Source organism: Candidatus Amarolinea aalborgensis, assembly GCF_900491745.1.
GTDB classification, from domain to species: Bacteria; Chloroflexota; Anaerolineae; order SSC4; family Amarolineaceae; genus Amarolinea; species Amarolinea aalborgensis.
In genome coordinates this window covers 1-57671 of record NZ_UETR01000008.1, presented here as the reverse complement: position 1 = coordinate 57671, position 57671 = coordinate 1, and the positions used below count along the sequence as shown (strand labels likewise).

General features: G+C 61.7%; 48 protein-coding genes and 1 pseudogene (1 of these 49 running past the window's edge). 17 read left to right on the top strand and 32 right to left on the bottom strand.

The genetic code is table 11. From position 1 onward, the window contains the following. Positions 1-243: the 5' portion of a DinB family protein gene (locus tag ACPQ6D_RS12345; protein WP_423224635.1), read on the bottom strand. 195 nt of this gene lie to the left of the window's left edge; the window shows 243 of its 438 coding nt (coding positions 1-243); its start codon is at positions 241-243; its stop codon lies beyond the left edge, outside the window. 54 nt (positions 244-297) lie between these two features. Here ACPQ6D_RS12345 and ACPQ6D_RS12340 point away from each other — a divergent pair, with 54 nt between their 5' ends. Beyond that, positions 298-597, top strand: a complete 300-nt coding sequence (locus ACPQ6D_RS12340; RefSeq protein WP_423224634.1) for a type II toxin-antitoxin system Phd/YefM family antitoxin — start codon at positions 298-300, stop codon at positions 595-597. A 181-nt stretch (positions 598-778) separates the two neighbouring features. On the opposite strand, the gene ACPQ6D_RS12335 is transcribed toward ACPQ6D_RS12340, so the two are convergent. Continuing rightward, positions 779-1765: an NAD-dependent epimerase/dehydratase family protein gene (locus tag ACPQ6D_RS12335; protein WP_423224633.1), complete on the bottom strand. Its 987-nt coding sequence runs from the start codon at positions 1763-1765 to the stop codon at positions 779-781. 155 nt (positions 1766-1920) lie between these two features. Between ACPQ6D_RS12335 and ACPQ6D_RS12330 the strand changes: the two genes are divergently transcribed. From ACPQ6D_RS12330 to ACPQ6D_RS12315, 4 genes are all read left to right on the top strand, one after another. Beyond that, on the top strand, positions 1921-2490 hold the full coding sequence (locus tag ACPQ6D_RS12330) for a TetR/AcrR family transcriptional regulator (protein ID WP_423224632.1): 570 nt from the start codon (positions 1921-1923) through the stop codon (positions 2488-2490). Positions 2491-2551: 61 nt separating this feature from the next. Next, positions 2552-3415, top strand: a complete 864-nt coding sequence (locus tag ACPQ6D_RS12325; protein WP_423224631.1) for an SDR family NAD(P)-dependent oxidoreductase — start codon at positions 2552-2554, stop codon at positions 3413-3415. Further along, entirely contained in the window at positions 3412-3828 is a 417-nt protein-coding gene (locus ACPQ6D_RS12320; protein ID WP_423224630.1) for a VOC family protein, read from the top strand. The genes ACPQ6D_RS12325 and ACPQ6D_RS12320 overlap by 4 nt, the downstream gene beginning before the upstream one ends. Before the next feature lie 25 nt (positions 3829-3853). After that, on the top strand, positions 3854-4738 hold the full coding sequence (locus ACPQ6D_RS12315) for an LLM class F420-dependent oxidoreductase (protein ID WP_423224629.1): 885 nt from the start codon (positions 3854-3856) through the stop codon (positions 4736-4738). A 203-nt stretch (positions 4739-4941) separates the two neighbouring features. Here the strand turns inward: ACPQ6D_RS12315 and ACPQ6D_RS12310 are convergent, their stop codons facing one another. From ACPQ6D_RS12310 to ACPQ6D_RS12280, 7 genes are all read right to left on the bottom strand, one after another. Then, complete coding sequence (locus tag ACPQ6D_RS12310; protein WP_423224628.1) at positions 4942-6576, bottom strand: S8 family serine peptidase; 1635 nt, start codon at positions 6574-6576, stop codon at positions 4942-4944. A 200-nt stretch (positions 6577-6776) separates the two neighbouring features. Beyond that, positions 6777-7466, bottom strand: coding sequence for a hypothetical protein (locus tag ACPQ6D_RS12305; protein ID WP_423224627.1), 690 nt, complete (start codon positions 7464-7466; stop codon positions 6777-6779). 35 nt (positions 7467-7501) lie between these two features. Beyond that, a complete protein-coding gene (locus tag ACPQ6D_RS12300) occupies positions 7502-8152 on the bottom strand; it encodes a hypothetical protein (RefSeq protein ID WP_423224626.1) in 651 nt (216 codons plus the stop codon). A 216-nt stretch (positions 8153-8368) separates the two neighbouring features. Then, the gene (locus ACPQ6D_RS12295) at positions 8369-9835 is read right to left on the bottom strand and encodes a hypothetical protein (RefSeq protein ID WP_423224625.1); all 1467 of its coding nucleotides are present in this window, start codon (positions 9833-9835) and stop codon (positions 8369-8371) included. Between the two features lie 22 nt (positions 9836-9857). Next, the gene (locus ACPQ6D_RS12290; protein ID WP_423224624.1) at positions 9858-10985 is read right to left on the bottom strand and encodes a sensor histidine kinase; all 1128 of its coding nucleotides are present in this window, start codon (positions 10983-10985) and stop codon (positions 9858-9860) included. Next, the gene (locus ACPQ6D_RS12285; RefSeq protein ID WP_423224623.1) at positions 10969-11721 is read right to left on the bottom strand and encodes a response regulator; all 753 of its coding nucleotides are present in this window, start codon (positions 11719-11721) and stop codon (positions 10969-10971) included. Before ACPQ6D_RS12285 ends, ACPQ6D_RS12290 begins: the two co-directional genes overlap by 17 nt. Before the next feature lie 306 nt (positions 11722-12027). Then, on the bottom strand, positions 12028-14337 hold the full coding sequence (locus ACPQ6D_RS12280) for a sodium-translocating pyrophosphatase (protein WP_423224622.1): 2310 nt from the start codon (positions 14335-14337) through the stop codon (positions 12028-12030). Positions 14338-14546: 209 nt separating this feature from the next. Here ACPQ6D_RS12280 and ACPQ6D_RS12275 point away from each other — a divergent pair, with 209 nt between their 5' ends. After that, complete coding sequence (locus ACPQ6D_RS12275; RefSeq protein WP_423224621.1) at positions 14547-15440, top strand: pseudouridine-5'-phosphate glycosidase; 894 nt, start codon at positions 14547-14549, stop codon at positions 15438-15440. Positions 15441-15577: 137 nt separating this feature from the next. Here the strand turns inward: ACPQ6D_RS12275 and ACPQ6D_RS12270 are convergent, their stop codons facing one another. The 5 genes from ACPQ6D_RS12270 to tdh all read right to left on the bottom strand — a co-directional run bounded on the left by ACPQ6D_RS12270 (position 15578) and on the right by tdh (position 23051). Then, entirely contained in the window at positions 15578-18076 is a 2499-nt protein-coding gene (locus ACPQ6D_RS12270) for an ATP-dependent Clp protease ATP-binding subunit (protein ID WP_423224794.1), read from the bottom strand. A 413-nt stretch (positions 18077-18489) separates the two neighbouring features. Continuing rightward, a complete protein-coding gene (locus ACPQ6D_RS12265) occupies positions 18490-19581 on the bottom strand; it encodes a baeRF10 domain-containing protein (RefSeq protein WP_423224620.1) in 1092 nt (363 codons plus the stop codon). Positions 19582-19806: 225 nt separating this feature from the next. Next, positions 19807-20616: a LysM peptidoglycan-binding domain-containing protein gene (locus ACPQ6D_RS12260; RefSeq protein ID WP_423224619.1), complete on the bottom strand. Its 810-nt coding sequence runs from the start codon at positions 20614-20616 to the stop codon at positions 19807-19809. 178 nt (positions 20617-20794) lie between these two features. After that, the gene (locus tag ACPQ6D_RS12255) at positions 20795-21976 is read right to left on the bottom strand and encodes a glycine C-acetyltransferase (RefSeq protein ID WP_423224618.1); all 1182 of its coding nucleotides are present in this window, start codon (positions 21974-21976) and stop codon (positions 20795-20797) included. Positions 21977-21980: 4 nt separating this feature from the next. Further along, positions 21981-23051, bottom strand: a complete 1071-nt coding sequence (gene tdh / locus ACPQ6D_RS12250; RefSeq protein WP_423224617.1) for an L-threonine 3-dehydrogenase — start codon at positions 23049-23051, stop codon at positions 21981-21983. 249 nt (positions 23052-23300) lie between these two features. Here tdh and ACPQ6D_RS12245 point away from each other — a divergent pair, with 249 nt between their 5' ends. The 4 genes and pseudogenes from ACPQ6D_RS12245 to ACPQ6D_RS12230 all read left to right on the top strand — a co-directional run. Continuing rightward, positions 23301-24005, top strand: a complete 705-nt coding sequence (locus ACPQ6D_RS12245) for a response regulator transcription factor (protein WP_423224616.1) — start codon at positions 23301-23303, stop codon at positions 24003-24005. After that, positions 23995-25188 (top strand): sensor histidine kinase, encoded by a 1194-nt coding sequence (locus tag ACPQ6D_RS12240; protein ID WP_423224615.1) that lies wholly within the window; start codon positions 23995-23997, stop codon positions 25186-25188. The genes ACPQ6D_RS12245 and ACPQ6D_RS12240 overlap by 11 nt, the downstream gene beginning before the upstream one ends. A gap of 90 nt (positions 25189-25278) precedes the next feature. Further along, the gene (locus ACPQ6D_RS12235; protein WP_423224614.1) at positions 25279-26574 is read left to right on the top strand and encodes an HlyD family secretion protein; all 1296 of its coding nucleotides are present in this window, start codon (positions 25279-25281) and stop codon (positions 26572-26574) included. A 54-nt stretch (positions 26575-26628) separates the two neighbouring features. Beyond that, positions 26629-26844 (top strand): annotated as a pseudogene (locus tag ACPQ6D_RS12230) (Rdx family protein); the annotation flags it as partial. 96 nt (positions 26845-26940) lie between these two features. Here ACPQ6D_RS12230 and ACPQ6D_RS12225 read toward each other — a convergent pair. After that, entirely contained in the window at positions 26941-28323 is a 1383-nt protein-coding gene (locus tag ACPQ6D_RS12225; RefSeq protein WP_423224613.1) for a hemolysin family protein, read from the bottom strand. Between the two features lie 80 nt (positions 28324-28403). Between ACPQ6D_RS12225 and ACPQ6D_RS12220 the strand changes: the two genes are divergently transcribed. Beyond that, positions 28404-28922, top strand: a complete 519-nt coding sequence (locus tag ACPQ6D_RS12220; RefSeq protein WP_423224612.1) for a DinB family protein — start codon at positions 28404-28406, stop codon at positions 28920-28922. A 32-nt stretch (positions 28923-28954) separates the two neighbouring features. Here ACPQ6D_RS12220 and ACPQ6D_RS12215 read toward each other — a convergent pair whose 3' ends face one another. After that, positions 28955-29197 (bottom strand): phage tail protein, encoded by a 243-nt coding sequence (locus ACPQ6D_RS12215; RefSeq protein ID WP_423224611.1) that lies wholly within the window; start codon positions 29195-29197, stop codon positions 28955-28957. A 117-nt stretch (positions 29198-29314) separates the two neighbouring features. Beyond that, on the bottom strand, positions 29315-30655 hold the full coding sequence (locus ACPQ6D_RS12210; RefSeq protein ID WP_423224610.1) for a hypothetical protein: 1341 nt from the start codon (positions 30653-30655) through the stop codon (positions 29315-29317). A 234-nt stretch (positions 30656-30889) separates the two neighbouring features. On the opposite strand from ACPQ6D_RS12210, the gene ACPQ6D_RS12205 reads away from it, so the two are divergent. Continuing rightward, positions 30890-31147, top strand: coding sequence for a hypothetical protein (locus tag ACPQ6D_RS12205; protein ID WP_423224609.1), 258 nt, complete (start codon positions 30890-30892; stop codon positions 31145-31147). Next, the gene (locus tag ACPQ6D_RS12200) at positions 31141-31497 is read left to right on the top strand and encodes a type II toxin-antitoxin system PemK/MazF family toxin (RefSeq protein WP_423224608.1); all 357 of its coding nucleotides are present in this window, start codon (positions 31141-31143) and stop codon (positions 31495-31497) included. Before ACPQ6D_RS12205 ends, ACPQ6D_RS12200 begins: the two co-directional genes overlap by 7 nt. Before the next feature lie 257 nt (positions 31498-31754). On the opposite strand, the gene ACPQ6D_RS12195 is transcribed toward ACPQ6D_RS12200, so the two are convergent. The 12 genes from ACPQ6D_RS12195 to ACPQ6D_RS12140 all read right to left on the bottom strand — a co-directional run bounded on the left by ACPQ6D_RS12195 (position 31755) and on the right by ACPQ6D_RS12140 (position 48262). Then, the gene (locus ACPQ6D_RS12195; RefSeq protein WP_423224607.1) at positions 31755-32417 is read right to left on the bottom strand and encodes a response regulator; all 663 of its coding nucleotides are present in this window, start codon (positions 32415-32417) and stop codon (positions 31755-31757) included. A 13-nt stretch (positions 32418-32430) separates the two neighbouring features. Beyond that, the gene (locus tag ACPQ6D_RS12190; protein ID WP_423224606.1) at positions 32431-34719 is read right to left on the bottom strand and encodes a histidine kinase; all 2289 of its coding nucleotides are present in this window, start codon (positions 34717-34719) and stop codon (positions 32431-32433) included. A 90-nt stretch (positions 34720-34809) separates the two neighbouring features. Continuing rightward, complete coding sequence (locus tag ACPQ6D_RS12185; protein WP_423224605.1) at positions 34810-36063, bottom strand: hypothetical protein; 1254 nt, start codon at positions 36061-36063, stop codon at positions 34810-34812. A gap of 42 nt (positions 36064-36105) precedes the next feature. After that, positions 36106-37638: a hypothetical protein gene (locus ACPQ6D_RS12180; protein ID WP_423224604.1), complete on the bottom strand. Its 1533-nt coding sequence runs from the start codon at positions 37636-37638 to the stop codon at positions 36106-36108. Positions 37639-37692: 54 nt separating this feature from the next. Beyond that, a complete protein-coding gene (locus tag ACPQ6D_RS12175) occupies positions 37693-38097 on the bottom strand; it encodes a hypothetical protein (protein WP_423224603.1) in 405 nt (134 codons plus the stop codon). 27 nt (positions 38098-38124) lie between these two features. Continuing rightward, positions 38125-39378 carry a hypothetical protein gene (locus ACPQ6D_RS12170; protein WP_423224602.1) on the bottom strand — a complete coding sequence of 418 codons (1254 nt, stop codon included), beginning with the start codon at positions 39376-39378 and terminating at the stop codon, positions 38125-38127. 488 nt (positions 39379-39866) lie between these two features. Further along, positions 39867-41918: a TIGR03960 family B12-binding radical SAM protein gene (locus ACPQ6D_RS12165; protein ID WP_423224601.1), complete on the bottom strand. Its 2052-nt coding sequence runs from the start codon at positions 41916-41918 to the stop codon at positions 39867-39869. Positions 41919-42719: 801 nt separating this feature from the next. Then, positions 42720-43859, bottom strand: a complete 1140-nt coding sequence (locus ACPQ6D_RS12160; protein ID WP_423224600.1) for an SH3 domain-containing protein — start codon at positions 43857-43859, stop codon at positions 42720-42722. A 149-nt stretch (positions 43860-44008) separates the two neighbouring features. Next, complete coding sequence (locus tag ACPQ6D_RS12155; protein ID WP_423224599.1) at positions 44009-44467, bottom strand: DUF5678 domain-containing protein; 459 nt, start codon at positions 44465-44467, stop codon at positions 44009-44011. 355 nt (positions 44468-44822) lie between these two features. After that, positions 44823-47540, bottom strand: a complete 2718-nt coding sequence (gene acnA, locus ACPQ6D_RS12150) for an aconitate hydratase AcnA (protein WP_423224598.1) — start codon at positions 47538-47540, stop codon at positions 44823-44825. A 45-nt stretch (positions 47541-47585) separates the two neighbouring features. After that, positions 47586-47933 carry a DUF5615 family PIN-like protein gene (locus ACPQ6D_RS12145; RefSeq protein ID WP_423224597.1) on the bottom strand — a complete coding sequence of 116 codons (348 nt, stop codon included), beginning with the start codon at positions 47931-47933 and terminating at the stop codon, positions 47586-47588. Then, complete coding sequence (locus ACPQ6D_RS12140; RefSeq protein ID WP_423224596.1) at positions 47930-48262, bottom strand: DUF433 domain-containing protein; 333 nt, start codon at positions 48260-48262, stop codon at positions 47930-47932. Before ACPQ6D_RS12140 ends, ACPQ6D_RS12145 begins: the two co-directional genes overlap by 4 nt. A 175-nt stretch (positions 48263-48437) precedes the next feature. On the opposite strand from ACPQ6D_RS12140, the gene ACPQ6D_RS12135 reads away from it, so the two are divergent. Then, on the top strand, positions 48438-51422 hold the full coding sequence (locus tag ACPQ6D_RS12135; protein ID WP_423224595.1) for an nSTAND1 domain-containing NTPase: 2985 nt from the start codon (positions 48438-48440) through the stop codon (positions 51420-51422). Between the two features lie 14 nt (positions 51423-51436). Continuing rightward, positions 51437-52648, top strand: a complete 1212-nt coding sequence (locus ACPQ6D_RS12130) for a FecR family protein (protein WP_423224594.1) — start codon at positions 51437-51439, stop codon at positions 52646-52648. 142 nt (positions 52649-52790) lie between these two features. Here ACPQ6D_RS12130 and ACPQ6D_RS12125 read toward each other — a convergent pair whose 3' ends face one another. The 3 genes from ACPQ6D_RS12125 to add are packed head-to-tail and all read right to left on the bottom strand — an operon-like array spanning position 52791 to position 54975. Next, the gene (locus ACPQ6D_RS12125) at positions 52791-53030 is read right to left on the bottom strand and encodes a hypothetical protein (RefSeq protein ID WP_423224593.1); all 240 of its coding nucleotides are present in this window, start codon (positions 53028-53030) and stop codon (positions 52791-52793) included. A gap of 27 nt (positions 53031-53057) precedes the next feature. After that, positions 53058-53912 carry a GNAT family N-acetyltransferase gene (locus tag ACPQ6D_RS12120; protein ID WP_423224592.1) on the bottom strand — a complete coding sequence of 285 codons (855 nt, stop codon included), beginning with the start codon at positions 53910-53912 and terminating at the stop codon, positions 53058-53060. After that, positions 53905-54975: an adenosine deaminase gene (gene add / locus ACPQ6D_RS12115; protein ID WP_423224591.1), complete on the bottom strand. Its 1071-nt coding sequence runs from the start codon at positions 54973-54975 to the stop codon at positions 53905-53907. The genes ACPQ6D_RS12120 and add overlap by 8 nt, the downstream gene beginning before the upstream one ends. A gap of 439 nt (positions 54976-55414) precedes the next feature. On the opposite strand from add, the gene ACPQ6D_RS12110 reads away from it, so the two are divergent. After that, entirely contained in the window at positions 55415-55843 is a 429-nt protein-coding gene (locus ACPQ6D_RS12110) for a CBS domain-containing protein (protein ID WP_423224590.1), read from the top strand. Positions 55844-55915: 72 nt separating this feature from the next. Next, on the top strand, positions 55916-57319 hold the full coding sequence (locus ACPQ6D_RS12105) for an FAD-dependent oxidoreductase (protein ID WP_423224589.1): 1404 nt from the start codon (positions 55916-55918) through the stop codon (positions 57317-57319). Positions 57320-57671: the final 352 nt, after the last annotated feature.

Here is a 57671-nt window from a genome sequence, read left to right as displayed (position 1 = left end):
CAGCGATAGATCGTTCACGAAGATATCAATCTGCGGGATGAACAGCGCGCCGTCGCGTTCGGTCATGTCCAGGACGTACAGCACGCGACGATCCCAAAAAGCCAGGTGCGCCAGCGCGATCGCCACGGTCCAGTGTTCGCCCACCGGGTGCTGCATTTCCACATCGCTCAGGCGCGCGGCCAGCGCGCGGATGCGGTCGGTTGACGCGCGGTTGCGCTCGACAAAAGAACGGTCCAGTGTCATAGAAAAATCTCCCTTCACGATTGGTATTTTGATACTAAGTGAGGTCTGCGAATTATGCAAAAAATCATTGGCGTCACCGACCTGCAAAGAAACTTCCGATCTGTGTTCGAGGAGGTGACCAAGGACCGCATGCCCTACGTGCTGACGCGAGGCAGCCGGCCAGAAGCCGCCATCGTCCCCTACGAGGAGTTTACCCGCTTTATGGCCTGGAAAGAGCAGGAGATCGTGGCTGAATTCGACCGCGCGATGATGCGGCTGGCGGAGCAAAACGCCGTCTACAGCGACGACGAAATCGCGGCGGATGTGGACGCGGCTATTGCCGAGGTGCGCGCAGCGCCAGATCAACAACCATGAGGGCTGTCGTTGACACGAACATTGATCCCAATCGTGTCGCCCGCTCGATTCCTTGCCTTGTTGGATCGCGCAGAATGAGCCTTCAATCGTTTTCCTTCTTGACGAGCTGTCGGGGGAATAATACGAATCGCGATTATTATAATCGTGATTCGTATTATACTCCCGCCTGCCCCTGCGCTGCCTACCGCGGCGCTTGGGCGCGTTCGTAGTCCAGCACCTCTTTGAACGCCGCTTCAACGGGCCGCTCGGCCCAACCCAATTCGCGCCTGGCCCTCTCCGCGCTGGCCCAGAAGGTGTAATCAGCCAGCGTGGCCAGCGCCTCGGCCGAGAAAGGCATCTTCAGGCCCAACGGCTCCACGGCGCTCATCAGCCGGGCGCTGGCGCTCGCCATCCAGGCCGGCACCCACAGCCGCGTGGCCGGAATGCCGGCGATGGTCTGGCACTGCTCAAAGACCTGGCGGTAGGTCATGCTGGGACCAGCCAGAATATAGCTCTGGCCGGGCCGGCCATGTTCCAGGGCTAACGCATGGCCTTCAGCCATGTCAGCGACGTGAGCGAAGGTGGCGCCCGACCTGGCGCCGAACATGACCGGCATGCGTCGCAGATAGTAGCGGAAGATGTCGCTGAGCGGGCTGACGTCCCCAGGGCCGATCACGCCGCCGGGCTGCACGATGATGAGCGGCGCGCCCCTTTGCTGCAAAGGCACGGCCACCTCGTAGTGCGCGGCCCATTTGGTGCGCTCATACTCCGAGGCCATGTCGTCCTTGCCCACCTGGTAGGTTTCGTCAACGATCTTGCCGTGCGTATTGCCGAACACGCCGACCGTGCTCGTGTGAACGATCTTCGGCACCCCCAGCTCGGCCGCCGCTTCCAACGCGTGACGCGCACCGTCCACGTTGATGGCCCGCATCTTGGCTTTGTCCAGGTTGCCCAGCGCATACCAGCCCGCCAAATGGAACAAGGCCGCCGCGCCGCGCAGCGGCTCCACGAGCGAACGGCGCTCCGTCACGTCCCCGGAGACCAACGTCGCGCCTTGCCTGGCCAGGTCGGCGGCTTTGGCCGGGTTGCGCACCAGGCAAGTCACTGCATAGCCGCGGCGGAGCAGAACCGGCACCAGACGGCTGCCGATGAAACCGGTCGCGCCCGTCACTACGATTCTTTCTGTCATATCGCCTCCAAATCGCACCACTGCGCTGTGATTGTACTCCAAAACGCCGGGCTGGCAATCCGCGCAAACTGGCTGTCTGTTGGCCCCCCAAAAGTCTTGACAACGCGCCTGGCGTGTGATACTATCGAGCAATCATTCCATAATTGCAGCGATTCATGCCAGAACAGACCGACAAACGCGACAACATTCTGCAAGCCACGCTCCGCCTGATCGTCGCACGCGGGTTGGAGTCAACGCCCATGTCGCTGATCGCCAGCGAGGCCGCAGTCGGCATGGGTACGATCTACCACTACTTCACGAGCAAGGAAGAACTGGTCAACGCGCTCTACCGCAAGCTCAAGCTGCGTGTGCACGAGGCGATGTTGGACGGATACGCCGCGGACGCGCCGCTGCGCCAGCGGTTCTTCTGTATCTGGCGCAACCTTTTTCGCTTCTACCTGGCCAATCCGGCGCTGTTTCAGTTTCTCGACCAGTATTCGCTGTCGCCAGTCATCACGCCCGAGTCCAAGGAGGCGGGGATGCAGCTCTGGCAGGAGCCGATCCGGCTGTTCCAGGAAGGCCATGCGCAGCAGATCTTCAAGGACATGCCGATCCATCTGCTGATGCTGATCGCCAACGCTCCCCTGGTGAACCTGGCGCGCGGCCATATCGAAGGCCAGGTGCAGCTCGACGAGCCAGCCATCGAGGCGGCAATCACCGCGTGTTGGGACGCCGTCAAGCTGTAGCCGATTTGTCCCTCTCGACTGGAATGAACATTCGCTCTAGAAAGGAGCAGCACAAGCCAACATGGGTGAGGCATTGAGTCTGCAGAACCAGGTTTGCCTGGTCACCGGCGCTACGGCTGGGCTGGGCAAGGCGGTCGCCGTGCAGTTGGCGCAGCGCGGCGCGACCGTCGTCATTGTGGCGCGCACCCAGGCCGCGGGCGACGCCGCCGTGGCTGAGATCAAGACGCAAACCAGCCGCGCCACGGTCAGCGCGCTGAGCGGGGACCTGTCGTCGCTGGCCGCGGTGCGTCGCCTGGCCGCACAGTTCCGTGAGGGGCACGATCGGCTGCACGTCCTGATCAACAACGCGGCCGTCTTCAAACAGCAGCGAACCGTGACCGGCGAAGGGCTGGAGTTGATGTTTGCCACCAACCACCTGGCGCCCTTCTTGCTCACCAACCTGCTGCTTGACCGGCTGCAGGCCAGCGCGCCGTCTACCGTCATCACGGTCAGCGCGCCGTCCACAAGCAAACTGAACTTCGATGACCTGCAAGGCGCGCGCCGCTTCTCCGCCCTCAACGCGTTCGGCGCGTCGAAGGCCGCCAACCTGCTGTTCACCTTCGCCCTGGCGCGGCGGCTGGGCGGCGTGGGCGTCACGGCCAACGCCTACCATCCTGGCATCGTGCGCACCAGGTTGATGCGCGAGGCCCCCGCGCCGATGCGCCTGCTGCTCAGTCTCTTCAGCTTCATGGCGCAGCCGCCCGAGAAGGCCGCCGCCGGTCTCGCCTGGCTGGCGGAGACGCGGGGCGCCGGCGTCAGCGGGCAGCTCTTCCACGGGCAGAAGCCGATCACGACCAGCGCTTACACGCACGACGAGACCGTCCAGGAGCGCCTGTGGGCCGAAAGCGTACGCCTGACAGGGGCGAGCGGGGAGAGCTTCGGATGACGCCGCCTTTCGGCGCGCTGCGCTTCTTCTACGTTGGCGCCGCCCACTTCGAGCAGGACCTGGCCTTCTATCGGAAGCAGCTGGGCGCGTCGCTGATTTGGCAGTTCGCGTCCTTTGGCGCCAGGGTGGCGGCGCTGCGCCTGGGGGACGGCCCCTTGCTGCTGCTGGCGGATCACCGCCCCGCGCCGAGCTGTATGCCCATCTACGAGGTCGCCGACCTGGAGGCGACGATCCAGGCGCTGGTCGCGCGCGGCTGGCAGCGGCAGGGCGCCGCCTTGGAGATTCCCAACGGCCCCTGCCAGACGCTGGCCGATCCCAGCGGCAATCAGTTCGCCATCTTCCAGGACAGCCGGCCGGGCGCCATGGAAGGCGCCTATGCCGATCCCACCAATCGTCACGCGGTTCGAGAATGAAATCACAACAGTACGGAGGTCTCTCATGAAACTTGGATTACAGGTCGTTGCGTTCAACTGGCCCGGCAGCCCGGCCAACACGGGCCGCACGCTGGCCAACATCGCACACACGGCCGACGCGGCCGGCTTTGCCAGTCTGTGGGTAATGGACCACTATTTCCAGATTGACCCAGGCATCGGTCCAGCCAGCGACCCAATGCTGGAGGCGTACACCGCGCTCAGCTTCATGGCCGGCGCCACCGAGCGCATTCGCCTGGGCGCCATGGTCACCGGCGTGGTCTACCGCCAGCCGGCCTTCCTGGTCAAGCAGGTCAGCACGCTGGATGTGCTCTCCGGCGGCCGCGCCAACCTGGGCATCGGCGCATCCTGGTATGAGCGCGAGGCCGTGGGGTTAGGCTTTCCCTTTCCGCCCATCGCTGAGCGCTTCGAGCGCCTGGAAGAAACCTTGCAGATTGCCAGGCAGCTCTGGTCGGGCGATGCGACGCCGTTCACCGGCAAGCACTACCAATTGGCGGAGCCGATCAACAGCCCGCAGCCGCTCTCGCAGCCCCATCCGCCGATCTTGATCGGCGGCGGCGGGGAGAAAAAGACGCTGCGCCTGGTGGCACAGTATGGGAATGCCTGCAATCTCTTCGCCTTCGCCGGCCTCGACCAGGTCAAACACAAGCTGGATGTACTCAAGGGTCACTGCGACGACGTGGGCCGCGACTATGCTGAGATCGAGCGCACGGCGCTGGGCGTGGTGATGCTTGGGCCTGGCGGCATGACCCCGGCTGACCTGATCGGCTTCTGCCACGGCCTGGCGAGCATCGGCATCCAGCAGTTCATCTTCAGCATCCCCAACGTGTATGAGATCACGCCGTTGGAAATCATCGGCCGCGAGGTGATCGAAGCGGTGGCGGCGTTGTAGCGGTTATGCGCACTGCCGCTCAGCTGTCATAGACTCCTGGGCGGGCAACCACACAACGCAAAGAGCAGGGGGCGGTTCTCGCGGCCGCCTCCTGCTCTTTGTTTATAGGCTCTAACGTTGCACGGGATGTGATGGCCGCGGCCGACGCGAGTCGCCGCAGCTGCGTCATGCTATCCCCGCCGCCCCCCGAGTGGAGGTCAGGTTCAGGCTGCCGGGCGGCGCACGCGTCGCGCCAGGATCATCACGGCCGCCAGGAGCAGGCCGACGGCGAGCAAGAGCGGCAGGTTGCTGGCGACGGCGCTGGCATTCAGGCCGCTCAGGGTGAGAGCCGTTGGCACGGCCGCGAGGACGGCGGCGTAGACGTTGATCTCGCCGTAGCCCCAGGTGTTGTTGGGGATGTTGGCGCCGGGCACGCCGCCGCAATCCTGTGTGGACGTGCGCGGGGTCGTCGTCGAGTTGAGGATGGTCTCAGTGGCGTCAATGTTGCCCACCAGGAACGGCCGCGCCGACCACAGCAGCGCCACGGCGCCGGCCACGTGCGGGCTGGCCATGCTGGTGCCGCTGAGCGAGGAATAGCCGCCGCCGGCATAGGCTGAGCGCACGCTGACGCCAGGCGCCGAGATGTCCGGCTTGAGCAGGTTGGTGAACGCGGCCGGCCCGCGGCTGCTGAAGCTGGCGATGTTACCCGTGGAAGCCGAGAAAGCGCCCACGGTGTAGACCGAATCATAGATCGCGATTGGCGTGTTGACCGTGCCGCAGGCTGAACCGCTGTTGCCGGCCGAGGCGACCACCATGATGCCGGCCGCGCGCGTGGCGTTCACTTCATTGACCAGGTCGTTGGCCGGGTCGTCGCAGTTTTCACCGCCCGCCGAGTTCGGGCAGCCCCAGGAGTTGTTGATAACGTCGGGCGACATGGCCGGATTGGGATTCGCGCCCGCCAGGTTGGTCGGCGCAATGAACCACTGGAAGCAGTCGGCGTACCAGGCGCGTGTGCCCCAGCCCTGATCGTTCATATTCTTGCAGGCCACCCACTTGGCGCCAGGCGCCGCGCCGACCTGGTTGGTCCCGCCATCATCGCCGACCATCGTGCCGGTGGTGTGGGTGCCATGGCCATCCGTATCAGTAGGGACATTCTGCCACTGGCAATTGTTGCCAGGCGGGATGAAGGGCGAGGTGGCGCAGGTGCCGTCGTGCCAGTTGTAGTTGTGATCGGCCACGGAGCCGTTCCAGCCGCGATATTTGTTCTTGATCGCGGGATGATCCCACTGCACGCCGGTGTCAGCGCTGGCCACAACGATGCCCTCGCCGTGAAAGCCCAGACCCCAGACATCGGGCGCCTTGATGCGCACCAGGCCTGGTTCGATCGTTTGCGGGCCGACTGCGCCAGCCGCTTCCTCAGGCTTCGGCAAGACCATTTGGTGCGCGGTGTTGGCCTCCACACGGGCCACATCGCCGCGGGCCGCCAGCTCATTGACCAGCGCCAGGTTGCCCTGCGTCAGCACCATGTTGCTGATGAAGTAGGACTTGAACGGAATTCCCCGCGCGGTGAGCAGCGCCAGAAGATCGGCCTGCGTGCGCTCGGCCGTTGACTTAAGCGCCTGGTAGACGAATTCGCCCTTGGCCTGCTTGGTCGGCAGGTTGGCTGCGGGGCTGAGATCGGCCTGCTCGGCCATCACGACAAAGAACAGGGCTGTGCCGTTGGCGGCCAGCTCCTGCAGCAGCTTGACGGAGACCTTGCCCTGCAGCTCCTGCGCGCCGATACTCGGCCGTGCAGAAGCCATGGGCGCCGCCGCCGCCAACAGCAGCAGGATTGAGAGGACGGTTCTGATTCGCAGCATGTTCGAAGCTCCTTTCGATTCACAGTGGTTGGTTGACACGGGGAAGGAAGTTGGGCCAGCATTATCGGACAAAAAGTAAAATCGGCCAAATCTGACAAATGGACATTGAGTGGTTTGTCCAACACGAGTAACCTCATCCAAACAAAAGCGGGGAGAGTCATACGACTCTCCCCGCTTTCTTCGGCTCATGTGCAAAGCCATCACCAATCCAGGTTCCAAAATGGGGAGGGGACGCTAACGGTCAGGTTGCTGCTGGCTGCTTCAGATGGGTGTCGTTGTGCAATCAACGTGCGCAGCTCCACTTCTGATGTGTCTACCAAATAAATGCGAGGATCGGCCAGAAGGCTGGCCAGCCCCGCCGCGTCAGCCGCCGCGCCCTGGATGACCATGACGCCTTCAAGAATGAGTTGTTCGCCATTGACGCCCGCCGGATCCATGCTCTGTGTCCCTGGAACGGGGCGATCAAGTCCGCCAAATTCCCAATGCCCGCCGCGCTTATTGTGATCCTGGGATGATTTGCCCACAAGAGCGAAACTATCCACCTGAACATGAGTCTCGGAGGCCAGGGTGCGCGCATCTTGCAGCGAGATAGGTGTTGCGAAGGTGATTTGTAGAGGCACCGGGTACACTGCGTAGGGTGAAAGCAGCGTTTGACCGCGCTCACGATTCGCATCGAGGTAATCCTTGCGAGCAATCGGATTATCGAAATCAACGCTTATTGTCACGTAGTAACTTCCGTTTGATTGACCCTGGCCCGTATAGCGAAACGAACCGGTTTCTCCCTCGAAATAGGGAGAGGCAACCAGGGCCCCCCGAGTCTGCGCGATGAAGGCAAGAGCCAAGGCAACGACGATCAAGCAAAGACTCCATTGCCAACGAGAGACACGCATGGTAGTTTCCTTTCATAGAGAAGCTGGAGGGGGTTCTAGTTGACCATTCCTGACGGGTCGCTATATTTCCAGTTGAAACATCTGGCAATGACAATCTTGCCCAGCCAGACGTCACTCGCCGTGTGATTATGAGAAAAGGAGTAGTTCACCTGACCTTCATTGTACAAAGTGCTACATTGGGCACGGTTGATCTCATCATAGGTGACCAAGTGACGCAGCCAGGTATTTGCTGCAACCGCATTTTCGTTCAGTTCGATCTTCAATTCCTCTTTATAGCTATTACTTCCACATCCGTTGGCAATGGATGCCGCGACGACAGGTAAGTCCATCCAGGCATAGCTTCTCACGTGCAAGCGATCACACGAAGCGTTTCCCCCAGGATCATAGGCCTCTTGCTCAATACGATACTCGTTGTAAGGAAAATGAGAATGCCAATACCTCATGGAGTCTGCCCGGCTTGTTGACCAATAATCATCGGCATACCACTCTAGGGTGCCAGATGAATAGTTGTTCCACCAGTGATTACCGAAGTCGGGCTGTTCGGACCATGTCCCATGATAGGCTGCGAAGGCGTACGCGGCCCGAATTCCGACCAGGCCAACGAGCGTGATCAGCATCGCAAATAGCCATGTTGTTCTCCGCTTCATCTTGAAGTCAACCTGGCGCATTGACTGAAATTCGTACATACCGCATGTCTCCTTTCAAGAATTCATAAAGGGCGAAGATAGTTTCTTCACTTCACGCTGCTGTCGTTGGTGGTACAATGCCTTTGAAGCCTTAAGCCCATATCACAGGCTGGTAACACTATTGCATCATTTATGTAACAGAATGACAGTCGCGATGAAGGCCCCATCACGTCGTCTGTCATATGATGCTATGACTGGGGGATGCCCGCTTCTCACCTATGGCGTTGTCTGGAGGAGCGCTTCAAACTCTGTTGCGGCGTTGCTCAGGCCGTCGATCTGTTTGCTCAGGCTGAACTCGTCCCACTGCGCATCGGGCAGGTCATCCATAAACCAACACAGCGCCACGATCTGAGGTTCAACATTGATTTCCGCTAATGCCTGGGTCAACCAACCGTCTGGGTAGTTTCGGGCTGGTCGCACATTCGTATCGGTCGTAAAAGTATTGGTGGAAGTGATGAAAACCGGCAAGCCGCGCGTGACGCGGTGCGCGTTTATGATCGCAAGCCAATCTCGGTAGACACGAAAACCAGCCTGAGCGCCATTCCAGGTTGGTCTGCTCAGATCGGTCCCTGGTTCTAGCGCCGGGTCTCTGCCGGCAAGCGATGATGCCTCTGGCCGACCGGGAGCTTGCACAGCAAAACCATCCGGGCTGGCCAAGGGTATGCCTGCGGCAGCTTTCTCTTGTGCTGTCTGACTTACTGCGTAAACAAGAGTGTTCATATAGTTCAACCAGGGAACATCACTCGACCATTTCACTTTTCCATCTTGATCGCTGTTCCATGGGCGCACCGGCCCAATTAGGACGCGCGCGTTCGAGTTTTCCTGGTGTATGATCTGCACGACATTGTCTGTACGCGCGACCGAGACACCACGTCCATTGAAAACGCGCGCGTACCAGTCAGGTGTGACCTCGTAGCCGGTCCTCAGTTGATTACTACCCTGCTCGTTATAGCCACTGCCAATAATGAAAGCGTAGACGGTGCGCAAACGAGCATCGCGAGCCAGCCGGCGAACATAGATCAAGTATTCAGCTAATGCTGCCTCATCTTCACGTAGTGGAATGCTCTGTCCTCTCTGATAGTCAACACGTACGAGCACTCGCAACCCCTGTTCGTTTGCATGCTGGACACGAGTCGCCAACTCGTCAATCGTATATCCGGGGTTCGTCTGGACAGCATAGGTCAACTCCACATCCCATCCGCTGCGCTGGTGCCAGTTTCGCTGTGGATTAGCAAAAACAACGCCGAGTTTGGTTGGCCGTAGCATAAGCGCCGGTGTTGGCGTAGCCGAGGCAGACGACGCTGATAGACGCGCCCGCTCCACACAGCCGGTATGGCAGTCATGGTAGAAAGCCAGTTGGTAATTTGGTTCCGAAGGGACGGTAGTGCGCCAAATCCATGTCCAACTTTCCAAACCAGGGTTCTCGTGCCAGGCGTCAATTACCAATGGACGATTATTGAGAGTAAGCAATACATCGGACCACGGAACAATATCGGAAATGATAACCTGAAGAGATGAAGGTGCACTCGTTGATGCTGCAACAAGTGACACGCGCGGCCATGCCAATTGGTCAATCGAAGATGACGGCGCAATCATGACATAGCCCCGTGTGTGTGCCATGAAAAAAATAATGCTACAAAATCCTATGATAATCAATCCATACACAACAGGTCGAGTTCTCATGATGTCATCCCCCGGTGCAAATCTACGAATCCACAGCGGGCATCAAGATGAAGCGAACAATGGTTCCAGTCGTAGGCCCGTCCGTCCGGCTCTGAATATCCAGGCTACTCTGATGCTTATGCAGAATCTCCTGAGCAAGTGCGAGACCAAGCCCACTTCCTTCCATGTCGTGACGGCCACGATACAGGCGTTGAGTGACATAAGGCAAATGCTCTGTAGCAATACCAGGCCCTGTGTCGCTGATCGCACAGATAATTCCAGTTTCGTCGTGGCTCACAACAACATCCACCCGATCACCCGGACGGCTGTACTTCACGGCATTGTCAAGAACATTCAAGAAAACGCGCATAATCTGGTCGGCATCGCCCAGGGTTCGCGGTAAGGGTGTGGCAACACGAAACGACAATTCGATTTCGCGTTGCTCTGCCAGGGGAATCATCTGGGCAACCGCCCCTTCAGCTAACACTACCAGGTCTATCGGTTGTTGGGTCAGGTCGGTCGTCATCTCCAAACGAATGAGTTCGACAGATCCCTGTATCAGCCGCATCAGACGCCTGGTTTCTCGTTGAATGACCTTTCTGGAAGCTTCGCGGCCAGGAATGGTCATTTCCTCATCATCCAAGAGATCGGCATGAGCCATAATAGAAGTCAGAGGGGTCCGCAACTCATGCGCCAAGCCATTGACAAAAGCATGATATGCCTGCCTGACTTGCCATGTAAGGCTGACATCGGTGAGAAATACAACACATCCTTCAGCGTGCCGTTGTATCTGCCATTGAATACGGCACGCTGATGACAACGTTAACTGGCGCGTGGAACCGTTGGGATTTGGTGTGCGAAGCGTTTCCAATATGTCGTGGCGCAGCAGCGCCACCCAGGGTGCACCATCCAGGTTCGTCAGTGCAAAAGGCGCTGTTGGAAGTTCTAACAAGTGATGGGCAGCAGCATTGACATAGTGACAGTCCTGCGAGGTTCGGAACAAGAGCATACCGACAGGAGCTAGATCGAACATCGTGTTGGGCAGGGTTTGTGCAACGAGGTCGGTGGGTAGACGCCTGCGCCATTGCCACCACGCGCCAGCACATGCTGCTATAGCAAGAACCAGCAACAGGAACAACAGTACGGTTCTTAACTCAAGCAAGATCATCATGGGGAGAATTCCAGCGATCCGTTCTTTCCACTTCCTCGGGAGTGACCAGGCGATATCCAAACCCTCGCACAGTACGAATGAGCTCTGGTTGTGCAGGATCGGTCTCCACTTTGGCGCGCAGACGCTGAACATGAACATCTACGGTGCGCGAATCACCATCGTACGCGTAACCCCAAACCTGCCGCAATAGTGTTTCTCGACCGAAGACGCGTCCCGGATCACGCATCAAGCACAGGAGCAATTCTTGCTCGGTGGGAGTCAGGTCGAGCGATTGATTGCGTAGTTCGATACGTCGCTGTGAAGGCCAGGCTGTCAATGGTCCACAAACCAAAGGTAACTCCCGTACGCCGCGCTGATCATAGGTATGCTCAAGCAGGCGGAAGAGCGCCTTGACCTGAGCAAGCAGTTCGCGCGGCTCAAAAGGCTTCGTCAGATAAACATCGGCGCCTGCCTCGATACCAATCAGTTTATCAGTCAGTTCATCGCGCGCTGTCAACATCACCACCGGAACATACTGCTCAGCCTTTCGTACACGACGACAGACTTCCAACCCATCTATGCCAGGCAGCATAATATCGAGAACGACCAGATCAACCTGCTGCATAGTCAAGACGGCCAAAGACTCCTGTCCGTTCTGCGCAGATACCACAGCGTAACCCGCTCTTGTCAATAGAACAGACAGAACGTGAATAATGGCCTGGTCATCATCAACAACGAGGATTTTTTTCAGCATCATTGGTCAAGATCATTCAATTATGTACTGTCGTAGTCATCTTCTCGACATGTTAGGCTCACTACCAAGCGCTCGTGTAATGAAACAAACCTATCTCTCGATCCTTAATGTAGTGTCACAGTTTTGTAACAGTTGTTTCTCATTTGCATAAGTCAAAAATGCCGGGCAACAAGACTGGATGCCAGCGAGGAGCGCACAGGATGCTCAGCCAACTGAACGAAAGCAAGCGGGGAGAGGCATTGACCCCTCCCCGCTTTTGTTTGCGGGAAACTCATGGCAGACTGGCGGATGGCAGCTTAGTTCTGGCGATTACTTCTTCTTCGCGACCTTGTGCTCCGCGGTCTCCACCGTTGCCGTAGCGCCGGCGAAGTTGCCGCCCTTACGGCTGCGCTGCACGGCCCAGCCGACGATCAGCAGGCCGACGACGATGATCAGGCCGGTGACGAGGTTCAGTTCCTTGTACTGGACAATGATCGGCGCAATGATCAGGCTGACCAGGTTGATCACCTTGATCATCGGGTTGAGCGCGGGGCCGGCCGTGTCCTTTAGCGGGTCGCCGACTGTGTCGCCGACGACGCTCGCCTTGTGACGCTCAGACCCCTTACCGGTGTTCTTCGTCAGGTTGCGCGGCTCATCTTCGATGGTCTTCTTGGCATTGTCCCAGGCGCCGCCCGCGCTGGACATGAAGACGGCGAGCAACTGGCCTGACAGGATGATGCCGGCGAGGAAACCGCCCAACGCCTCAACTTGCAGCGCCAGGCCCACGATCACCGGCGTAATGATCGCGAGCAGGGCCAGGTTGACCAGTTCGCTCTGCGCGGCGATCGTAGAGATGGTCACGGCCTGGCGATAGTCCGGCTTGACCTTGCCTTCCATGAGGCCGGGAATCTTGAACTGGCGTCGCACTTCTTCCACGATCAGGCCGGCCGCACGCGCCACGGCCTTGATCGCCAGCGCGGAGAAGAGCCACGGCACCGCGCCGCCAATCAGGAAGCCGATAAAGACGTTCGGTTCGGAGACGCGAATGCCATTGACCAACGCCGTCGGGTCAATCTTGGTCACGTCGGTGATGAAAGAGCCAAAGAGCGAGACTGCGGCGATGACGGCTGAGCCAATGGCGATTCCCTTGGTGATGGCCTTGGTCGTGTTGCCCACACCGTCGAGGTCGGCCATGATCTGGCGGGCGTCCTTGTCCAAGCCCGCCATTTCACCGATGCCGTTGGCATTGTCGGAGATGGGGCCAAAGGAGTCCATCGCAACGTTGTTGCCGGTCAGGGTCAACATGCCGATGCCGGTCAGGGCGACGCCGTAGAGGACATAGGCCACGCCCATGCCGGAATAGATCAGCACGGAGGCCAGGATGGTGAGCGCAATCACGATGGCCGCCCACACACTGGACTCATAGCCGACAGCCAGGCCGGACAAGATCGTCGTGGCCGGGCCGCCGCTGGTGGAGGCGCGAATCTCGCGCACGGGCGCTGCTTCGGTGCCGGTGAAATAGTCGGTTAGGCGGTCGAGCACAATCGCCAGCAGAACGCCGACGCTGGTCGAGAGGAACGGTCGCCACCAACCACCGGGTACGTTCTGCATGTAGAAAAAGGCCACGATGCCAAAGAGCACGGTGGAAATGGCGGCTGAGGTCAAGAAGCCGCGGAAGATGGCAGCCATGGCATTGCCCGACTTGCCAGGGCCAGCCTTGACCAGGTAGGTGCCAATGATCGAGGAGAGGACGCCAATGCCGCGCACGAGCAGCGGGTAGATGATCCAGTTGATCTGCTTGGTGGCGGCGACGAGGGCCAAACCCAAGATCAAGGCTGAAACGATGGTGACTTCGTACGACTCGAAGATGTCGGCTGCCATACCGGCGCAGTCGCCCACGTTGTCGCCCACCAGGTCGGCGATGACCGCGGCGTTGCGAGGGTCGTCTTCGGGGATGTCTTGCTCCACCTTGCCCACCAGGTCTGCGCCCACGTCAGCCGCTTTGGTGAAGATGCCGCCGCCCACGCGCATGAAGAGCGCCAGAAGGGTGCCGCCAAAACCAAAGCCCAGGAGGGCATCCGGCGCCGCCACGCCAAAAATCATGAAGATGATGGTGCCGCCGAAGAGTCCCAGGCCATCGGTCAACATGCCAGTGATGGTGCCGGCGCGGTAGGCAATGCGCAGCGCGCCGCCAAAGCTCTTGCGCGATTCGGCGGCCACGCGCACATTGGCCTCGACCGCCATGCGCATGCCAATTTGGCCGACTGCCAGGCTGAAGCCCGCGCCCATGACGAAGGCGATGGCGCGACCGAAGCCGATCAACAGCTTCAATGAATTCGTATCCATGCCGGGGAAGCGTTCCAAGGCCTCACGCGACGGCGGCACGATGTAGACGCTCAAGAAAAGCGCAACAGTCAACAGGCCAATGAATGGCAGAATACTGCGTAACTGGCGGCTAAGATAGGCATCGGCGCCTTGCTTGATCGCTTCCCAGACTTCCTGCATCTTGGCCGTTCCCTTGTCCTCGGCCAGCACCTGGCGGCGCAAGAAAAGAGCGTAGGCTAAGCCCAGGACGGCGACCACGAGAACGCCCCACAAGGAAAACGTCTCGAATGCCGTCAAATCCAGATGTCCCAACATGCTGTTTCTTTCCTCCTTACATTGATTTCACGGATTTCACGAACGATAACCAATTTGATTGTAAGGGCTGTCACTCCAAATGTCAAAATGAAAACATGGCATAGATAACTGTTAATTGAACGGTGTGCGCGTGGGACATGGGCCTTTGCTCACCTCTCTAAGGTATGTTACACTCTGGGAGGAACTAGACGCGTTGCAGGAGGATCATCGTGAGGGTTGAATCTCAAGCCGAGCCCGAAAAAAGCCGCGCGCCGCGCGTGGCGCTAGAATCTACCGTCATCGCCCATGGGTTGCCCTATCCTCATAATCTGCGCCTGGCGCGACGCCTGGAGGCGCGGGTGCGCGAGGTGGGCGCGGAGCCAGCCACGATCGCCATTCTGCACGGGGAACTGCGCGCCGGGCTGACGGACGCGGAACTGCACCACCTGGCGACGGCGTCCAACATTCGCAAAGTAAGCCGGCGAGATTTGCCCATCGTTGTGGCGCAAAAGGGGGACGGCGCCACCACCGTTGCCAGCACGATGTTCATCGCGCACCACTTCGGCATCGAGGTGTTTGCCACCGGAGGCATCGGCGGCGTCCACCGCGGCGCGGTTTTCGATATTTCGGCCGATCTGCCTGAACTGGCGCGCACCCCGGTCGTCGTGGTCTGCGCGGGCGCCAAGGCCATACTCGACCTGCCGGCCACCCTGGAGTGGCTGGAAACGCACGGCGTCACGGTGATTGGCTACGGCGCCGATGAATTCCCTGCCTTCTACAGCCGGCAGAGCGGGCTTCCGGTGGACGTGCGCGTTGATTCCGCCGCCGAAGTGGCCGCGATCGTGCGGGCCAAGCGGCAGTTGGGGATGCAGAACGGCCTCTTGGTGTGTGTACCGGTTCCGGCCGCAGCTGAACTGCCTGCGCCGGTGGTCGAACCGGCGATTGAGCAGGCGCTCCGCGAGGCCGAGTCGCGCGGCATTCGCGGCAAAGCACTGACGCCGTTCCTGCTTGCACGCGTCAGCGAACTGACCGGCGAGGCCAGCATGCGCACGAATCTGGCGCTGCTGGAGAACAATGCGTACGTGGCCGCGCAGATTGCCCTGGCCCTCGCCATAGAGTCGTAGGACTACCATCCTGGAGGCGCCATCCGGTCCGCGGCCTCATGTCACCAACAAAGGAAAGAGGCTAAGATCCATTTCATAGGATCTTAGCCTCTCTCGCGTTAGGTCGGAAAATCAGAGCACAAGCCCACGCGGCAGACTCAAGCGTTCGGCGTGGACGCAAACTGCGAAAGATCAACCGCGATCGGCTGATCTGGCTGTTTCGTAAAGATCAATTCATCGCCGCCGGCCACATTCACATCTACGTAGACCACATCGCCAGCCTTGAACTCGCCTTTCAACAAGCTCTTGCTCAACGGGCTTTCGACGTAGCGCTGGAGAGCACGGCGCAGCGGCCGCGCCCCGAACTGTGCGTCGAAGCCCTTCTCGGCCAACCAGCGCCGCGCGGCCATACTCAAGTCAATGGTCAGGCCCTGCTCCACCAGGCGCGAGGCAATGTCCTTGACCTGGATGTCCACGATCTTGATCACGTGTTCCAACTTGAGCGGCTCGAAGATGATCACTTCGTCAATCCGATTGAGAAATTCGGGCCGGAAGGTCTGCTTCAACCCGCGCTCGATCTGATCATGTAACTCGCGCGTTTCATCCGCGCTGCTGTCCGGCCGGATGAACCCCAAAGCGCCGCCCTTCTTGGCGTACGCGGTGCCAATGTTCGATGTCATGATAATGACCGTGTTGCGGAAGTCCACGGTGCGCCCCTGGCCGTCGGTCAAGCGCCCATCTTCCAAGATTTGCAGCAGCGCATTCCACACTTCGGGGTGCGCCTTCTCGATCTCATCGAACAGGATCACCCGGTAGGGGCGTCGCCGCACAGCCTCGGTCAATTGCCCGCCTTCATCATACCCCACGTAGCCTGGCGGCGCGCCGAGCAAGCGGCTGACCGTGTGCGCTTCGCGGTATTCGCTCATATCAATGCGCAGCAGCGCGTCTTCGTCATCGAACATGAAGGCGGCCAACGACTTGGCCAGCTCGGTCTTGCCCACGCCGCTGGTGCCCAGGAAGATGAAGGAGCCAATCGGCCGGCGTGGGTCTTTCAGACCACTGCGCGCGCGGCGAATGGCGTCGGCAATGGCATTGATCGCCTCATCCTGGCCGATAATACGCTCGTGCAGCACCTCTTCCATGCGCAGCAGTTTCTGGGCCTCGGTTTCCAGCATCTGCGTGAGCGGAATACCGGTCCAACTGGCAACGACCTGCGCGATGTCCTCTTCGCTGACCACTTCATCCAGGCCTGTCTCGGCGCGCCAGGATGTGCGCTCAACGGTGAATTCCTGTTCAAGCTTCAGGCGCTCGGCTTTGAAAGTAGCCGCGCGCTCGTAATCGCGCGACGCCCAAGCTGCCTCTTCGTCCGCGGTGAGCCTCTGCAGGCGTCCCTTCTTGTCTTTGAGGTCTTCTGGCATGGTGTAAAGCGCGACACGCAGCTTGGCGGCCGCCTCATCCATCAGGTCAATGGCCTTGTCCGGCAGCTTGCGATCGGCCACGTACCGATGTGAAAGCCGCGCGGCCGCGACCAGGGCCTTGTCGTCAATCGAAACTTTGTGATGCGCCTCGTAACGGTCACGCACGCCGCGCAAGATGCCGATCGTATCTTCGACGCTGGGCTCCTCCACCCAGATCGGTGAAAAACGGCGTTCCAACGCGCTGTCCTTTTCGATGTACTGCCGATACTCGTCCGGCGTTGTGGCGCCGACACAGCGCAGTTCGCCGCGCGCGAGGGCCGGCTTCATCATGTTGCTGGCATCCATGGCGCCTGAGGCCGCGCCTGCGCCCACCACCGTGTGAATTTCATCAATGAACAGGATGATTTCGCCTTCCGCGCGCTGCACTTCTTCGATCGTGGCCTTGAGCCGCTCTTCGAACTCGCCGCGGAAGCGAGTGCCGGCCACCATCGCGCCCAGGTCAAGCGACAACACGCGCTTGCCCATCAAAATCTCGGGCACTTCATCGGCCGCAATCTGCTGCGCCAGGCCTTCAACGATGGCCGTCTTGCCCACGCCGGCCTCGCCAATGAGCACCGGGTTATTCTTCGTGCGGCGGCTAAGCACCTGAATCACACGCAGAATCTCGGTATCGCGTCCGATCACCGGGTCGAGTTTGCCTTCCGCCGCCAGTTTCGTCAGGTCGCGGCTGAATTTCTCTAACATGCGGTACTGACTGTCGGTCGCTTGGCTGGTGATCCGCTGCCCGCCGCGCAGTTGATCAACCGCCTGGCTGATGCGCTCCCGCGTGATGCCGTGCTCTTTCAGGATGCGAGCCGTCGGTGTGTTGCGCTCGGCCGCGATCGCGAGGAAGAGATGCTCGGTCGAGACGAACTCGTCCTTCATGCGGCTGGCTTCTTCATTGGCCGCATCCACCACCCGCTTCAAGCGCGGGGTGATGAACACCTGCGAAACAGCACCTCCGTAAGGCGTGTTCGTTAGCCGGGGCGCAGTCTGCAGCACCTCATCCAGCTTGCCCGAAATCACATTGACCGGCACGGCCAGGCGATCCAGAATCTGCGGCACGATGCCATTGGGCTGTTCGAGCAGGGCCAGGAACAGGTGTTCCGTGTCAACCTGCGTATGTTGATAACGTTGTAGAATTTCATAGGCGCGCATCGCCGCATCTTGCGCGCGGTCGGTAAAACGATCGAATCGCATCATAAGTCTAGAATCACAACCCTCTTTCGCTGACCATGCTTGGCAATAATTCCGTTGTATTCAAATCACGATGAGGCAGGCATCGCCCTGTTTTTTTAAGCTGTCAGCGTCGCTGGGGCAGCCACGTCACGACGATAGATGCCTTGCCATTCGCTCAAGGAAGCAGAGGCCTTCAGTTCCCAATATCGCGCCAGAAGGTAGCCATCTGTGTAGAATTTGCTCCCATCAGGTCAATTTCTAACGGAACGCTAACACAGGGGCCACATGTGGGAGAGGCACAAAGAAGGCCCGGCTGAATCCAGCGCCTTCTCTGTGCCTCTGCCGGTCGGTCAGTCAGCCGGGCAAGTCGTCATCTGGTCACGCCCCAGGCCCTGGCTGTCATGTGATGGCCGTTAAAAGTTGTTGAGGTGAGGTCAATAACGCAACAGCGCGCCGATATTTCCCATGAGACGCAGGTCGGCCGAATCATCAACACCAAGCACAACCACGGTGTTGCCGGCCTCGAGCGTACGCCGCACCAAGGTGTTGACCACATCAGGCACCGACTGCATGGGGCCGCCGCAGAAGTTGCATGTCGTGGCCGTAGCCACGGAGATATAGCCGCAGTTCTGGCAGCGGTACGCGGGAGCCTCGTAGCCTTCGGTCATGACAAGCTGCATGACGCGGCCATCCTGGAGCGCCACCACGGTGTCCACCAGCCCCATGACGGCCGGGCCGCCCTTGCTGGCCGTCGTCACAATCTGCTCGACGAGGGCGCGCTCGCGCGCCACCGCGACCTGTTGGGCCACGGCCAGGGCCAACTCGCCGATCTCGGTCGCGCTGGCGTTCGCATCTACATTGAACGTGCCAACCACGCGCTCCTGCCAAACCCTGGGCAGCTGGCTGCGGAACAGTGAGATATTGTCATCCGTACCAGCCACGATGATTCGTTTGCAGTCATTCTCGAAGAAACGAATAGCCTCCTCGACCGCCTCCTTGACGTTGCGCTCGACCGTCTCTTCGGCCGCGCGCTGAATACGCGCGGATGACCGGCCGCCTGCGCGGTGATGCTTGACGTCATCGCCCAACATGCCGCTGGCCTCTTCCAGCTTGCCCATGTAGAACATGAACAGCCGGATGCCCTCACGATCTACGACGGCAACGCCATGCCGGGCATAGTTGTCCACGAGATTGCTCAGGGGCTTAATGTAAGGGCGAGGGTTGACGAATACGCTGTCCTCAATTGGTACAAAGAGTGGATAGGCCCGCCAGAAACCATCAGCCTGACAACTAAAACAAGCCACGCCGCGGCCTTGCCAGTTGTGCTCAAAGTCAAAATACCGGGTCACACGCTGGGCATCGGCGGGGCTGACTTGATCCTCCACAGAGGTAAGCAAACGCCGCAATGCCAACTTATACTTCTCAACCGTGCGTCGGTGCGGATCAACATTGAGGTAAAGGCTGAGGACCGGCCCCTTCTTCCCAATCATTTCGACCAATTCTTGCAGTTCAGTATCGCGAATCATACATTCCCTCGATTCTGTCATGCGCGCATCCTGGCGTGGCAGGCCGTGTGACCGCGGCGTGGATCACGACCGCTTTTTACGCGCCTGCTCCAAGATTACATCCAACCACTAACGAACCAGTGCGGGGGGCGTCCACTTCCAGGATGGTCTGGCGCAGCCTTTGCGCCAGACCATCCGAGGTAATCACCACGCTCGACCCAGTCGTCATGGCGACCGCGGCGCCTATCATCGCGCCGGGATGACGAGTCGTTGTCCTTCGTAAATCTTGCTGGCATCCCGAATCCCGTTGGCCTGGGCAATGGCCGCGCTGGTCACCCCGTAGCGGGCGGCAATTTGCGAGAGCGTGTCGCCGCGGCGCACCACATAAATCGTGTCGCCGCCGCTGCTGCCCCCACTGCTGGTGCTGCCGTCGCCCGCGCTGCCTGGGACCTTGATGACCTGACCAGGGTGAATCAGATTCGGGTTGGAAATACCATTGATGCGCATCAACTCCGCAACCGTGGTGTCATAACGGGCGGCGATAGAGCCAAGCGTCTCACCCCGCTGCACGGTGTGCGTGCCATAAGGCTGCGTCGCGATATCAGCTGGCTGCTTGCCCGGAATCTTGATCACTTGACCGGCGCGAATGTCGCCTGCATCCTTCAAGTTGTTCAACGTCACCAGAACGTTGACATCGGCGCCAAAACGCTGCGCAATGTCGGTCAAGGTATCACCGTCCTTGACTACGTAGGACCAGGTGTCGGCCGGGGCGGGGATGGTTGCGATGGCCGGAGGTTGCTGGCCGATCGGAGGCGCAACCACACCACCGCCGTCAGGCGCTGGCGTGGCGCTGATCACCCCACCCTGCTCGCCCACCGTTCCGGTTACGGGCGTCGTGTTGGGCGCAGTTTGCTGCTTGCCGGCCGATGGCGTCTGAGTCCAGGTCGCCGTTTGGTTTGCCACTGGCCGGTCGCGGGTGCAACCGAGCAAGGCGGCGGTGAGGAGTAACATAACGGTGGCGGTGAGTAGGGTCAAACGAAGTCGGTGTGTCTGCATGATCTGTCTTCTGTCCTCCATCGAGATTGAAAATGAAAGTGCAACGTGACTGGCGCGCGTTCACGGGATCGTTCATCCGGTTCAAAACTGCGCTGACAACGGCCTGCAAATTCGCGCCAGGTGTATGACAAAGAGATTACCACGCCTTGCAGTCAACGTCAAGTCGCTTTTCTCGCGGTCAAATCACGCCCAGCTGCTTACCCACAGCGGCGAAAATAGTGAGCGCCTGTTCGAGGTCGGCCTGGCTGTGGCTGGCGCTGATCATGACGCGGATGCGCGCCTGGCCGCGCGCCACCGTGGGGAAGCCGATCGCCATGGCAAAGAGGCCCTGTTCAAACAGCGCGCGGCTGAACTGCTGCGCCAGCGGCGCTTCGCCCAGCATGACTGGGGTAATTGGGGTCTGGCTGCGGCCGGTGTCGAAGCCCAGGCGCTGCATCTCTGCCTTGAAAAAGCGCGCATTGCTCCAAAGGCGGTCCACCAGGTCGGTTGATTGCTCCAGCAGATCTACAGCGGCCAAACATGCTGCGGTGTCGGCCGGCGTGACCGCGCTGGAGAACAGGAACGGCCGCGCCTTCTGACGCACGTAATCTACAATGGTCTTCCGGCCGGCAATGACGCCTCCTACGACGCCAAAGGCCTTGGACAAAGTTCCTACTTCGACATCGAACTTGCCGCGCAGGCCGAAATGATCTACGATGCCGCGTCCGCCGTGCCCGAGCACGCCTTCGCCGTGCGCATCGTCTACCATGGTCATCACGCCGTAGCGCGCGGCCACGGAGTAGAGTTGATCGAGCGGGGCAATGTCACCATCCATCGAAAAGACGCCATCGCTGATCAACAGCCCGCGGCGGAAATGAGGCAAATTCTCCTGGATCACACGCTCGGCGTCTGCGGCATTCCCATGTTCGTAGGGGATGATCTTGGCGCTGGAGAGCCGACAGCCATCAATAATGGAGGCATGGTTGAGGCGATCGGAGAAGATCACATCTTCTTTGCCCACCAGCGGCGGGATAACGGCTTGATTGGCGCAAAAGCCAGACTGCACGTAAAGCGCATCTTCGACGCCCTTGAACTGAGCCAGGCGCCTCTCCAGCTGAACGTGCAGCTCAGTCGTGCCGGCAATCGAACGCACCGCGGCCGGGCCAACGCCCCATTGCGCTGTGGCCGCCTGGGCCGCCTCGCGCAGCGCGGCATGATTCGCCAGCCCCAGGTAATCGTTCGTGCACATGTTGAGCACGCGCTTGCCATCCACGATCATCCACGGCCCCACGGCCGAGCCGATCGTGCGCAGGTTGATGAACAAACCCTGCTGCTTGAGGTTAGCCACATCTTCCGCAATCCAAGCCAATGGATCTGCCATCGTTTCACTCCTCCTTGTTCGCAATCCCATCTGGGAACATGATCACCTTGCCGCTCTGACCGCTCTGCATGACGCGCAGCGCCTCCTGATAATCGTCCAGGGCAAAACGGTGGGTGATGAGCGGCGTCAGGTCCACCGCGCCCGACCGCAGCAGCCCGCGCATCTGGTACCAGGTCTGCCAGAGTCGGCGCCCCACAATGCCGTAAACCGTCGCCCCTTTGAAGATGATGTGATTATTGAGATCAAAGCCAATCGCCGCCGGCGCCAAACCCAGCAAAGCCGCTTCGCCGCCATCCCGCAGGGCTTTGAAACCCTGGTCCAACGCGGACCCCGCGCCCGACATCTCCAGCAGCACATCCACCCCTTCGCCATCAGTCAGGGCCATGATTTCGCGCACCGGGTCTGTCTCACTGACATTATACGCAAAGTGCGCGCCCATGCGCAGCGCCAGGCGCAGGCGATAAGGAGAAATATCGGTGGCGAAAATCTGGCGTGCGCCGGCCGCTTTGCATACCGCAATCGTCATCAGCCCCACCGGGCCGCACCCAGAAACCAGCACCTTGCGCGCAGTGACATCCGTGGCAAACGCGGTGTGAACGGCGTTGCCAAAGTTCTCCTGCAGGCTGGCAATTTCCACCGGCATGTCGGGCGGGTTCAGCCACAGGTTGTACTCTGGCATGGCGATGTACTCAGCCCAACAGCCGTCGCGCCCCACGCCGATGATCTTGGTGTTCTTGCAGATGTGACCATTGCCGGTGCGGCATTGCGCACAGGTCTGACAGGTAATGTGACTTTCCGCGGAGACAAAATCACCCACTTTCACCTGCGTCACTTCCTGGCCGATCTCTACCACTTCGCCGCAGAACTCGTGACCCACGACGATCGGCGGATTGATGTGCGCCCGCGCCCAGGGATCCCACTTGAAGATATGCAAGTCGGTTCCGCAGATGGAGGTGGCTTTCACTTTGATTAGAGCATCATGGAGACCAATGCGTGGAATGTCAACCGAGGCCATCTCCAAACCGGGCGATCGTTCTGGTTTGATGACAGCCCGCATCTTTCCGTTGTGGGTCATAAGGAACCTCTCCTTTGAGGCAGATCAGAACGAAATTGACTTTTCGTTGGTAAACGCAGGGCGCCGTCACGGACGCGTGCATCCTGTCGCTGCTAAAATCATAGCACGGGTTATCCTGTCCGTCAAGGGTGTTGCAGCGTGCTGGCCTTCACCTGGTCTTCATGATTTTCACACCATTTCCACATTCAACCTTAACGAAAAACATGGTATACTGTAGGCAAAGCTGCACGTTGAATGAGGGACGCCGCCATGAACCGCCGCATTTTGATTGTAGACGATGACCGGAAAACCGTTGACCTGGTCCGCATGTATTTGGAGAAGGACGGCTATCGCGTCCTGGCCGCGCACGATGGGCAGCAGGCGCTGCTGATGGCGCGGCATAAACGCCCAGACTTGATCATCCTTGATCTGATGCTGCCTACGGTGGATGGCCTGGACGTGTGCCGCATTTTGCGCAGCGAATCGAGGGTGCCGATCATCATGCTCACGGCCAAGTCCACCGAGCATGACAAGCTGGTGGGGCTTGACTTGGGCGCAGACGACTACGTAACCAAACCCTTCAGCCCACGTGAGCTGTTGGCGCGCGTGCGCGCGGTGTTGCGCCGCTTGAACGAAAGCAGCGCACACGAAACCGATGAAGTGCGAGCCGGCGACCTGGTGGTCAATTTTGTGCGGCATGAGGTGCGTTTACAGGGGAAGTTCATCCGCCTGACGCCCAAAGAGTTCAAGGTGCTGGAAATTCTCATCAAGGAGCCTGGCCGCGTCTTCAGCCGCCTGGAGCTGCTCGAGCAGGCCTTCGGGTTCGATTACGACGGCCTGGAGCGCACGGTGGACGTACACGTCATGAACCTGCGGCGCAAAATTGAGCCAAGCCTTGAAGAGCCGATCTACGTGCAAACCGTCTACGGGATTGGTTACAAGTTCGCCTATACCGGAGGGGACAGTGTCCAATAGCCTGCGTTTTCGTCTGCCGCCCCGCACCTTGCCGCCCAACAACGCGCCCCTGGTTTCGATCTTCAACAGCCTGCGCTTTCGTTTGCTCTTGATGCTTGCCACGGTCGTGATCGTCACCGTCGGCATCGCGGCCTTGGTGGGCAGTTGGGCCATTACCAGCCAATTCGAGAGTTTCGTCAAAGAAGGCGGCACGATGAGTGTACGTTGCTTTGATCTGGCGGTTTCCACCGGGACGCGTGTCGGCCAGGATGTCTTTATCCGTTCGGTCAACCGCACCCTGCTCACAGCCATCATCGCGGCCGGCGGGGTTGCCACGCTCTTGACATTGACCTTCACGCGACGCATCCTGGGCCCGGTCAGCGCGCTGACCAAGGCCGTACGACGCCTGGAAGCCGGCGATCTGCGCCAACGGGTGAAAGTGGAGAGCAAGGACGAACTGGGCGCGCTGGCGCATGCCTTCAACGCCCTGGCCGACGGCCTGGCGCGCACCGAGCAACTGCGGCGCCAATTGGTGACCGATGTCGCGCACGAGCTGCGCACTCCGCTGACCAACATTCGAGGTTATATCGAGGCGCTGCAGGATGGCGTCGCCGATCCCAGCCCAATCGTGCTGGAATCCATTCATGAAGAAACGATGCTGCTCAACCGCTTGGTCGAAGACTTGCAGGAACTGGCCCTGGTAGAAGCGGGCCAGCTCAAGCTCGTGCAGCAGAGTGTGTCCCCGCGCGAGTTCATTCTGCGCGCCATCACCTCGATGCAGCCGCTGGCGACCGACAAACAGATCAATCTGACCGCGGAGCTGCCGGAGGCGCTGCCGCCCGTCTACGCCGACCGCGAACGGATTGGGCAGGTATTGTATAATTTACTGGACAACGCCATCACACACACGCTGCCGCAAGGGCACGTCACCGTGAGCGCACGGGTCAGCGGGCCGGAGGTCGAAGTGAGCGTGCAAGACACCGGTTCGGGGATTGCCTATCAAGACTTGCCCAACGTGTTCGAGCGTTTCTATCGCGCGGACCGCTCGCGGGCGCGGGCCACGGGCGGCTTTGGATTGGGCCTCGCCATCGTCAAACAGCTCGTTGAGGCGCACGGCGGCCGCGTTTGGGTGCGCAGTACGCTGGGCGTCGGGTCAGCCTTCCTGTTCACCCTGCCGATCGCCTCGTCGGCCGAGGTGATCTGAAATACACCCGCCTGGGTGACGAAATCCAGGGCAGTTGCCGTCCAATTGGCTGAGAGTCAAGAGACATGAAGTCAATTGGAGGAAGCATCCATGAAAAATAAGTGGTTGATCGGGATTGTCGCCGCGGTGATCGTTGTCGGAAGTGGGGCCGCCGTCTTGACGCGCGGCCGCGCTGCGCAAACGCCGTCTGTAGAAGCGGCGCCGGTCGTACAGCAGACCGCGAGCGCGGTCGTAGCCGATGCACGCGTGGCGCCGGTGCAATCGGCCGATCTGAGCATTGCCGCCGCCGGTATTGTGGCGGAGGTGCTGGTCAAGGAAGGCGATGCCGTCTCCGCGGGTCAAGTGTTGGTGCGCCTCAACGGGGCGCGGGCGCAAGCTGCGGTTGAGCAGGCGCAGGCCAACGTGAGCCGCGCAGAAGCGCGCCTGGCGGAATTGAAGGCGGGTGCGCGCGTAGCGGAAATTGCGGTTGCACAGGCTGGTTTGGACGCCGCGCGCGCGCAATTGGCGCGCATTCAGGCGCCGGCGCGGCCCGAAGATTTGGCCGCGGCCCAGGCAGACATGGCGGCCGCGCGCGCCACTCTGCAGAAGACTCAAGAAGGCGCCAGTCAGAAGCAGTTGATCGCATCTCAAGCCGACCTGGCGAATGCAGAAGCCGCGGTGCGCCAGGCGCAAGCCGCGTATGACCGTGTGCAGGGTGATCCGAACATTGGGGCGCGGCCCGAGGCCTTGCAGCTTCAGCAGGCAACCAACAACTACAACGCCGCGAAGGCGCGCTACGACGATTTGGCTAAGGGCGCCAGCGCCGCGGACATTGCCCAGGCGCGTGCGCAGGTGCAGCGCGCGCAGGCCGCGTTGGATAAGGTGAAGGTCCCAGCCCGCGCTGAAGATATCGCCGCCGCCCAAGCCGAAGTGCGCCGCGCGCAGGCGCAGCTCGATCTGATCCAATCTGGAAACCGGGCAGAGACCGTAGCCGCGGCCGAAGCCGATGTTGCGGCCGCGAAGGCGGGGCTTGATCAGGCGCAGGCTGCGTTAGCCGACACGGAACTGCGGGCGCCGTTTGCCGGCGCGGTGGCAGTGCTCAATGCGAAGGTCGGCGAGAGTATCGCCGCCGGCGCCGTGGCCGTGCGCCTGGCCGATTTAGGCAATTGGCAGATTGAGACAGACGACTTGACTGAGCTGGCCGTGGTTCGTGTAACGGTGGGCGATATAGTCAAGCTCACATTCGATGCCATTCCTGACCTGGAAATGACCGGCAAAGTGCTGAGCATCGGCGCAGTGGGCGTCAGCAAACAGGGCGACATCACCTACAAGGTGGTCATTGCGCCGGAGAAGAGCGATCCGCGGCTGCGCTGGAACATGACCGCGTCGGTGACGATCAACCAGTAGGAGTGTGAGATGCGTATCACGATTGAATTCTGCGTAGCTTGAAACTACACCCCACGCGCCACCAGTTTGGTGGAGACTCTGGTCAATACATTCAAACGAACCATCAACCAGCCGCATCCGTTGGCAGAGATCATCCTGATCCCATCCTACGGTGGCCGCTACGAAGTGACCGTGGACGGCGTTTTGATCTATTCCAAGCTGGCGACCGGCGTGCACACGAGCAACGAGTTCATCGTTGACCAGGTGCGCGCGCGGCTCGCCGCGCCGTGACGTCCAGGCTGCCGAGTCAGAAACTGTATCCCTCGTCATCGCACCTATCCGCCGCCCGTGTCTTACGCCACGAGGCGGCGGTCTGTGCGCATGATGCTACTCTATGAATTCTGTGGATGCTAAGCGCACAAGAGGGCTCACAAGCACCTTGTCCACGCGGCGCCCGTCCATGTCCACCACCTCAAATGTCCATCCACCCCACGCAAAATGATCGCCCGCATTCGGAATTTGCCCCAGCATGCGCAGGGTAAAACCAGCGACCGTCGCATAATCGCCCGCGCCGGGCAAATCGGCCAGATCGAGCAATTCCTGCATTTCATCCACCGGCAACATGCCATCGAGAAGCCAGGAACCATCTGCGCGCCGCACGGTCAACGCCGGCGCTGGCTGATCTTGATCCGGCAGATCGCCCACGATAGCCTGCAACACGTCATTGAGCGTGAACAGGCCTGAGATGCCTCCGAATTCGTCCAGGACGAGAGCCATGGACGTGCGCGCCTGCTTCAAGATCTCCAGCGCGCGCAGCGCGGGCGTGCTTTCCGGCACCAGCAGCGGAGGTTGCGCGACGTCTTCGAGGGCCAAGAGTTCACCGCGGGCGCGGGCGGTCAGCAGATCATGGATGCGCACCACGCCAACAATGGCGTCAAGCGAGCCGCGGGCCACGGGAAAACGCGCCCAAGATGAGGTCGTGATTTTGCGCCAGTTTTCTTCCGCGCTGTCGTTCAGATCGAGCCAGGCAATGGCCGGGCGAGGCGTCATCAGGGCGGCGACTTTACGATCACTCATGCGAAACGTGCGATGAATAATCTCCTGTTCAGCCGCGTCGAAGACGCCGGCCGCCGTCCCTTGCTCGATCAGCACCTTCAACTCGTCTTCGGTGACTGGCGGTTCGCTGGAAGCGCGCACGCCGAGGAGGCGCAGCACCAAAGACGTAGAGAAACTCAGGATGCGAACCGCGGGGAAGGCGAGGCGTGATAAGAGGCGCATGGGAATGGCAACCCGACTGATAAGGCGTTCTGGGCTAAGCAATGCCAGGCGCTTGGGCACTAGCTCGCCGATGACCAACGACACGTAGGCTACGACCAGAACCACAACGATGAAACTGAGCGCCTGGCTGTAGGGGGCCAGGAGCGGCGCCCGCAGAAAATAGCGCGCCAATTGCTCTGCCAGCGTCGCTTCGCCCAACGCGCCAGCCAAGATACCGACTAGGGTAATCCCAACTTGCACCGTGGAAAGAAAAGCGGTCGGGTCGTTGACCAGCGCCAGCGCGGCCTGGGCGCCTTCATCGCCATCGTCCGCCAGGTTCTGCAGCCGCGCTTTGCGCGTGGACATCAACGCCGCTTCGGCCAGGGCGAAGACGCCATTGACAACGAGGAGCAAACCCAGAATCGCGATATTTACCATCTCAACGTGCCCCATCTCAACGTGCCCCATCTCAACATGCCCCATCTCAACATGCCCCATCTCAACATGCCCCATCTCAACATGCCCCTTGTTTCGACCCTGACCCCAGGTGTGCTAAAATAGGCTGCAGGGAAACACGGAAGGGAGAGCAAGCCATGACTACGGGCGAAATTGCGGTTCTGTTCGATTACAACTATTGGGCGAATCATCGTGTGCTGGACGCCGCCGCCAGGGTGACGCCGGCGCAGTTTGTCGCGCCGGCCGGGCTGAGTCACGGCAGCCTGCGCGGCGCGCTGGTGCATGTGCTGAGCGCGGAAGTGGTCTGGCGCCTACGCTGCCAGGAAGGCATCTCGCCGCCGGCCATGCTCGTGGAAACCGGATTTCCCACGCTGGAATCGCTGCGTGAGTTCTGGAAGGAAGAGGAGCTTGCAATGCGTGCGTACCTGGATGGGTTGACCGATGAGGACATCGAACGGACGGTGCGCTATCAGACAACCAAAAAGGCGCCACATCAAAACGAGTTGTGGCGCCTTTTCGCACATGTGGTCAATCACGGCACGCAGTTTCGCGGTGAGGCGGCCGTGGCGTTGACAGCCTACGGTCAATCGCCGGGCGACCTGGATCTCATCTTTTTCCTCAGAGAGACCGAGTCCATCGCCGCGCCGCCAGCCTGATCCCTGCTGGCGTTCAGGTGAGAGGAATTCTTTCAGTCCCGCTGTGGGAAGATGCCGTTGAGCGCGATGTAGTACGCCGTCTTCGGAATGGGGGCTTTGCCGCGCAAGTCTGGCAGCCCGAAGGTCGCGCGGGCATCGCCGCCAAAATTGGCGCCCAACAGCGCATACAAGGCCGGGTTTTGATTGACCTGCAGCAGTTGCCCTTCGCAGGCCGCCCAGCCGCTTGGCGCGTAGCCATAGGGGAATAATGCGATATGACCGATAAACGTATCCATGAATGTCTCCTGGGAATCAAAGGGATGTTTCGACGCGGGAGCAGTATAGCAGCGTCCCTGGTTGGCGTAATGTAATGAATCTACCAAACGGTTTACTGCGCAGCGTGGTCTTTTCCGTCAAGGAAGCACCACCAACACATTGACCAGGCTGCCATCGGTGGGCAAATTAATGCCGGGCTTGGTAATGGTCCAGCGGCCAGCCGGACAGCCGATGGGACTGTAACGCACGATCAGATCATCCGCGCTGGAAGTCACGATCAGCAGGGCTTCGGGGTGGTTGTTGAGCAGGGGATGATTCAGATAGCTGTACCAGAAGCCGAACGTGCCATCGGTGCAGACGTTGGCATTGGCCCCGCTGTGATGCACCTGGTGCTGAAAAACCGGCGTGGTCGTGTTCAAGCCGGCGCCGGTTACTTGAATGGCCCCGTTGGAGACTTCCAGCGCGGTGGTGGACGCACCGCCGCCCTCGGCGAGCACGCCCACACCGTTGTTGGCATGGCCGTACACCCCGACCCCTCCGCTGCCCGTCGCATCGTTGATGCCATACACCGCGACGCCTGCGGCTGAGGATGACTGCCCATAGACGCCGTACGACTGGCCGCTGGTGGCCGCGGCATAACCATGCACCCCTTTGCCCGTTGGGGAATTGACAATGCCCCAGACGCCAACGGTGTTGCCGGAGACTGCCGATGCCCACCCGATCGCGCCGGTGCCCGCGGTGGAGGCCGATCTGCCGTAGATGCCAACTGAGTTGCCGCTGCCGAGAGTGGCGTAGCCGTAAACCCCGCGTCCGTCGGGCGAGGACGCCTCGCCGTAAACGCCGTAGGTTGCGCCGCTGGCCGCGGTGGCGTAGCCCCGCACCCCCGCGCCTTCGTTGGAGGCAGACTGGCCGTAGACACCGGCATTGATTCCGCCGGTCGCCGCGGCCACGCCCCACACGCCGCGCCCGGTCGCCGAACTGGATTGGCCCACGACGCCGTACGAGCTGCCGGTGGTCGCGAAGGCGTTGCCAGATACACCAACGCCGCCGATCGAGAATGATTTGCCGGCAACGCCGGTCGTGGTACCGCTGGCGGCCGTCGCGGCGCCCTCGATGCCTGTGCCGCTGGTTGCACTGGTGGTTGCGCGCAATCCGTCGCCGGTGGTGTTGGCCAGCAGCAGCGGTGGGTTAGGGCTAAAGGCTCCGTTGATCGTCAGCGGGTTGTTGCTGCCGGTCCAGGTCTGGCCCAGGTGGTTGTGATTGTTGTCGCTGGTGTAGGCGCCGGTCTGGTTCCAGTGTCCGGCGGCCAGTTGGATGTCGAAGATGTCCACGTCCCCGTCGTGGTCCACATCACAGGCAGGATCATAAACGCCACCCACGGCACAGGGCGCGGCCCGCGGCGTGGCGCCAGCCGCGCCGGTCAGAGTGGCCAACAGGGTCAAGACGAGAAACAAAGCGAAAAATCTACGTGCGTTCATGGTTTGCTCCTTTCGTTTCGTTGTGCAGGATGCGCTCGCTGCAAGCAGACTGCTAACCTTCGACTCAGGTGTGATATTGTATCACATTTGTTCAATGCTTGCACCGATAGGCGGCCAGCCTTAACCTGACGCGTGACGATGTCGCATGGACAGCCCCGCGCAGGCGAGTCGTTTTGGTAGTTGACATCAGGCGCAAAACGGTTATACTAACATCATACAGAAAGGTATAACCAAATGGCAACCACCATCAAAACCGCGATCTCTATGCCAAAATCGCTCTTCGAACAAGCCGAAACATTGGCGCAGCAGCTGCAGGTCTCGCGCAGCCAACTATTCGGCCTGGCGGTTGAAGATTTCATCAAGCGACACCAAAGCCAGGCATTATTGGATGACATCAACCAGGCTTATGCTGACCAACCCAACCCGGTCGAACAGACTCTCCTTTCCACGATGCGAATGTCGCATCGCAAATTAGTAGAGGGCGAATGGTAATCAGGCAAGGCGACATTTACTGGGTGGAATTGGGTGAGCCAGGCGGTTCGGAGCCTGGTTACAGTCACCCACACGTGGTAATCCAGAATGACGTCTTCAACGCCAGTCGGATCAACACGGTGATCGTGTGTGCACTAACCTCGAATCTGAAGCGATCACGAGTGCCTGGAAATGTGACACTCGAACAAGGGGAATGCAATTTGCCCAAGCAGAGTGTTGTTGTCGTTTCACAAGTTTTCACGGTGGATAAAATGCAGCTCGGCGAATACATTGGCACACTATCCCGACCGCGCATTCATCAAATCTTGGAAGGTATTCGTCTGCTGACCGAGCCACGCGACCTCGAATAGCCTCTTGCCTCCGGGCAAGCAGGTTTGCAGTGCACCACGGGTGAATATCAACGAGCCAGCAGCCATCGAACTTCAGAGGCGGGCCGCAATTCCAAATGTGGCCTGGTTTTTAGCCACAGAGATCACAAAGAACGCACACAAGTTGCCGATTTGCGTCTGATCTGCCGTTTCTTTTTGCTCTGTGCTCTTTGTGGTTGAAATGTGTGCTGCATTTGGAGCTGCTGGGAGGCGGGTGCAGTAACGCCAGGGATTGATTGTTATCCGGCGGCAGTTCTTCCCAAGCCCGCGCGGCGTGCGAGGTCCATCGCTTGCGCGCGATCGGCCACCTGCAGCTTGGCAAAGATGTTGGAGACGTGATTGCGCACGGTCTTGAGGCTCACCACCAGGTCATCGGCGATCTCCTGGTTGCTCTTGCCCCGGGCAATCATGGCCAGGATCTCACGCTCGCGCTCGCTCAGCTCGGGGAAGGGCGGCTGTGCGGAGCTGGACTGATGGCGGGCGGCGAAATAATGCACCAGGCGCTGCGCGATCACAGGCCCGAAGATGGCCTCGCCGTTGTGCACGGCGCGAATCGCGCGCAGCACCTCCCTTTTGTCGGCCCCTTTCAGAATGTACCCGCGCGCGCCGGCTTGCAGCGCGGCAAACACCGAGTCATCATCCTCGAACATGGTCAGCACCAGGATGCGCATGTGGGGCGAGGCCGTCACGATGGTGCGCGTGGCGTCAATGCCGTTCCCTTCAGGCATCTGCAGATCCATGAGAACGACGTCGGGCTGCTGCGCCGCGGCCAGGCGCACGGCCTCGGCGCCGCTGGCCGCCTCACCCACGATGACCATATCGGTCTCGCGGCGCAGCATGGCGCGCATGCCGTCACGAAAGGGGGCGGAGTCGTCGGCGATGAGGATGGTGATGTTGTCCATCGAAGGCTCTCCTTTATGACGTCTGCGGCAGCGGCAGCCAGAGATGTACGCGCGTGCCCTGCTCAGGCGCCGACGTCATGAGGCATTCACCGCCCAACTCAGCGGCGCGTTCGCGCATCGAAATCAGCCCGACGCCGGCCGGCGTCGGCGTCGGCAGGCCACGGCCATCGTCAATGATTTCCAAGTCTACCCGATCGGCGGCGACGGCCAGGCGCAGCAGGCAAGATTGGCTGTGAGCATGGCGCACGACGTTCGTCATCGCCTCGGCAGCGACGCGATAGAGCGCCACTTCCACGGCCGCCGGCAGCGGCGGCAGGTGTTCAGGCGCGTCCACGGTGATAACCAGGTTCTGGCTTCGGTAATGCGAGGCCTGCATGCGCAGCGCGGTGGCCAGGCCCAGATCGTCCAGGGCTGGCGGGCGCAGGTCGTAAACCAGGCGGCGAATGTCAGCCACCGCGGCCTGGATGTCACCCTTCAGCGCGGCCAGCATGGCCGCGGCCGCCGACACATCGTAGTCCAACTCGTCGCGTGCGGCATCCACTTTGAGCGTCAGGCTGGCCAGCGCCGGCCCCAACCCATCGTGCAGATCGCGGCGCAGACGGCGGCGCTCTTCCTCGCGCGCGGCGACCAGGCGCTGGCGTGCCTGCTGCAGGTCAGCCGCCAGCCGCTGCGCCTGCCGCGCCTGCTGCACGGCCGCCAGCGCCACGCCAATCTGCCGCGCCAGGTCTTGCAGCAAGCGCCAATCCGCGGGCGAAAAGCGCTCGCCCGGCCCTCGCGGCGCCACCTGCAAGAGGCCAACCGATCGCTGCTGATAGCGTAAAGGAAATTCCACCAGCGCGTAAGCGGGCTGTTTTCCCCAGGTCGCCGCCGGTTCCAGACCGGATTCTTCGTCCGCGCGACCAAGCGTGGTCAGGCTGATCGCCACGTACGGCAGCTTGAGCGTTTGCGCCAGCGTCTGCACGATGCTGGGCGCCGCCGCATCGGGCGCCAGCGCGCCTCCAAGCTGGTCCCCCAGGTGCGAGAGCACGGCGTAGGGGTCATCGCGTTGGCCGTACATCAGCCGGTTAACTCCCCGCTGTAAACGCTGGCGCAAGGGCTGAAAAATGACGGCCACGACGCCGGTTCCCAACAGCAGCGCGGGTTGATTGGTTCCCGTGCGCAGGAGCGCGCTGAGTGCGGCCACCACAGCGAGATAAAGCCCCATCGTTACCGCGGTCAGCGTGCCGTAGACCAGGGTTCGATTCAGGACCAGGTCCACATCGAACAGGCGGTAGCGCAGAATGGCCGCGGCAAATGACAAGGGCGCCGCCAACGCGACGATCCAGGTCAGCTCCTGGCGCAAGGTCATAGCCTGCACCGAGTCGGCGCTGATCCAGCCCAGCCTTTCGAGCGCAAGCGGCGCCACGGACAGCAGCGCGCCGAAGATCAGGGCTGCCGCAGCGCCCAATGCCACCCATCTGGCGGGCAGCCGGTCAGCAGACGATTGCGTCACGATGTTCGTGAGGAAAAGAATCGCAGCCAGGATGCAGAGCGACAATTGCAGTCGGAAGTAGAGCGTCATCATGGCCGCCAGCCTGCTCATCCAGTCCTCCTCTGCACGCGTCAGGGCCAAACCGCTGGCCGTCAAGATGCCCAGCAGGATCACGGCCATGGCCGGCATGAGCCAGGGCCGGCCCGGCACCAGGCGATGTGGGCTGGGAAAGACCAGGGCCAGGCCAACCATTGCCAGGAAAGCCATCTGCACGGTTCCGAGAGTCAGGGACATGTAGGCTACCGGTGCAGGGCCGGCCAGGTATTCGCCCAGCGTCCACTGGAAGCTGCGCACCACGCCATAGCTGGTCAGCAGCGCGCCGATCAGAAACATCCAGCGGGCGGCGGGCTCAGCCGGTCGGCAGAACAAGACATAGCTGCCCAACAGGCAAAACACGACGCCAAACAAGAGAATGCCCCACGGCTTGTGCGGCCAGATCAGAGCGCCTGGCCGCAGGACGACGGCGACTTCGTAAGGCTGACCGTCGCGCACGAGCCGGTAGGTGATGGTTTTGCCGACTTGCCATGACCAGGGCGCTGGCTGCGCTCGTCCCAAGACGGCTGGCGAGCCGGCAGCCAACGGATAGTCATTGACGGCCAAAATCTGATCGCCGACGCGTAAGGCCGAATCGGGCAGCGCCGCCACGACGGTCACTTCGCCGAAGCGCGGGGTGCCCAGCGAAATCCAGGCGCCATCCCACGGCACGGACAGTCGCAGGAGCAAGAGGATCGCGGTCAGCAGCCACACGGCGATGGCAACGGACCAGGTCACCCGTACCCAAAGGCGCGTTCTTGGCGAAAGTGAGTCACCCATAACGCCCCAATTATGGCATAGCCCACCCCTTTGGCAAATCACCAGGCTCTAGTGCGGGTTGACCAGCACCCAAACCAGGCCGTTTTTCGCTGGCTCTAGCGCCACGCCAACCACCGGCGCGCCTTCGGTGACGAGCATGCCGTCAACCGTGCGCGTTTGCAGCGGCCGCACGGCGCCATCCGCGGCGACGGTCAAGCGCGTGCCGGTAGCGATGGCGCTCTCGCCGGGCGCCACCGTGGCCTGGGCTGCGCCTAACACAGTAATCGCCACGTAATCGCCGGCCCGCGCGGGGCCATCGGCATTGCGCAGCTCCGGGGCTTCCGGCTCAGGCGCGGCTTCGCCCCCCGTCGCGACCGGCCGGCTGGGCCGGGATGTTAAGGCCAGGCGATGCTCGACGACGCCAACGACGCTGGCCGACGCGCCGTTGGCCAGGCGCACGAGGGGCATCGCCGCAGCGCTGCCGGGCAACGTCTCCGCCACGCCAGCGACGGCCACCAGGTCGCCGGGCGCCAGGCTGTCCGGGCCGCTGACCTGGGCGACGAGGGAAAGCGCGCTGAACATGCCAACCGTACCAAAGATGCGGTCGGGCGTGTAGAACCCCCACTGGCCGTTGGCCTGCTCCGTGTTTGCGTGCACGCCGGTGAAGCCCGCCGAGTTCACGTGCAGACCGTCGCCGCCGGCTCCATTCACGTGAAAGCCGTCATTTGTCGTCGAGTTCACGAGCACGCCGACAGATGCCGAATTCACAGACACGCCGGTATACCCGGCCGCAAGCACGACCATGCCATTCGCGGCCGAGCTTACTTCCAGGCCTGACGAGTTGGTGGACGTGGCCTTGAGCGCCGGCCCGCTGGTGCTGATCCCCCACACACCGGCGCCGTTGACGCTGACGCCCGCCACGCCGGTGTTAGCATCGCTCTGCCCCCAGACGCCAACGCTGCCGCTGGCGTTGGCCTCGCCGCGCACGCCAATGCTGTTGGTGGCGGAGTTCTTCCCTTGCAGAGCAAAATGGTCTGGAGAGACAGCGAAGGAGCCTTCAATCTTGAGCGGGTTGTTGTTCCCGGTCCAGGTCTGGCCGAGATGATCGTGGTTGTTATCGCTGACATAGACGCCGTATTGGCTCCAGTGGCTGGCGGTCAACTGGATATCAAAGATGTCCACATCGCCGTCGTGATCCACATCGCAGGCGGGGTCGTACACCGCGCCGACCGCACATGGCGCAGCCAACGGCGTCGCACCAGCCATGCCGCTCAGGGCAATCAGTAGAATGGAAACCAGGGAAAAGAGTCTACGAACGTTCAAGGTTTTACTCCTGGCATGATGTTTTGCGCGCGTGGGCGCCTCTCAGAAGATGATGATCATGAAATCAGCATCGTACGTGGTAAACGAATCAGTGACGCGGAAGGTCCGTACATTCATGATATTGTTCGTAGCGCCAAGCTCCCAGTTGGCGCCGAAATTGTAGGCCATCCTTGTGACAGCGACGGATACCACACGATCCCAGACGTTGAAGCCAAAGTCTATACCATAGCCGCCAGAGGTGAAGCGGTTGACCGTGAAGCCACACCCGTTGCTCGACGCGCCGGTCAGGCCATTGTAACAACCGACTATCGTGCCGTCGTAGTAGATTTTGGCCATCGCCTTGACCCAGCCGCCAGCATTGAGAGCCTGCACCGCGTTGCCGTCGGCGCGCATGGCCGGTCCGTTAGTGCTCTGACCCCAGACGCCGATGCCGCTCGTGCTCAGGCCGTATACGCCAGTGTTGGCCGTGCTCTGGCCCCAGACGCCGACGCCGCCCGTGGCATTGGCCTCGCCGCGCACGCCGATGCCGCTGGACGCATTGTTGACGCCCTTGACGCCTGGCTGAAGCGATGCCGAGCTCTGGCCGTAGACGCCGTTGCTGGCGGCGCTGGAACCATAGAGGCCGCTGCCATTCGTGCTGATGCCAAAGACGCCCGCGCCGTCCGTGCTCGTGCCCTTCATGCCGTTGCCGCTGGTGCTCGCCCCATTGACGCCCGGTCCATTCGTACTCGATCCAGAGACCCCCGCGCCGTTGACGCCAGTGGATAGGTTGACCCCGCGCACGCCGGCCAGGGTGGCGCTGCTCGTCGAGCCGCTGACCCCGTAGTAGCTCGTGCTGGCGGCCAAGACGCCCGCGCCGCTGCTGCTAACGGCGTAGACAGCGTCCCCGCTGGCGCTCTGACCCCAGACGCCGCTGCCGCTCGTGCTGAGACCATACACGCCCGTGTTGGCATCGCTCTGTCCCCACACACCGACGCCGCCGGTCGCATTCGCCTCGCCGCGCACGCCGATGCCGCTGGCCGCGGCGTTGACGCCCTTCACGCCCGCTTGCAGGGAGGCCTGCGCCTCGCCCAAGACTCCATTGCCGCTCGTGCTGCTGCCGGTGACGCCGTACCCCGGCGCCGCCAGCGACGCGCTCGACCCGTTGGCGCTGTCGGTCACGCCAATGCCGGGACGCAGGCCGTTGGCGTATGGCACGCCCAGGAGCGCCACGCGCGGCGTGAGCAGCGTGAAGCCGGGGTCGCCCGGGCACTGCACCGCGATCTCCAGCCAGCGCTCGTCGCCCGTGAACTGATTGCCGAAATCGAGCGCGGCGGTGAAGAGGCCGTTGACCACGTTGAGTGTAGGCGCCACGGTCGCGCCTAGTTGGGCGCCGGTCGCCGCATCGTCCCACAGGCTGAACTGAAAATCGCAGGCCTCGTTGACCGGCGACCCCGCGCTGGCGAGCTGACCCTGGTAGGTGAACGCCGCGCCGACTGGTCCGCGCGGCGCAGTGCGATCAGCGATGACCGCTCCACTGGTCAGGCTGAGCAACACGATAGCGGCAAAGAATCCGAAACGACGTATCATTGGCATGATTTCTCCTCACATACGGGTGATGGTTTGGTTGGCGACAAAGAGACGTTGTCCTCAGCAGGCGCTTCCGATGGCCGCGGCGATCAGCATCACATCCCGCACATCCACGTCGCCGTCCTGATCCTGGTCGTATGGAAAAACTGGATTGACCATTCGCCAGGCCGCAGCGTCCGCCTGGATGTCAAGCACCGTCACCTGGCCGTCGCCGTTGATGTCCTGAGGCAGGCTGCACGGCGCGCCGCCCAGGAAGCCGCCGGAGAGGGTGTAACTGCCGCCGCTCAACGTGCCGGCATCGGGTTGGCCGACGCTGGACGTTAACGTGTAGGCGCCGCCACTGCTACTGCCCGCGGCGCCGACATTGCTCCAGGTCAGGCTGTAGGGCCCGCCGGTTTGGGCGAGGGCCGTGGCCGGCAGCAGTAAAACGCAAAGACAGAGCAAGATGAAGAAACTTCTCAACATGGGTATTGCCTCGCGTGGTCGCGCGTCTCAATAGACGATAATCATGAACCGGGTGTCTTCCGTATCAACGGTCTGATTGGCGCGGAAGGTTCGCACATCAATCGTGGTGTTCGCAGCCCCAAAATCAAACTCCGCAGCCATGTTATTGCCCACAGCGTTCCTGGTTGCCGTGACGGATACGAAGCGATCCCAGACATAGAAACCAAAGTCAACGCCATAGCCGCCAGCCGTGAAGTGATTGACCGTGAAGCCGCACCCGTTGCTCGACGCGCCGGTGACGCCATTGTAGCATTGAAAAATCAGCCCATCGGAGCGAATATAGGCCATGGCCTTGGCCCAGCCGCCCATGGCGCGAGCTTGCACGGCGTTGCCGTCGGCGCGCATCGCCGGGCCGTTGGTGCTCTGACCCCACACGCCGATGCCGTCTGTGCTTAGGCCGTAGATGCCGGTGTTGGCGTTACTCTGACCCCAGACGCCGACGCCGCCCGCAGCATTGGCCTCGCCGCGCACGCCGATGCCGCTGGCCGCGGCGTTGACGCCCTTTACACCAGGCTGAAGGGATGCAGTCGTCTGGCCGTAGACGCCGTTGCTGCCGTTGCTGGAGCCGTACAAGCCGCTGCCATTCGTGCTGACCCCATAGACGCCCGCGCTGTCTGTGCTGGCGCCCTTGACGCCGTTGCCGCTGGTGCTCACGCCGTTGACGCCTGGGCCGTTGGTGCTCAAGCCGTAGACGCCCGCGCCGTTCACGCCGGTTGACAGGTTGACGCCGCGCACGCCGGCATAGCTTGTGCTCTGCGTCGAGCCGTCCACACCGTAGAAGCTCGTACTGATGCCCGATACGCCAACACCGCTGCCGCTGGCGCCCACCACGCCATCGGTGCTGGCGCTGGTCGCATAGACACCGCGGCCGCCGCCGCCGGCGACGTACAGCTTGCCATCGGTCGGGTTCGTCGCGCCGATGCCCACCCGACCGGCGCCTGGCTGCACAATGAGGTTCTGACCGTCAGTGGTGCCGACGAAGTTCGTCGCCGGGCTGGCGCCGGCGTTGCCGGTGAGCAGCCAGCTGTCCCCGCCCGTCCACGCGCCGACCTGATTCCAATGCCCGGCGGCCAATTGGATGTCGAGAATGTCAATCACACCGTTATGGTCCAGGTCACAGTCGGGGTTGTAATCCCCACCGGGGGTGCATGGTGCGATCAGCGCGGTGCTACTGGCTGTGGTGGCCGCCAAAGCAGTCAGGCCTAGCATGAACGCCAGGATGATGGATAAGGTGCGTTTCATCTTTTCAGACCCTCCGTAGACTGAACTAAACTCAACCCAGACAATTCTGGACTCCCGGTCCGCTAACCCGAAAATAGGCCGCGGATGAACACGGATCGCCACGGATTGCCTGTTTTCATTTCTGGTTGTGCGCCCGGCGCATGGATAACTGAAAATAGCCCTGTAGCGCAATCCGCCGGATTGCGGCGCCCCGCGCCATTGAGGCAAGCTGGTGGCTTGCGCCACATTCTCATTCATGGTTGTGCGTCCAGCGCATGGGCAACGGAGTGAAAATCATATACATTGTTGACCGGAGCACGAGTGCTGTTGAGCTGACCCTGGTCAACCGTAGCACACAGAATGTCCCGCTGTCCAGTGAACGATTCCCGACGCCGCGGGAAGTTGGCGGGAACCAGCCGGGAACAAAAAGGGACGAGCTGCGAGCTCGCCCCTGTGTGGCTTGATGAGAAACCAGTAGAAGAAGATGGTGTGTCGAAAGAATGGCTGGATCAGTTCAGCCGTTGATTGACCGTCCCCCCGGCCAACTGCGGCACGCGCGGGCCGAACTGGCCGGCCAGGTCCGGGCTCATGTCGGGGTTGATGTAGAGGGGGATGGGCATGACGCTCACCGGTTGATTGTGCTGCGCCGACTTGCCCAGCGCCGGGCAGCCCCAGGCCTCTTCGTCCGTGCCGCGACGCTGCTCTTTGAACTGGCCCAGGATGCCGCAGCTAAAGCAGTGATCCCTGCAATCGTCAATCACCGCGCCGACCTGGCTGTTGCGATACTCCTGGATGAGGAAGTCCTTGTTCAGGCCCAGGCTGATGTGATCCCAGGGCATGACCTCGTCCACGCGGCGTTCGCGTCGCGCATACCAATCTGGGTCCAGCCCCTGCTCGGCAAAGGCCTGCATCCAGGCGCCGTCGCGGAATTGATCGCCCCAGGCGTCGAACTTGGCGCCGAGCTGCCAGGCGCGCTCGATGACATCGGCCAGGCGGCGGTCGCCGCGGCTGAGGTAGGCTTCCATGAGGGTTTCGCGCGGGTTGTTCCAGTTGAAATGGAAACCGACTCCGCGCAGGCTGTCTTGCAGATAGGCAATCTGGCGGCGCACGGTCTCTTCGGCCTCCAACGGCGCCCACTGGAAGGGCGTGTGCGGTTTGGGCACCAGCGTGCTGACGCCGACGCGCACCTTGGCCTTCTTGCCCATGATGCGGCGGCCGACGCGCATCACCGCCCAGGCCAGGTCGGCGATGGCTTTCACATCCTCATCGGTCTGCGTGGGGTGGCCGATCATGAAGTACATCTTGATCGTCGTCCAGCCGCGGCTGTAAACATCTTCGGCGGTCTTGAGCAGGTCGTCGGTGGCGATCGGCTTGTTGATGACATCACGCAGGCGGTCGGTCGCGGCTTCGGGCGCAAAGGTGAAGCCGCTGCGCCGACGTCCTTTCTCCAGCAGGTTCATCAAGTCCACCGAGAACGATTCGATGCGCAGGCTGGGCAGGCCGATGCTGAGCTTGTCCGCGCCGTGCTTGTCCACCACCGCCTTGACCAGCTCGCCGATGTAGGTGTAATCGCTGGAGCTGAGCGAGAGGAAGGAAACTTCCTCGAAGCCGCAGCTCGCGATCATCTTATCCACGGCGTCGAGCACCTCCTGCACCGGTCGCTCGCGCACCGGGCGGTAGGCCATGCCCGCGTGACAGAAGCGGCAGCCGCGCGTACAGCCGCGCTGAATTTCGATCGCGGCGCGGTTGTGCACCACATCCAGGTAAGGCACGATGAAATCGGTCGTGGGCGGCGGCAGCGTGGCGACGATGCGCTTGGTCACCACCGGCGGCGCCACGCCGGCAAATTCGGGCCGCACCGTGGTGGCGATCAGCGTGCCGTCGGGGTGATAGGCGGCTTCGTAGAACGAAGGAATGTACACGCCAGGGATGGCTGCCATGCGGCGCAGCAGATCCGTGCGCGTGACCGCGGCCGGGTCGGCCTGGCGCGCCTGTTTCCAGGCCAGCTGCGCGCGCAGGATCTCCAGGATGACCTCTTCGCCCTCGCCGATCAGAAACGCGTCTATGAACGGCCACATCGGCTCCGGGTTGGTGCCCGCGCTGCCGCCCGCCAGGATCAGCGGATCGTCCGCGCTGCGATCGGCCGTGCGCAGGGGGATGCCGGCCAGGTCGAGGCAGTTGAGCGTGTTGGTGAAGAGCTGCTCGTAGGGCAGGCCAAAGCCGATGATATCGAAATCACGCAGGGGATGGCGCGTCTCCAGGCTGAAGAGCGGCATCGCTTCCTGGCGCATGAGCGCTTCCATGTCCACCCAGGGCGCGTACGCGCGTTCGGCCAGCATGTCAGGCTGGCGGTTGACGATGTCGTAGAGCAGCATCAGGCCCAGGTTGGACATGCCGAGTTCGTAGGTGTCAGGAAAGGTCAGGGCCAGGCGCATGGGGATCGCGTCCCAGTCTTTGGTCACGCTGTTGTGCTCGCCCCCGGTGTAGCGCGGCGGCTTCTGCACCGTCCAGAGGATACGATCGAGGCGCGCGCTGATGCGCGCTGGGGTCCAGGTATGCATGGTAGTTTCTCCTACGTCTGCCCGGTCAAGCCGGGGCGGGGTTGGTACCCGCTTTGCTCTTCGTATTTCTGCCTGCAGCACTGATTCTACCACAACCAGGCATGTCCAACCAATAATGGAGCACGAAGTCACGAAGCAACACGAAGGACACGAAGCGCGAAGAACGCGAAGATGTCACGCCGCCCCGCCCCACTTCGCGCTTCGTGTTCTTCGCTGCCCTTCGCGGCTTCGTGCTCCAAACACCGCGCCGTCGGCGTACAACCCGCAGGTGGGGCAGAGCAACCAGAACAGTCCGAATAACAGGCTCCATTTCCACACGCCCACTCACCACAGGTAGTTCCATACCCACAATTAACCGTGCCATTACAATCACCCGCCTGCGAACACTCTTGATTGCTGCCCGATCCTGTACCGCAAAAATCCCAACAAGCCCTAGGGGAAGCATCGCAGTTAGGGGAACACTGAACCGTCCCCACATGCCCGTCAGCACAAGTCGTGGTGCCGCAACTCTGCTCTCCCGGGGGGAAACCACAGTCTTCTGGGCAGGTATACTGGGTTTCTGTCCCGTTACAACTGTTGTCACCACAAGTGGTAGTAGGAGGGACACAAATACCAGAAGTACATGTATATCCGTTAGAACAATCATTATTGTCAACACACCCATACTGCGCATAAACCTGCTGATGTAGACCCGAGCAAACCAGAAAAGACAACAAAAAAACAACACTTAGCCGCCAATTTGACATCAACTACATACTACAACACAATCGGACCGAGAAACAATTAACTTCACTCCAAAGCTTACCTGTTTAACACGAGGACCCTTGAACAGGAAGCTCCACCCCGTTCCAAAGAATTTCCAGTTCCCGAGTTATCATTCTGATCTTCTACGAAAATGCCGATTACATCGCCTTTCCCGGCTACTTTAGACAAAGATGCCCCCTGTTGTAATTGGGAAATACCAAGCAGCGTCTTAACAGGATTACCTTGTCCATCTAAGAAATATCCCCAACTACCATAGCCCCAGATACCCGACAAAATATTGCTATGTAGGCCGGACCAATCCGGACTCAAAGGATCATCCATTAGTGAAACTCTGATAACCCCATATGGACCAGCATTAGCCATGAACCGATGTGACAACCTTGAACCATCAGGGGCGGTCTTCATACCCAGATCTTCTGTTAGCCTAACCCAAAGAATACTTCCGTGATAGGTTGGATTTTCGCCATTTTGCACAGCAGTTGCCCCATTGAATTCCATTGTTTGTCCAACCATTGCATCTAGAGAACCATAATCATTAAGTATCAGTTGCATTACATCCGCAGGAATGCCCGACTCATTGCCACGAACTTCTGGCGGTTTTGTCGCTGCTGGCCTCGGTGTAGCTGTAGGTTTGGGTCGAAGTGTTGGTGTTGGAGGAACATCGCTTGCCTTTGGCACTGCCCCCGCTTTCTCATTTGCCTCAACCAGGTCTTTACGCACCCATCCAAGCCTACCGTCAGCAAGCTTCACCTGATACCAGGTTTGCCCATTCATTTCGGCCGTTGCCACCACCTCCATCAGCGCACCAGGTGCGATCTGCCCCAACCCGTCATAGTGAGAGCCTGGCCCCTTTCTGAGATTGACGTTCTGATCTCCTCGCACCACCGCCCCAGGCGTCACCTCAGCCGTTGGCGATGGAGTCGCCGTCTCCGTTGGAGTTGGCGTCGGTGTGAAGGTTGATGTTGGTTCCGTCGTGGGTGTCGAGGTCGGCGTCGGTTCCGGAGTAGATGTGGCCGTCACCGGCAGGGGTTGGTTTGCCTGAGCGGCCGGCGCCGCCTGCGTCACGGCGCCGCTGAGAGCCAGGGGCGTGGCCTGATTAGCGCAGGCAGTCAACAGGAACACGGTGGTGGCAATCGCACAGAAGCGGTGCATCGCGGAAACTGAACGGTGAGACATAACGACCTCCGGCGGCAAGGCGCATCAAAACGTGTGGCAGAAATCGGCGGTGTGGGCTCTGGACTGGCTTTGGAGAGCCTGGTGCTCGCGGCGCAATAAACCGAATCCAATGGGGGGCCATGCGCATGATGAACGTCGGAGCGTCAGCGTCAGCCAGAGACTTCGGTCATTGCAGCCAATCCGTTGAGGGTTACCACGAGCCGATTCAGGACATTACTTTCACAGACAAATCGAGGTGAGCGAATCAAGTAAGTCTCCTGAGGATCAGGGAGAACTTGTTTGATGAGAACCGGAACCGTGGGGAAGTTCGTATCCAGGCGCAGCAACAGCGATTCCTGATCGCGATCGTAGTCCACAAGCCGACCATCGTAAATGGCGACGAATTCGCCCGCATGGGTGGCAAGAAGTTGCTCATGCAACGCGCAGAAGGCTTCTGATTCTCGTTGCAGCAGCTGGCGCCTTTCCTCACGCAAGAAATGGCGAATCGCTTGCTCGGCCAATTCATTAGCAGCAATTCCCTGCGTGTCAGCTACGCGCTGGAGCTGCTCCAATACCGTGTCACTGACCAGCATGGCTGGCCGTGATCCAACCTGAGTCTGCTCGGTCATCGTGCCGCTCCTTTTTGACGACTCGGTCAGCAAACGATTCACTGCCTGCAGCACTGATTCTACCACAATCAGGCATGTCCAACCAACAATGAAAACAGCTTCGCCTAGAAGGTTCGAATCGGCATGACGGCTGGCGGAGCAACGTAGACGCTGGCGACCTGAGCAGCCATCCCCGTAATCTCGACGTGAGGCGATGCGACGCCAGACTTCCGAAATCTTGAAGAAGTCGGAAGTCTGTTCGCGGCCATGTGCGGTCGCATCACATGCCCCAGACGGTGATCGTGCGGCCCTGGTGCGACCCTTCGCGGCAAAAGATCCTCTCGTCCCATGATCGGTCGGGACGGTCACCGGCCGCTTACCCCTTCAGCATCTTGCGCAGGACGAACTGCAAGATCCCTCCGTGACGATAGTATTCCACCTCGACCGGCGTGTCAATGCGCGACAGGGACTGGAACTGGGTCGTTGTGCCGTCGAGACGCGTGGCGCGCACGTGCATGATCTGCCCGGCCTGCATGGCGTCATCCATGCCGGTGATGTCAAAGATCTCCTGGCCGTTCAACCCCAGGGTCTGCGCACTCTCCCCCGGCAGGAACTGCAGCGGCAGCACGCCCATGCCCACCAGGTTGCTGCGATGAATGCGCTCGAAGCTCTCGGCAATGACCGCCTTCACGCCCAGGAGCATCGTGCCCTTGGCCGCCCAGTCACGCGAACTGCCGGTGCCGTACTCCTTGCCGGTCAGGATGACCAGCGGCGTGCCGCTCGCCTTGTACTGCATGGCCGCGTCGTAGATGCTCATCTGTTCGCCGGTCGGCAGGTAGAGCGTGTAGCCGCCCTCGACGCCGTTCAGCATCAGGTTCTTGAGGCGGATATTGGCAAAGGTGCCGCGCATCATGACTTCGTGGTTGCCGCGGCGCGCGCCGTAGGAATTGAAATCAACAGGCTGCACGCCCAGCGACATTAGATAGCGCCCGGCCGGGCTGTTCTTGGCGATGTTGCCCGCGGGCGAGATGTGGTCGGTGGTCACTGAATCGCCCACGAGGGCCAGCACGCGCGCCCCGAGAATGTTGCCCATCGCCGCGGGTTCAGGCGACAGCGTCTCGAAGAAGGTTGGCTCCTGGATGTAGGTGGAGCTGGGATCCCAGTCGTACAACTTGCCTTCGGGGATTTTGATGGCATTCCAGGCTTCGTTGGCGCCAAAGACGTTGCCATACTGCTGCGCGTACATCTCCGGTTTGAGCGCCCTGCTGACCGTGGCCTGCACCTCTTCCTGGCTCGGCCAGATTTCGTGCAGATAGACCGGGTTGCCGTTGCGATCGGTTCCGACCGGCTCGGTTGCCAGGTCAACGTCCATCGTGCCGGCGAGCGCAAACGCCACGACCAGCGGCGGCGAGGCCAGGTAGTTGGCGCGCACCGAGGGGTTGATGCGTCCCTCGAAGTTGCGGTTGCCGCTCAACACGGCCGCAGCCACCAGGTTCTCTTCTTTGATCGCGTCGGCCACCACGTCCGGCACCGGGCCGCTGTTGCCGATGCAGGTGGTGCAACCGTAGCCCACGGTGTGGAAGCCCAGCGCCTCCAGGTACGGCGTCAGACCAGCTTCGGCCAGGTAATCGGTGACGACACGCGAACCGGGCGCCAGGCTGGTCTTGACGTAGGGCGCGACGCGCAGGCCGCGCTCGACCGCCTTCTTCGCTACCAGCCCCGCGCCGATCATGACTGACGGGTTGGAGGTGTTGGTGCAGCTTGTGATCGCCGCGATCACCACGGAGCCGTGATGCAGCTCGAGCGTTTCGTGCTCGTAGCTGACCGCGGCCGCGGCGCCGGTTGACGCTGGGCTGAGCGCAAAACCGCGCTGGGCAATCGGCGCGGTCAAGGCCGCCGCGAACGACTGCTTGACGTCGGCCAGGGCCACGCGGTCCTGCGGCCGCTTCGGCCCGGCCAGACTTGGCTCAATGGTCGCCATATCCAACGTCAGGGTGTCGGTGAACTGCGGCTCGGGCATGCCGTCGGTGCGGAAGAGGCCTTGGGCGCGACAGTAACGCTCGACCAGGTCTGCCAGCTCGGCGCTGCGCCCGGTGCCGCGCAGGTAGCGCAGCGTCTCTGCATCCACCGGGAAGAAGCCCATGGTCGCGCCATACTCCGGCGCCATGTTGGCAATGGTCGCGCGGTCGGCCAGGCTCATGCGGCCCACGCCGTCGCCGTAGAATTCGACGAACTTGCCGACAACCCCTTTGGCGCGCAGGAGCTGCGTCACGCGCAAGGCCAGGTCGGTGGCGGTGGCGCCCTGCGGCAGGCGACCAGTGATCTTGACGCCAATCACTTCAGGCATCAGCATGTACATCGGCTGGCCGAGCATGGCGGCCTCGGCTTCGATGCCGCCCACGCCCCAACCAAGCACGCCCAGGCCGTTGATCATGGTGGTGTGCGAGTCGGTGCCCACCAGAGTGTCCGGGAAGGCGACGATGTCACCCTGCGTCGTGGTTTCGGTGCGCACCACCGAGGCCAGGTACTCCAGGTTGACCTGGTGCACAATGCCGGTGGCCGGCGGCACGACGCGGAAGTTGCTGAAGGACTGCTGGCCCCAGCGCAGGAACTCGTAACGCTCGCGGTTGCGCTCGAACTCGCGCTCGGCGTTGAAGAGCAGCGCGTTGCTGGTGGCGAAGCTGTCCACCTGCACCGAATGGTCAATCACCAGGTCGGCGGGGATCAGCGGGTTGATGCGCTCGGCGTCACCGCCCAGCCGCGCCATCGCCGCGCGCAGCGCGGCCAGGTCCACGACGGCCGGCACGCCGGTGAAGTCCTGCATGACCACACGTCCGGTCATGAAAGGAATCTCAACCTGCGCGGGCGCCTGTGGGTTCCAGGTCGCCAGGTTGATGATGTCCTTCTCGGTCACCAGGAACTCGTCCCAGTTGCGCAGCGCGGTTTCGAGCAGGATCTTGATCGAAAACGGCAGGCGCGAGATCGCAGCCAGGCCGGCTTCTTCCAGGGCTGCCAGCCGGTAGTAGTACACTCTGCCCGTCGCCGTTTCGAGGGCGGTGCGGGCGTTGTAGTGGTTATGGGTGAAGTCTGCCATCGTGTACCCAAGCCTTTCCTATCACGATTTCCAGGGTCGTCTGTTTCATAAGGGGAGGAACAATACGTAGTTGATCATGTCGCTGGGGTCGCCAGCTTTTGCGACCACCTCAAGATCGTGGACGCAGGCCCCGATTGATGCTTGCCCTTGGTGGGCATAGATAATACCGTAAAAGAACTGTTCGTTCATCTGGCGCTTCGCTGCTTCGGTCAGCAGGTCGTCATCGCTCGTGAAAAGCACTCGTTCCAGTTCCGCGGCACGATCCAGTAATTGCGGGTCTTGCAGTCTATGGGCGCCGTCTTCGAATGCCGTGAGCACATCAACCCCACGAAGGCGCAGGCCAATGGTTATTGCACGTGGTACATGGTGATCCATGTAGAGGGCAAGCGTCATTGCGTTGGCTCGCTTCGCAAGCGAACTTGTAGTGGGGAGACCCGTACGCTGCGTTGCAAGCGCTCAACCTTCCGTCGGCGTCGTTCAATGTCCTGGTCGAGCTGTGCTTGATGGTCCCAGTAATAGGCTAGAGCTGAATGGATCTGGCCGAGCGTCAAATAGGGATGTTGAAAACGCAATTCCTCGGGACTCCAACCATGGGTCTGGTAATCCAGGACGAGCTCGACGACTTTCATGGTTGTCCCCACAATCCACGGCACTTGCTGATCATCTAGAGAGATGTGCTCATATTGAGTTGTTGCCGGCATGGCCAAGGTCGCAGTTGTCATGGTATCTCCAAAGAACATTTTCCTTCGCAGTGCGGAAGTTAATGGGCCACAAGCATAACGCAATTTGGGTACGCGTGCAACTTTCCGTGACACGTTGTTTGGTGGTACAATCGCTCTACAAACGCCCCCGGCCGGCTCTGATCCCCTCTGTCCTGCACCGTCGCGAGCGCTGCCGATGAACCTCACACGTGACCTGGCCGCTGACCTGGCGGCCGATAATGCGCTGCTCTTCGTGGGCGACAGCCTGCGCGACGCCGCCGCGCCCTTGCCGCTGACGCAAATCGCGGAACTGTTGGCGCAGCAGATCAGCTATGACCGCCCGGATCGGTCGCTGACGGCCGTGGCGCGCGATTTCGAAGCCTTGCGCGGGCGCCAACCCCTGGTGCAGGCCCTGCGCGATGCGCTGCGCCAACTGGCGCTGCAGCCTTCCGCGCTGCATGAACTGCTGGCCCAGGCCGTGCTGCCTTCCTCGAAGATCATCACCACGGCCTACGACGCGCTGCTGGAGGATGCGCTGCGTATGGCGGGCAAATCCTATGTCCTGATCGTGCGCGACGCGGATGTGCCCTACTTCGACGAGAGCAAGGTGGTCGTCATCAAGATGCAGGGCGACCTCAGTCAGCCCGACTCTCTCGTCATCACCGAAGACGACTTCGATGAATTCCTGGCCCGCCTGCCCACGCTCTCCGATCTGATCCGCGCCTTCTTTGCCACCAAGACGCTGATCTTCCTGGGCTACGACCTGACCTCTCCGGCCTTCAAGCGCCTCTTTGCGCAGGTGACGCGCAGCGTGCGCGAGCACCGACGCCGCGCCTACGCCGTAATCGAGCAGCCGCTCAACGCGGCCGATCAGCAGTATTGGGCGCAAAAAGGGGTCGAGCTCGTGCCGGACAACACCGCGCATTTCCTGCAGGAGCTGATGGCCGGCATCCAGGCGCTGACGCCCACGCCCGCGGCCGCGCCGCCCGTGGATGATGCGCCGCCCCCTCCCGCGCCCCTGCCGGCTTCGCCCTACAAGGGCCTGGACGCGTTCGACGCGACTGATGCCGCGATCTTTTTCGGTCGCCAGGAGGACAGCGCGCGCCTGGCGAACAAAATCCTGGCCAATCCCCTGGTCGTGGTCTACGGCGAGTCGGGCAGCGGCAAAACGTCGCTGCTGCGCGCCGGCGTGACCCCGCGGCTGCTCCGCGCCGGTTTTGAGGTGCACCTGACGCGTGTGCGCGAGTTCGACCCCGCGGCGACGGGCAACCTTCCCGACCTCGCTGCACGCGCCGTGTTGGTTCTCGACCAGGCGGAGGAATTGCTGCTGTTGTGGGGCGAAGCCCAGCGCCAGGCCTTTGCGCAGGCGCTGATGGCCGCGCTGGCCGACCGCAGCCACGATTGGCGCGTGGTGCTGGCGGTGCGCGACGACTTCTTGCCTCAGTTGGCGTCGTTGGAGAAGCTGATCCCCGGCCTGTTGGATCAACGCTACCGGCTGGAGCGCCTCTCATGGGAGGGCGCGGGCGAGGCCATCACCGGCCCCGCGGCCCGCTTCAATGTCTCGTTCGAGCCGCTGTTGGTGGAGCGCCTGCTGCACGACCTGTGGCAAGGCGGGGTGGCGCCGCCGCAGCTGCAACTGGTGTGCGAACGCCTCTATCATCAGTTTGGCCGGCCCGGCGCGACGATTCGCCTGGCCGACTATCAGCAGGTGGGCGGCGCCGCGGGGATTCTCGCCGCGTACCTCACGGACGCCCTGGCGGCCTACACGCCAGAGGAGCAGCCCCAGGTGCAGGCGGTGCTCAGCGCGCTGGTCACGTCCCATCAGACCAAAGCGGTGCTCAGCGCCGATGAGGTGACCGCCGCCAGCGGACTGCCGGCCACCACGGTGACGGCGCTGCTGGAGCGTTTGCTGGGCCAGCGCCTGCTGCGCCGCGTGGACGACAGCCATTTCGAGTTGAGCCACGACTATTTGGCCGCGCGCATTGCGGGCTGGCTGGATGCGCAGCAGGTCGCGCTCAAACAGGCGCAAGAACTGCTGGCGCGCCTGCTGGCCGATTGGCAGGCGCGGCGCGCGTTCGCTTCGCAGGGCGACTTTGATCTGCTCGACGCACAGCGCGCTCGCCTGCACCTGACGCCAGACGCGACGTCCTTTCTGCTGCGCTGCGCCGTGCGCTACAACCGCCAGGTGGATGCCTGGCTGGCGCTGACGCCAGACGACGCCACGCGCACCGCGGTCCTGCTCGATTTGCTGGCGCACCGCGAGGCAGAGGCGCGCGCCCAGGCCGCGGCCCGCCTGGGCGCGATCACGGCCGCGGCCATGACGCCCGCGGTGCTCCCCGCGCTGGCCCAGGCTGCGCTGACCGACGCGGCGCCAGAGGTGCGCAGTGCGGCCGCCGAAGCCTTCGGCCGCCTGGGCGGCACATGGCGTGAGCCAGCCGTGGCGGTCGCCCTGGCCGACACGACGCAAGCCGCGGCGGCGCTGACCGTCCTGGGCGCGGTGCGCGATGTCAACCCCCTGGCCCTGCATGGCCTGGCCGCGGCCACGCGGCGCGGCGCGTTTCTACAAACCGCGCGGCGGCGCTATCAACGCGCGACCGGCTTCATCCGCCAGCAGACTGCGGCTGGCGGCATCGGCGGCGCGGTTGGTTTTGGTCTCGGTTTTGGCCTGCTCGCCTTTTTCCAATACAACCGCAGTCAGACGTTGCCCGCCATCCTCACCCTCTCCGCGCTGCTCCTCCTGACCCTGCTGATGGGTCTGCTCGGCGCGGTCGGCGGCGCGGTTTTTGGTGCGGCGCGCGCGCTGGGGCAGATCGTTTGGCAAGAGCGGCCGCGCGCCGGCGCGGCGTTGGGCGGCGTGCTCGGCGGCAGCATCGGCTTCGCGTTGACCCTGGGCGGCCTGGCGCTGCTCTCTGGGTTGACCCCACTGGCCTGGCTGATTGCCAGCCTGGGCCTTGCCCTGCTGTTGGGACTCGGACTGGCGCCCTCGGCCTGGCCGCTGCAGGCTGTGACGGCGTTGACGACGGGCGCGGCCGGCATGATGTTGGCCAGCCGTTTTGGCGTGGGCAATCACATCCTGACTGTCGAAGCGGCGCTGGCCGGCGCGCTGATCGGCCTCAGCCTGGCGCTGGCGCTGCGCTCGCGGCGCGCCGGCGCAGACGTCGGCGGAAAACCATCTGTGTAACAAAGGGGGAAATCATGGCGCCTCGCATCTTTCGTGCATGGACCATCGCAGCTTGCATCATTCTGGCGTTGGCCGGATTAGCCGGCTGCGGCGGTCGTCGTGCGGACACGGTCAAGGCCCAGGCGGAGCTGGATGTGGTGACCGTGCGCACCGGCAGCAGCAGCGCCTTCCAGCCGCTGGCGACGACCGCCACGACCGATTTGCGCGTGGGCGATCAACTCAATGTCAACGCCAGCGGCCGCGCCGTACTCCGCTTTGGCGATGCCGTATCGTTGGAAGTCTTTCGCGATGGCGACCTGGCGCTCAAGAGTGTACCTGCGCGCGACAGCGATCCAATCGTGACTGTGCTTCTAACCTTTGGCGCGCTGTTTGGACGCGTGGATCCGGCCGGGGCGACGTCGCGCGTGACGGTGCAAACCGACCTGTTGGAAGTGGTCTCCACCGGCACCGAGTTCCTGGTCGTGCGTGAACCGGGCAGCGGGCGCGACTGGGTGGTCACGTTCAAGGACAGCGTGCGCGTGCACTCCTGGCAGGAGCCGAATGTGATCTGGACCGTGCAGGCCGGGCAGACTGCGTGGGCTGAGGCGACCGGCCCGGCGCACGAGCCAGTGACGCTGGCGCCTGCGCGCGTGGTGCAAATCATGGCCTGGTACCGCGAGGCGCGCGCCGGGCGCGAAGCACCCGATGTGCAGGATGTCCTCTTCCCCGATGGGCTGCCGGATGGCGCGGGTAGCGGGGCGCCCGAATGCAACTTCACCCTCAACCTGCAGGATGCCAAGACCAGTGACTGGAGCAAGTTCCGCCTGTTTGCGCCCACGGGCGAGGGGTATGTGGCTTTCACGGTGGGTGAAGGAGAATATGCCGGCGCGTACTGCGGAAGCAACGTGCCGCTGCCGGCACTCTACGGCGCCACCCTGCGCATGGACTTCAGCAGCCTGAAGTGCCAGGTGCGCCAGGTCTCGATCGTTTCCTTCAACCCTGATCCGGCCACCAGCCCTGGCAAGGACAACCCGGTGCAGCTGGCCGCTTACGGTCTGGATGGATCTCAGGCGGCCCGCGGCAGCGAATTTGACACGGACAATCCGGCGATGAAGAGGCTGTTCAGTGTGCGCGCCCGCCCGCCGTTGGCCGCCGCGGCGCTGACCGGCCGGGGTTTGTGCATTCCCTGCGTGAGCTTCGGGCCGCTCGATTCAGCGCCCTACGACTGCACCGCCACGCTGCGTTAAGGAATGGGAATCCTAATTTGAGCGATTTTTCAACCACAAAGAACACAAAGAGCACAAAGACGCTGCTAAGGCGCGAAGATCGCTTGGGCCTATCCAGTTCCCTTTGCGGTCTTGGCGCCGTGGCGGTTCCATTCTGCGGGTTCTATTCCGACTTGTTGACCCACCGTTCGATCACGGTCAGCAGGAGCCACAGGAAGAGGATGACGCCCGCGCCGGCCAACAGGCAGATCAAGCCGGTGGCCGCGGCCCAGCCGCCGTAGACGATCCCGATCAGCGCGCCGCCTACGACGATCAGGAAGCCAACCACGGCCAGCAGCAGGCGGCGGTCGGTTTCGGCGCGATAACGCCGGTAGTCGGTTGGTTCAGATGGTTTGTTGGTCATGCCATGTTTCTCGCCGCCGGCCGCGCATCACGCCGCCAGCCAGCGCATCTCGTGCTGCCGCTCGATCACGTAGTAGCCCATGGCCACGAACACGCGGTTCCATGCACTCTCGACCGGCTCATTGACCAGCGTCACGGTCGCGCCAAAGTAGCGCAGATGAAAGCCTTGGAGGAGCTCCCGCCCCAAGCGCCGCGGCTCGTGGCCGGGCGCCGCGCCGATGTCGGCCAGGCGGATGCGCCCATCCTGCGGCGGTCGGAAGAGCACATAAACCTGGCGTTCGCCGGTGGCATCGGCCACCGCCAGCGCTTGCAGGTCGGACAGATGCCTGAGCGAGGCCGGTTGGCGCTGCCAGCAGGGCGGGGTGTCATGCCAGGTCGGCGCCTGCGCCAATACCCACGCCACGTCGGCTGGCTGCAATTTGAAGTAGGGGTCAGGCAGCGCACCCTGTTCTGCGCGGCGCTCCCAGACGAGCAGCTCACGCTGAATCTGGAAGCCGGCCGCTTCGTAGAGGGCCAGGGCGGCCGTGTTGCGCGTCAGCACCTCCAGGTCAATGGCGTGCAGGCCGGCGCGGCGCGCATTGGCCTGCACCTGCTGCAAGAGACGCCGGCCGATGCCCCGGCGGCGCCAGGCTGGCAGAACTCCCATGCTGCCAATCCAGCCGCGGCGTTCGCGCCGGCCCAGCAGCGCCACGCCAACCGGCGCGCCGTCCACCAGGGCAACCACCGAAGCGGTCAGATCTATGTCCCACGCCTGGTGGCCTGCCTCCACCTGTTCCGCTGAGCGCTGCACCGGCACGGCATAATCGGCGTAGACCGCGTTGAGCAGGGTGGTCAGGTCTGGCACCGGCAGTTGATCCGCGGCGATCAGGTCTATCTCAGGCATCGGCGGTCTCCTGGCCCGGCAGGCCGAGCCGTTGGCGCAGATCGGCAAACTGGGCGCGGAAATCGGCTGCCATTTGCTGGCGTGCGACTGGCGTCAGGCCCAGCGGTGCGGCCGCGGCCACGGCGTTGAGGCTGATGCGCTCCAACTCCGCGAGCGTGAAATCAAAATGGTTGACCAGCACCGCGTACTCGGCGGTCAGCGTGGTGTTGAACATGGGCGGGTCGTCCGAATTGACCGTCAGGTAGACGCCCGCGTCCCACAAGCGGCGCAGCGGATGCTGGCTGAAGTCGGGATAAACGTTTAAGCACAAATTGCTGGTGGGGTTGACCTCAAGCGGAATTTGCGTCGCCGCCAGGTGTGCAACGAGCGCTGGATCTTCGCTGCTGCGCACGCCGTGGCCCAAGCGCCGGGCGCCCAGCTTGCGCAACGCGCCCCACACGCTGGCTGGCCCGGCCACTTCGCCGGCATGGGGCACGCTGTAGAGGCCGGCCGCGATGGCGCGCTGAAATGGTTCCTCCCACAGCTCCGGCGGCGACTTCGACTCATCCCCACCCAGGCCAAAGCCCACCACGCCCTTGTCCATGTGTTGAATCGCGTAGTCTGCCGTCCAGGAGCCGGCCGGCTCCGGCAGGTTGCGCGGAATGTCGAATACCCAGCGCATCTCCACGCCAAAATCACGCCGCGCCCGCGCGCGGCCGTCTTCCAGCCCTTCGATGATCTCCGCGGGCCGGATGCCTTTCTGCTGCCAGATGTGGGTGTAAGGCGTGACCGTCACTTCAGAGTAGCGAATCGCCTGGCGCGCACGGTCCGCGCCCAGTTCGTAGGCGATCAAGGCGAAGTCCTCAGCCGCGCGCAGACAGGCCTGGCCCGCCAGGTAGACTTCGATGAAATGGCGAAAGGTGGTAAAACGGTACCAGGCCTGCAAGTCTTCCACATTATCCGCAGGCAGCGCCCGGCCATGGCGCGCGGCCAGGCGCAGAAGGGTGGCCGGGGCAATGGCCCCCTCCAGGTGGATGTGCAGCTCGGCCTTGGGCATGGCCTCGATGAAAGCAGTGATGGACAAGAGCAGACTCCTACAACGGAAATCAACACGGCCCCATCCAACCATTGGGCTGGGACTGTAACGTCCCCATTTTACCCGGCTTTGCTGCTTACCGCAAGCGACTTCCGCCGCTCCATCTCCGATCTTCGGTCTCCGATCTTCGGTCTCCGATCTTCGGTCTCCGATCTTCGGTCTCCGATCTTCGGTCTCCGATCTTCGGTCTCCGATCTTCGGTCTCCGATCTTCGGTCTCCGATCTTCGGTCTCCGATCTTCGGTCTCCGATCTTCGGTCTCCGATCTTCGGTCTCCGATCTCCGATCTCCGATCTCCGATCTCCGATCTCCACTCTCCACTCTCGACTCTTTCTACCGTGCTCTTTGTGGCTGAAATACGTTTGCAGTGGTAGAATAGAAACCCTGACAGACAACGAGATGCAGGGCAGTGAAAGGAGCAGGGGACGATGAAAACCAGTCTGATCTTATCTAAAAAAGGCCCAAACGTGGCGACGATCCAGCCGGGCCGCACCATCAAGGAGGCGATCGGCGTGTTGGCCATGCACAACATTGGCTCGCTGGTCGTGGTAGATGATAACCGCCACCCGGTCGGTATTCTGGAGGAGCACGACATCATCCGTCGCGCGGCCAGCGATGAAGCCGTGTTCGAGCGGCTGGTCAGTGACGTGATGAAGAAGGACATGGTCATCGGTTCGCCGCATGACGACCTGCGCATGTTGGCGCACACCATGACCGAGACGCGCACCCGCCACGTGCCTATTTTGGAAGAGGGCGCGTTGGTCGGCATCGTATCCATCGGCGACATTCTGAAGGCTGAGCGTGACACGTACATGGGTGAGATAGATCGCCTGCAAATCGAGATCTTGGGCAGCTAGGCCTGAGACACCGGTGTGCAAGCAGGCCCGATGGCAATCGGCCATCCACGGTTCGAGGCAAAGGAGCGTCGAATGACACAACCAGGTACAGCCGGCAACCCCTTACGCGTCGCCATCATTGGCGCTGGTCCGACCGGCTTCTACACCGCTGAGCATTTGTTGAAGCAGGTCAATCTCAACGTTGAGATTGACTTATTCGATCGCGTGCCAACCCCCTTTGGGCTAGTGCGCGCCGGTGTGGCTCCCGATCATCAAAAGATCAAAACCGTGACTGCAGTCTTTGACAAGACAGCCACCAATTCGCATGTTCGTTTCTATGGCAACGTCGAAATTGGCAAGCATCTGTCCGTGGATGAGCTGAAGGCGCACTACCATCAGATCGTCTATACCACGGGCGCGCAGACTGACCGCCGCATGGACATCCCGGGCGAGGATTTGGCGGGCAGCCACCCCGCGACCGACTTCGTGGCCTGGTATAACGGCCATCCCGACTACCGCGACCTGCAGTTCGACCTTTCCCAGGAAGCGGCCGCCGTCGTGGGCATTGGCAACGTGGCGATTGATGTCGCGCGCATCCTATGCCGCACGCCGGAGGAGCTCCTCAAGTCCGACATTGCCGACTACGCGCTGGAGGCCTTGCGCGCCAGTCGGGTGCGCACCGTCTATGTCCTGGGGCGCCGCGGGCCAGTCCAGGCTGCGTTCACCAACCCGGAGATCAAAGAGGTGGGCGAAATGGCGGATGTGGATGTGATCGTGCCGCCCGCGGAAGTGACGCTGGATCCCTTGAGCCAGGCCGAGCTGGATCGCAACAACGACCGCACCCTGTTCAGAAAGGTCGAGATTTTGCAGGAGTATGCGCGACACGAGCCAACCGGCAAGGCGCGGCGCTTGATCTTCCGCTTCCTGGTTTCGCCCACAGAGTTGACCGGCGATGAACGCGGTCAGGTCAAGACGATGCGCCTGGTGCACAACAAACTCGTCGCGACCGACACGGGCACCTTGCGCCCCAAAGCGACCGGAGAAACCGAGGAGATTGCGGTGGGGCTGGTCTTTCGTTCGGTCGGCTACCGCGGCGTACCGGTGCCAGGCGTGCCTTTCAACGAGAGCTGGGGCGTGATCTTGAATCAAAAGGGGCGCGTGTTGAACCCAGAATCAAAGCAGCCGCAGGTAGGTGAATATACGGCTGGCTGGATCAAGCGCGGCCCCAACGGCGTCATCGGAACCAACAAGCCCGACGCGGTAGAAACCGTCACCTGTATGCTGGAAGACCTGGCGCAGGGCCTGACCCTGGCCCCGGCCCAGCCAGAGGTTTCCGCGATCGCTGACCTGGTCAAAGCCCGTGCGCCGCACTACTTCTCCTACGCGGACTGGCAGCGCCTGAACGAATTGGAGCTGAGCCGCGGCCAGGAACAAGGTCGCCCGCGCCTCAAGTTCACCAGCGTGGCCGAGATGCTGGCCGCGCTGGGAAGAGCGTAGAAAAGCAACGGGACTTCCGAAGTCTGCAAGACTTCGGAAGTCTTTTTTCGCCTCTCACTGGCATCTTGGAAAAGGCCGATGGAAGATCGCGTTCGATACGATGACTACTCTGACCAGGCTGCCAAGTCATCATCCACCTGCTGCAAATCGAGCAAACGCAGGCCCACACAGGTCCAATTTTTGCCGGCTGGTAACCTGTTCTGAATCTCCGTTTTCCTACTCGACGCCGACCATAAAGCACCAGGAATCGCGCGCCGGAAGCTTCCCATTGCGCATCAAACAAACTCAGTTCTTGCTGGCGTCCAACGAATCGGTTGCCCATCGTGTCTGTTTCCTGTACCGCAGATTATAC

What these genes read in the sequence shown, in the direction of transcription:
- ACPQ6D_RS12210 (WP_423224610.1), bottom strand. Translation starts at nt 30,655, where the DNA reads ATGAACGCACGTAGATTTTTCGCTTTGTTTCTCGTCTTGACCCTGTTG.
- ACPQ6D_RS12140 (WP_423224596.1), bottom strand. Translation starts at nt 48,262, where the DNA reads ATGACAACTGCGACCTTGGCCATGCCGGCAACAACTCAATATGAGCAC.
- ACPQ6D_RS12265 (WP_423224620.1), bottom strand. Translation starts at nt 19,581, where the DNA reads ATGATTCGCGATACTGAACTGCAAGAATTGGTCGAAATGATTGGGAAG.
- ACPQ6D_RS12200 (WP_423224608.1), top strand. Translation starts at nt 31,141, where the DNA reads ATGGTAATCAGGCAAGGCGACATTTACTGGGTGGAATTGGGTGAGCCA.
- ACPQ6D_RS12300 (WP_423224626.1), bottom strand. Translation starts at nt 8,152, where the DNA reads ATGTACGAATTTCAGTCAATGCGCCAGGTTGACTTCAAGATGAAGCGG.
- ACPQ6D_RS12170 (WP_423224602.1), bottom strand. Translation starts at nt 39,378, where the DNA reads ATGAAACGCACCTTATCCATCATCCTGGCGTTCATGCTAGGCCTGACT.
- ACPQ6D_RS12205 (WP_423224609.1), top strand. Translation starts at nt 30,890, where the DNA reads ATGGCAACCACCATCAAAACCGCGATCTCTATGCCAAAATCGCTCTTC.
- ACPQ6D_RS12260 (WP_423224619.1), bottom strand. Translation starts at nt 20,616, where the DNA reads ATGCAGACACACCGACTTCGTTTGACCCTACTCACCGCCACCGTTATG.
- ACPQ6D_RS12120 (WP_423224592.1), bottom strand. Translation starts at nt 53,912, where the DNA reads ATGCCTGAGATAGACCTGATCGCCGCGGATCAACTGCCGGTGCCAGAC.
- ACPQ6D_RS12175 (WP_423224603.1), bottom strand. Translation starts at nt 38,097, where the DNA reads ATGTTGAGAAGTTTCTTCATCTTGCTCTGTCTTTGCGTTTTACTGCTG.
- ACPQ6D_RS12285 (WP_423224623.1), bottom strand. Translation starts at nt 11,721, where the DNA reads ATGATGCTGAAAAAAATCCTCGTTGTTGATGATGACCAGGCCATTATT.
- ACPQ6D_RS12130 (WP_423224594.1), top strand. Translation starts at nt 51,437, where the DNA reads ATGGCGCCTCGCATCTTTCGTGCATGGACCATCGCAGCTTGCATCATT.
- ACPQ6D_RS12145 (WP_423224597.1), bottom strand. Translation starts at nt 47,933, where the DNA reads ATGACGCTTGCCCTCTACATGGATCACCATGTACCACGTGCAATAACC.
- ACPQ6D_RS12160 (WP_423224600.1), bottom strand. Translation starts at nt 43,859, where the DNA reads ATGTCTCACCGTTCAGTTTCCGCGATGCACCGCTTCTGTGCGATTGCC.
- ACPQ6D_RS12110 (WP_423224590.1), top strand. Translation starts at nt 55,415, where the DNA reads ATGAAAACCAGTCTGATCTTATCTAAAAAAGGCCCAAACGTGGCGACG.
- ACPQ6D_RS12330 (WP_423224632.1), top strand. Translation starts at nt 1,921, where the DNA reads ATGCCAGAACAGACCGACAAACGCGACAACATTCTGCAAGCCACGCTC.
- ACPQ6D_RS12245 (WP_423224616.1), top strand. Translation starts at nt 23,301, where the DNA reads ATGAACCGCCGCATTTTGATTGTAGACGATGACCGGAAAACCGTTGAC.
- ACPQ6D_RS12270 (WP_423224794.1), bottom strand. Translation starts at nt 18,076, where the DNA reads ATGCGATTCGATCGTTTTACCGACCGCGCGCAAGATGCGGCGATGCGC.
- ACPQ6D_RS12180 (WP_423224604.1), bottom strand. Translation starts at nt 37,638, where the DNA reads ATGCCAATGATACGTCGTTTCGGATTCTTTGCCGCTATCGTGTTGCTC.
- ACPQ6D_RS12315 (WP_423224629.1), top strand. Translation starts at nt 3,854, where the DNA reads ATGAAACTTGGATTACAGGTCGTTGCGTTCAACTGGCCCGGCAGCCCG.
- ACPQ6D_RS12325 (WP_423224631.1), top strand. Translation starts at nt 2,552, where the DNA reads ATGGGTGAGGCATTGAGTCTGCAGAACCAGGTTTGCCTGGTCACCGGC.
- ACPQ6D_RS12335 (WP_423224633.1), bottom strand. Translation starts at nt 1,765, where the DNA reads ATGACAGAAAGAATCGTAGTGACGGGCGCGACCGGTTTCATCGGCAGC.
- ACPQ6D_RS12225 (WP_423224613.1), bottom strand. Translation starts at nt 28,323, where the DNA reads ATGGGGCATGTTGAGATGGGGCATGTTGAGATGGGGCATGTTGAGATG.
- ACPQ6D_RS12310 (WP_423224628.1), bottom strand. Translation starts at nt 6,576, where the DNA reads ATGCTGCGAATCAGAACCGTCCTCTCAATCCTGCTGCTGTTGGCGGCG.
- ACPQ6D_RS12125 (WP_423224593.1), bottom strand. Translation starts at nt 53,030, where the DNA reads ATGACCAACAAACCATCTGAACCAACCGACTACCGGCGTTATCGCGCC.
- ACPQ6D_RS12135 (WP_423224595.1), top strand. Translation starts at nt 48,438, where the DNA reads ATGAACCTCACACGTGACCTGGCCGCTGACCTGGCGGCCGATAATGCG.
- ACPQ6D_RS12255 (WP_423224618.1), bottom strand. Translation starts at nt 21,976, where the DNA reads ATGGCAGATCCATTGGCTTGGATTGCGGAAGATGTGGCTAACCTCAAG.
- ACPQ6D_RS12155 (WP_423224599.1), bottom strand. Translation starts at nt 44,467, where the DNA reads ATGACCGAGCAGACTCAGGTTGGATCACGGCCAGCCATGCTGGTCAGT.
- ACPQ6D_RS12305 (WP_423224627.1), bottom strand. Translation starts at nt 7,466, where the DNA reads ATGCGTGTCTCTCGTTGGCAATGGAGTCTTTGCTTGATCGTCGTTGCC.
- ACPQ6D_RS12235 (WP_423224614.1), top strand. Translation starts at nt 25,279, where the DNA reads ATGAAAAATAAGTGGTTGATCGGGATTGTCGCCGCGGTGATCGTTGTC.
- ACPQ6D_RS12280 (WP_423224622.1), bottom strand. Translation starts at nt 14,337, where the DNA reads ATGTTGGGACATCTGGATTTGACGGCATTCGAGACGTTTTCCTTGTGG.
- ACPQ6D_RS12215 (WP_423224611.1), bottom strand. Translation starts at nt 29,197, where the DNA reads ATGGATACGTTTATCGGTCATATCGCATTATTCCCCTATGGCTACGCG.
- ACPQ6D_RS12295 (WP_423224625.1), bottom strand. Translation starts at nt 9,835, where the DNA reads ATGAGAACTCGACCTGTTGTGTATGGATTGATTATCATAGGATTTTGT.
- ACPQ6D_RS12105 (WP_423224589.1), top strand. Translation starts at nt 55,916, where the DNA reads ATGACACAACCAGGTACAGCCGGCAACCCCTTACGCGTCGCCATCATT.
- acnA (WP_423224598.1), bottom strand. Translation starts at nt 47,540, where the DNA reads ATGGCAGACTTCACCCATAACCACTACAACGCCCGCACCGCCCTCGAA.
- ACPQ6D_RS12320 (WP_423224630.1), top strand. Translation starts at nt 3,412, where the DNA reads ATGACGCCGCCTTTCGGCGCGCTGCGCTTCTTCTACGTTGGCGCCGCC.
- ACPQ6D_RS12220 (WP_423224612.1), top strand. Translation starts at nt 28,404, where the DNA reads ATGACTACGGGCGAAATTGCGGTTCTGTTCGATTACAACTATTGGGCG.
- tdh (WP_423224617.1), bottom strand. Translation starts at nt 23,051, where the DNA reads ATGACCCACAACGGAAAGATGCGGGCTGTCATCAAACCAGAACGATCG.
- ACPQ6D_RS12165 (WP_423224601.1), bottom strand. Translation starts at nt 41,918, where the DNA reads ATGCATACCTGGACCCCAGCGCGCATCAGCGCGCGCCTCGATCGTATC.
- ACPQ6D_RS12340 (WP_423224634.1), top strand. Translation starts at nt 298, where the DNA reads ATGCAAAAAATCATTGGCGTCACCGACCTGCAAAGAAACTTCCGATCT.
- ACPQ6D_RS12195 (WP_423224607.1), bottom strand. Translation starts at nt 32,417, where the DNA reads ATGGACAACATCACCATCCTCATCGCCGACGACTCCGCCCCCTTTCGT.
- ACPQ6D_RS12290 (WP_423224624.1), bottom strand. Translation starts at nt 10,985, where the DNA reads ATGATGATCTTGCTTGAGTTAAGAACCGTACTGTTGTTCCTGTTGCTG.